Source organism: Blautia sp. DFI.3.45, from assembly GCF_020593505.1.
Classification (GTDB): Bacteria; Bacillota; Clostridia; order Lachnospirales; family Lachnospiraceae; genus Blautia_A; species Blautia_A wexlerae.
This window is the reverse complement of sequence record NZ_JAJDMI010000030.1, coordinates 1-42,598: the sequence shown is the minus strand read 5'-3', so window position 1 is coordinate 42,598 and position 42,598 is coordinate 1. Positions and strand designations below refer to the sequence as shown.

The window sequence follows — 42,598 nt, the reverse complement described above, 5'->3', positions numbered from 1 at the left end:
GAATTTTCGAGAATCGTATGTGTTTCACTGTTTAGTTATCAAGGTTGTCTGTCTTACGACAGCTTTGCTATTTTAACATGTTGTCTTCTGTTTGTCAAGAACTTTTTTAATAAGTTTTTTCAAACTTCTTCAACATTTGTTCTTTTCAACAGCTTTTCGAGTTTATCATAACTCTTTCGCTTTGTCAAGAACTTTTTTGCTTTCTTTTTTCAAGAAAGAACGGAGAAGGAGGGATTTGAACCCTCGCGCCGCTATTAACGACCTACTCCCTTTCCAGGGGAGCCCCTTCGGCCAGCTTGGGTACTTCTCCAAATTGCCCTAGATTCGCCGTTTCACAGAAACGACTTTCTTCACACTCTCGTGTCTTTATTTAGTTCTCTTCGTTTTCACCGAAGAACCTTGTGCATTATATCGCACTTTTCATTTGTTTGTCAAGTACTTTTTTCAAAATTTTTAAGTGACTTGGCAAGCGGAGAGAGTGGGATTCGAACCCACGCGCCCTTGCGGACAAACGGTTTTCAAGACCGCCTCGTTATGACCACTTCGATATCTCTCCATATGTTGTTGACTGCGTTCGTTGTGTTCTCACCGCCGACGCAAGTGATATTCTAGCATCAATACCCGCATCTGTCAACAACTTTTTTACATTTTTTTCAATTTTTATTTTTATCTTCCCAGATTTCCCATAAAGCCCGCTAAAATACGGCATTTTTCAATCACCAAACATTCTTTAATGTTTCAAAAATGCTTCCGCGATATCAAGATCCTCCGGTGTTGTGATCTTAATATTCTGATAAGATCCCTCTGCCAGAGCAACCTTTGCCCCTGTCTCCTGCTCTACTACCATGGCATCATCTGTAATTTTGCTCATATCTTTCTGACGAATGCTGTCATGAGCCTCACGTATCAGTGAATACGAAAAAATCTGCGGGGTCTGAATTGTCCACACACACTTTCTGTTTGGAGTTTCTTTTACATATCCCTCTTCATCAGAAAGTTTGACTGTATCTTTAGAAGGCATACCAATCACACATGCACCTGTTTCCTTCACTTTCTGCAGACCACGTTTAAGAATTTCTTCTGTCACAAAAGGTCTTGCACCGTCATGGATCAATACATATTCACAGTCTCTGCATTCACAAAGGCCTGCATAGACAGAATCATAGCGTTCTTTTCCTCCCGGGATTACTGCCGATACCTTTGTAAATCCATATTTTTGCACGATTTCTTCTTTACAGTAGGAGATAGATTCCTCTCCTGTCACAAGAATAATATCCTGAATCAGCGGACTTTCCTGAAAACAGCGCAGGGAATAATACAGAACCGGGTATCCCTGTATCTCCAGGAACTGCTTCTGTACTTTACTGTGCATTCTTTTTCCCTGCCCTGCTGCCAGAACAATGGCCGTATTTCTTTCTGACATCTCAACGCTCTCCCAGTTTAAGATTCGGCACAGCATTCAGATCCCAGCCATGACGTGTACCTTTAATATATTCATAATAAGCAGCTACTCCGATCATTGCTGCATTGTCTGTACAGAAGATCGGTGACGGCCGATAAAAACTGTAATTATTTTTCTTACATGCTTCTTCCATTGCCGCTCTTAACGTTCCATTCGAAGCCACTCCGCCTGCAATTGCAATCTTAGTCATCCCATAATCTTTGGCTGCAAGCATTGTATGCTCCACCAGCACATCAACTACCGCTTTCTGGAAAGATGCTGCCAAATCTGCTCTGTTTATCTCTTCTCCGGTCATCTGCGCATGATTAATATAATTCAACACTGCTGATTTTACACCACTGAAGCTGAAATCGTACGGACAATCTCCAATTTTAGCTTTTGGAAACTCAATTGCATTGGGGTTTCCCTCTTTAGAGAGCTTGTCTACCTTTGGTCCTCCCGGATATCCCAGTCCGATAGCTCTTGCAACTTTGTCAAAAGCTTCGCCTGCAGCATCATCACGGGTACGTCCCAGGATTTCAAATTCTCCATAATCCTTAACGATCACAAGGTGTGTATGTCCTCCTGACACGATCAGACATAAAAATGGAGGTTCAAGATCCGGATGTTCAATATAATTTGCTGACACATGGCCCTCAATATGGTGGACCCCTACCAGTGGAAGCTTCTTTGCATAAGCAATTGCCTTCGCCTCAGCAACGCCCACAAGAAGTGCACCTACAAGTCCCGGACCATAAGTGACACCAATTGCATCCAGATCATCAAGAGTTACATCTGCATCTGCCAGTGCCTGTTCAATTACCTGGTTAATCTTTTCAATATGTTTACGGGAAGCAATTTCCGGAACTACCCCACCGTATAAAGTATGAAGAGCGATCTGTGAAGAGATCACATTTGACAGAATAGTTCTTCCGTTTTTGACAACAGAAGCTGCAGTCTCATCACAGGAACTCTCAATTGCAAGAATTAATGTATCTTTCATTTTCTGTTCCTCATATATCGGACGGATAAGTCATCCGTTTTACTACTTGTTCATAATCAATTTCAGTGACATATTATTCCTCAAAATTCAATTCCAGACTCTTTCCGTCTTTTCCCGGATATGCATTTGGAAAAATTTCACGAACTTTATCCATAAACTCATCTGGTCTGACCAGAGATGGACTGTAATGTGTCAGCCACATCTCCTTTACCCGGGCATCACGAGCCAAAACCGCCGCCTCGCGGAAAGTCATATGCTTGTATCCGCGTGCTTTGTCTGCTTTGTCATCTTCTCCGTACATTCCTTCACAGATAAACAGATCCGATTCCTTTGCATTTCGCAGGATAGATTCTGTTGGTCTGGTATCTGTTGTATAAGTAAGCCTGATTCCTTTTCTCGCAGGTCCAAGTACCATCTCCGGTGTATAGGTAATACCGTCTGCTTCGATGGTCTGCCCTTTCTGGAGCGGATTCCAGTATTTCAGTGGAATATCCTGCTCTTTCGCTCTCTCAGCCGAGAATTTTCCCTGGCGGAGAATCTCAAGGGTATATCCATAACAGAGTACATTATGGTTCACTTTAAAAGCCGTAATACGATAGCCATTTAATTCAATGACCTGCTCCGGCTGTGTAATCTCAATAAATTTAATTTCAAACGGAAGCTCCGGTGCAATGACGCGAAGTGCATTGACCACTCTCTCCAGACCTTTGGGACCTACCAGAGTCAATGGTTCTGTGCGGTCTGCATTTCCCATAGTAAGAAGAAGTCCCGGAAGCCCGCTGATATGATCTCCATGATAATGAGTAAAACAAATCACATCAATAGGTTTAAAGCTCCATCCCTTCTCCTTAATTGCTACCTGAGTACCTTCACCACAGTCAATGAGCAGACTGCTCCCGTTATATCTTGTCATAAGCGCAGTCAACCATCTGCGTGGCAGAGGCATCATTCCACCGGTTCCAACTAAACATACATCTAACATATATTCCCTCTATTTTCCAGCTTCCGGCAATTCCCTTAAAAGGTGTATGGTCCGGCTGCTGATTTTTTCTGCTTTCATTTCTTTTTCATTCGGGATGTCTGGTCATAAGCAGCGCATCCTCCACAGGATCACTGTAATATGCCTTACGTATTCCATCTCCGGTAAATCCCATACGTTCATAGAGACGGATTGCAGTCTCATTTCCCACACGTACTTCCAGATGGATTGTCGTAACCTCCCTCTCTGCTGCAAGGCGGATCAGGCTCTGCATCAGAAAAGCGCCAATTCCTTCTTTTTGTCTGTCCCTGCGCACAGCCACATTGGTAATATCTCCCTCATCCAGAACCATAAGAAGACCGCAGTAACCCAGAATCTTTTCTTTCTCTTCCACCACCAGAAACATGGCATCATCCCTGGTCAGAAAAGTAAAAAAACCTTCTTTTGTCCATGGCACATGAAAAAGATCCTGCTCAATCTCCATTACCTGATCCAGGTCATCCACAAGCATTTCCCGCAGGATCATATTTTTGTACCTGCCGGTTTCTGCTCTTTTTCTCTCTCTGCACGCTCACGCTCTGCCTGGGAAACGCGGAGATATTCCGGGATATGTTCCATAGCAGTCTCTGTGCGTCCTTCTTTATAATAAATACTGCCAAGAGCTGCCACTGCCGCTGCTCTCTGTTTATTTACATGAGCCGGTGCAAAAGAATACGGAACCTGCAGTTTCTCTGCGATCAGTTCACGAAATACAGGTACACCGTCTCCCAAAAATGTAACCATCTCTCCTCTCTGATTCAGTTCTTCCAGCAGTTCCTCGATCGGTGCTGCCCACTGTTCTTTCAAAGTCATAAGCTGATGCTCTTCAAATCTGTAAATTCCTGTATATACCTGCTTTCTTCTGGCATCCATGATCGGACAGATCAATCCCTGTGCATCATAAAGATTATATGCCAGTGCATCTACTGTCGGTACTGCTACCAATGGTTTCTTCAGGGCAAGTCCCAGGCCTTTGGCTGTTGCCGAGCCGATACGGAGTCCTGTAAAGGATCCCGGTCCCGCTGCCACTGCAATAGCATCTACGGATTCCAGTTCCAGTTCCGTCATCTTCACAATCTCATCTAACATCGGAAGCAAAGTCTGAGAATGTGTTTTCTTATAATTTACAGTATACTCAGCCAGTAATGTATCATCTTCCACAACTGCTACAGATGCAACAATTCCTGAGCTGTCCAAAGCTAAAATTTTCATTTCTACCTCCTAACTGTTCTCCGGACCAATCACTGTAATCCTTCTATAATCAAAGCCTTTCTCCAGATCTTTCTCTATGGTTACTTTGATCAGCTTTTCCGGAAGGATTTCTTCAATCAGATCAGCCCATTCGATCAGACAGATTCCCTGTCCGAAGAAATAATCGTCATATCCGATTTCTTCCATTTCCTCAATGTCACCGATACGGTAAACATCAAAATGATATAAAGGAAGACGTCCGCTTTCGTATTCCTGAATGATCGTGAATGTCGGGCTGCAGATAGGCTCTGTGATTCCAAGCCCTGCCGCAACCCCCTGGGTAAATACGGTTTTTCCAACTCCAAGATCACCTGTCAGAGTATAAATCTGACCCGGTTTCGCATTCTCTCCGATCTTCTTTCCCACCTCAAATGTTTCCTGTGGTGTTTTTGTCTCTATAATCATCTTTTCCACCTTTTTCTTGCAGAATTGTTCTTTGCATATTATAATAGAGCGAACAGCGAAATACAATACTTTTTGAAAAGGAGACTTGAAACTATGGCAAATCCGATAGTTACAATTACCATGGATAATGGCGATGTGATGAAAGCAGAATTATATCCTGAGATTGCACCGAATACAGTTAATAACTTTATCAGTCTTGTAAAAAAAGGCTTCTATGACGGACTTATTTTCCATCGTGTGATCAACGGTTTCATGATCCAGGGAGGATGCCCGGACGGAACAGGTATGGGCGGTCCGGGATACAGCATTAAGGGTGAATTCACTCAGAACAGATTTAAAAATGATCTGAAACATACTGCAGGTGTTCTTTCCATGGCACGCGCCATGCATCCAAACTCAGCAGGAAGCCAGTTCTTTATCATGCACAAAGATGCTCCGCATCTTGACGGTGCTTATGCTGCATTCGGCAAGATCACTGAAGGAATGGATGTTGTAAACCGTATTGCAGAAGAAGATACCGATTACAGCGACCGTCCGCTTGACGAGCAGAAAATCAAATCCATGACAGTAGAAACTTTCGGTGTTGATTATCCGGAACCGGAGAAATGCTGATTCGCTGACTGTTTATGCCCCATGCAGTTTTCAGGCTGCATGGGGCATATTTTATCAGTCCGTAAATACTTTCACTTCACCGTCAATCACTGAATAGTAAAGATCTTTCTCTTTCTTCATCTTCGCTCTTCCATTTGTTCCCTCGGTGATTGCTTTTTCTACAAATGCAATCTGATCCGCCGGAACCAGCAAATGCAGAACTACCCTGTCAGTGTATTCAGAATCAAGGATCGGTAATTTCTGTTCTCCGGCAATATACTGAATCTTGCCTATCCCGGTATAATCCGTAACTACTTCCATAGAAATTCCGTAGGTTTTCTCAATCACTGTGCTGGCGGCAAGACCTTCCTGCAGACTCCTGGAATATGCTCTGACAAGACCTCCTGTTCCAAGAAGTATCCCTCCAAAATATCTGGTAACTACTGCTGCCACATTATAAATATCTTCCCCCAGGATTACATCCAGCATTGGTCTTCCCGCAGTGCCTGACGGCTCACCATCGTCACTGCATCTGGTATATTCCCTGTTCTTTCCCACCGAATATACATAGCAGTTATGTCTGGCATCCCAATATTTCTTCTTCATTTCCTCTATAAAGGCCAGTGCCTCCTCTTCGGTCTGTACAGGACGCACTGTAGCAATAAATCTGGATTTCTTTTCCACGATCTCGCCTTCCCCGCCCTCGTAAACTGTCTTATATTTCTCAAGCATGTCTCATACTCCTCTTTCCGTTCTCTTATTGACTCAGTGTACCATGAATTACAAAAATGTGCCAGCACAGTGTATACTAATCCTGCAAAAAAACACAATAACCATTAAAAAGATCCAAAAGCAATTGTGAATTTTTATTTTTCTGCTTTATTTACTTATTCTTATTTGATATAATAGAACGGATTATAAAGGAGGTTTAACATGAACTACGGTAAAAAGTCGACTGCAAAGAAACGGACGGCACTGATTTCCCGTTCTTCCATGATGGGAAAGCGCGCCAGAGTTTCTTTCATCAGAGTCCTGTTCGTATCACTGATAGCACTCTGCATCGCAGTAACCTGTCTGGGTGTGGGGTCATTCAGGGGTGTAATTGATACTGCTCCTGATGTTGATGATATTGATATTATGCCACTGGGCTATGCAACCTTTCTCTACGATGATGCAGGGAATCAGATCCGTAAACTGGCTGCTCCGGATTCCAACCGACTGCCTGTCACTCTCGATCAGATACCTGTTGATCTGCAGCATGCAGTTGTCGCAATTGAGGATGAACGTTTCTATGAACATAACGGTATTGACGTAAAAGGTATTCTTCGTGCCGGAATGAAAGCTCTCACTACCGGAGATTTCTCAGAAGGTGCCAGTACGATCACACAGCAGCTTCTTAAGAATAACGTATTTACCAACTGGACCAGTGAATCTACTCAGCTGGAAAGATTTACGCGAAAAATCCAGGAACAGTACCTTGCTGTCCAGGTTGAGAAAAAAACTGATAAAGACACCATTCTTGAGAATTACCTGAACACAATTAACCTGGGTGCCGGTTCCTACGGTGTACAGGCTGCCGCACGACAGTATTTTGACAAGGATATATGGGATCTGAATCTTTCTGAATGTGCAACTCTGGCAGGTATCACACAGAACCCGACGAAATTTAACCCGATCATCAATCCTGACAGCAACAGGAAGAGACGCAAGGAAGTTCTCCAGCATATGCTGGATCAGAACTATATTACTCAGGATCAGTATGATGAAGCTCTTGCAGATGATGTTTATTCCCGTATCCAGGCCGCTCAGGAAAAGAACTCCAGCACTGAGAATACTGTTTACACATATTTTGAAGATGAACTGACAGATCAGATCATCAACGACCTGATGAATATCAAAGGTTACACCAAAAAACAGGCAACCAATCTTCTCTACAGCGGCGGACTTAAAGTATATACAACACAGGATTCCAAGATCCAGAATATCCTGGATGAGGAATATGCAGATCCTTCCAATTATCCGGACACTGTCCAGTATGAACTTGACTATGCCCTGACGGTTACCGATCCTAATGGAAATCAGGTAAACTACAGTAAGGAAATGTTGCAGCTTTATTTTCAGAATGAGGATCCCGATTTCGATCTTCTGTTCGATTCCCCGGAAGATGGACAGACTTATGTAGACAAATATAAGGCAAGCATACTCGCCAACGGAAGTAAAGTTCTTGCAGAGCGTGTCAATTTCGCACCTCAGCCACAGTCTTCCATGAGTGTGATCGACCAGCATACCGGCTATGTAAAAGCTCTGATCGGTGGTCGTGGAGAGAAAACGGCAAGTCTTACACTGAACCGGGCAACGGACACTACCAGACAGCCTGGTTCTACCTTTAAGATCGTGTCCACTTATGCACCTGCTTTAAATGAAAAAGGCATGACTCTTGCAACAACATTTGAAGACGAACCTTATGAATATCCGGATGGTTCCCCTGTAAACAACGCAACCCGTTCTTACAACGGAACAACCACGATCCGTACTGCGATCCAGAATTCCATTAACGTTGTAGCCGTCAAGTGTCTGGAAAAAGTAACTCCTGAGCTTGGATTGAAATATCTGGACAACTTTGGTTTTACAACCCTTGCTCATGGAACAGAGGCTGACAAAGATGCCAATGGTAATGTATGGAGCGATGCAAACCTTGCCACTGCGCTTGGCGGCATCACCCGCGGTGTCACAAATGTTGAACTGTGTGCATCCTATGCAGCCATCGCAAATAACGGAAATTATATCAAGCCAATTTATTACACAAAAATTCTGGATCACAACGGAAACGTCCTGATCGAGAATACTGCTGCCGAACGTTCCGTAATCAAAGAAAGTACTGCTTTTCTTCTCACCAGTGCAATGGAGGATGTTGTAAAACAGGGTACAGGTACAGCCTGCCAGCTTGACAATATGCCTGTTGCCGGAAAAACAGGTACAACCGAAGCCTATAACGACTTGTGGTTTGTGGGTTATACACCATATTATACATGCGCAGTATGGTCCGGTTATGACAACAATGAGAAATTACCTGATTATGCGCGTAACTTCCACAAAGCTTTATGGAAAAAGGTTATGACTCGTATCCATGAGGGACTTCCTTCCAAAGAATTCGAGAAGCCTGCAAGTGTAGAAAAGTTAAGTGTCTGCGAGGAAACCGGACTTCTTCCAAGAGCCGGCTGTCCGGTGATCACTGAATACTTTGACGTAGGTACCATGCCTACTGAATACTGTGACCAGCATTTCTATGACAGTGATGATTATGACTATAATTATGATACAGATTCCTCTGATCAGACTGATAACACCACTGACACTGATAACAGCGAAAACTCTGATAATGGAGATACCGACAACAGTGGTGACAGTAACAATACTGATGACAACGGTAACAGCGGTGACGATGGTACTGATAATACCGGCGGAAGCGATGACAACGGTGACGGTAACGAGGATGATTCCTCTTATCAGGTCGACTATTATTAATGCAAAAATACCGGTACAGGAGCACCTCCGAATGATATTCCTGTACTGCAAAAAATCCACAGTCCTGTCAACTCAGGACTGTGGATTTTTTATATATTTTCAAAATTGATTCTCAGATATTATACTTCTTTAATAACCATACGCGCAGATCCGTAAATACCTGCATCATTTCCGAGAGTTGCAAGAATGATCGGTGTTTTCTTGCATGCTGTAAAAGCATATTTCTCATAGTATTTCTGAATACAGTCGATCAATGGCTGTCCGGCTTTGGAAACACCACCGCCGATAACGATGGCTTCCGGATCTGTCACACATGCAAACATGGCAAGTGTTCCGCCAAGCATTTCTCCTACCTGTGCCATAACATCGCAGGCTACTTTGTCGCCCTCTTTAAAAGCATCCAGAACATTCTTTGCTGAAAGTTTTGTAAATTTGCGAAGAACAGTCTGCTCATCTGTAGCAGCCAGAGTTCTCTGTGCCACGCGAACGATACCTGTTGCAGACGCATACTGCTCCAGACATCCACAGTTACCACAGTTGCAGGCTTCCTTTTCTTCATGGTCAACTGCTGCATGACCGATTTCTCCACCTGCACCATGAGCACCGCCAACAATCTTTCCATCAACGATGATTCCACCGCCGACACCTGTTCCAAGAGTTACAAGAATAACGTTCTTAGCTCCTGCTGCTGCGCCTTTCCATGCTTCGCCAAGTGCTGCTACATTGGCATCGTTTCCTGCTTTGGACGGAAGTCCTGTCAGTTCTGTCAGTTCCTTAGTAACTTCTTTAAAGCCCCAGAAAAGGTTTACCGCACATGGCACTTCCCCTCTCTCGTTAACAGGTCCCGGTACCCCGATTCCCACACCGTCGATTTCTTCTTTATCCAGCTTACGCTCTGCGATCTTGTCAAGGATTGTCTTTGCAATATCTGGCAGGATTGCTTCTCCACTGTTCTCCTTACGTGTAGGAATTTCCCATTTCTCAACTAAGACTCCGTCTGTCTGAAAGAGTCCACATTTTACAGATGTACCACCAACGTCAATTCCAAAACAATACTTTCCCATAATATCTGATATCCTCCAAATTACTTTAAATTATTTTTCTTCACGTTTCTTTGCAAGGTTTGCCTGAACACGTTTGTACAGTTCTTCCGCTGCATTATATCCCATCTTCTTCTGTCTGTGGTTAACTGCCGCAGATTCAACGATAATAGCCAGATTACGTCCCGGACGGATAGGCAGAGAATGGCATACAATCTTATTTCCAAGATACTCTGTATATTCCTCATGCAGGCCGAGACGGTCATATTCTTTGTCTCTGTCCCACTCTTCCAGTTTGATAACCAGATCCACAGACTGTGTATCCTTAACGCTCTCAACACCAAACAGAGTTTTGACATCGATAATACCAATACCACGAAGTTCAATGAAATGTCTTGTGATATCCGGTGCCGAGCCCACCAGCGTCACATCACTGACTTTACGAAGTTCTACAACATCATCACTGACAAGACGATGTCCTCGTTTGATCAGTTCCAGCGCAGCCTCACTCTTGCCAATTCCGCTCTCACCTGTGATCAGGACACCTTCACCATATACATCCACAAGCACACCATGGATGGAAATACATGGTGCCAGCTGTACACCCAGCCAGCGGATAATCTCAGCCATAAAACTGGAAGTTGTACGCTCTGTCACGAAAGTCGGAACATTATATTTAACTGCCAGATCGATCATATCCTGTGATGGTCTTGTCATTGTACTGAAAATTACACAGGGAATCTTGCTGGAAATAAATCTTTCATATTTAAATTTCCGTTCCTCATCACTGAGCTGCATCAGATAAGTATACTCTACATATCCGATGATCTGTACCCGTTCATTTGCAAAATGCTCCAGATATCCTGTCAGCTGCAATGCCGGTCTGTTGATCTCCGCTGTCTTGATCACAATCTCAGACAGATCAATTTCAGGAGTCAGGTTGTGAAGTCCCAGTTCCTGAACTAATTTTGTCAACTGTACACCCTTCATTTATTTCTCCTTTTCAGTTCAAAATCTGAAAGCCCGGTCTGTCCGCTATCTCAAAACCTGCTCATACAGACATAACTCATTTATAGCTGTCGTCCGAAACTTTCATAGTAAATTTCACGTCTTTTTTATTATATCACATCACTATATACAACTTCAATTACAAAAAGCGAGAGTCTTTGGGTAATATGTAGAAGAACCCAGGAATATTTTTACATATTTTATATTTTTTTCTCACCAGTGTGCCGACAAGTTGATTCTTGAAACAATCAACTTGTCGGTACACTAGCTCCATGAAAAAATTCATAGACTTTCTGTGCACTTCCTGCATTCATGCTTTCTGTCTCCGCAATTTCTTCCAATGATGCATCTCTGATATTCTCAATGGATTTAAATTTCCGCATCAATGCTTTCCGCCTGGTTTCACCGATACCAGGGATATCATCCAACAGGGAATGCACCTGTTCTTTACTTCTCAGAGATCGGTGAAATTCAATGGCAAAACGGTGCGCCTCATCCTGGATTCTGGTGATCAGGCGGAAGCCTTCACTGTCTGTATCAATGGGAATTTCAAGATTATTGTAATACAGTCCTCTGGTTCTGTGATGGTCATCCTTGACCATACCACAGACCGGAATCTCTATTCCCAGATTATCCAGAACTTTTAGCGCAATATTCACTTGTCCTCTTCCTCCATCCATCAGGATCAGATCCGGCATAATGGAAAAGCTGTCAAACTCATCTTTTCCCTCATGAGTAAATCGTCTGGTAAGTACTTCTTCCATACTTGCATAGTCGTTCGGTCCCTGCACCCACTTTATCTTAAATTTGCGGTAATCACTGCGCTTTGGCTTTCCTTTCTCATAGACAACCATGGAACCTACAGATTCAAAACCACTGATATTGGAAATATCATAAGCCTCCATACGCCTGATTCCCGACAGTCCAAGCCACTCTTCCACTTCATGAACCGCTCCGATGGTTCTTCCTTCTTCACGTTTGATACGCTCTCTGTCTTTATCCAGAACCATCTTTGCATTCTCTTCTGCCAGCTCTACCAGCTTCTCTTTCGTACCTTTCTTCGGTACCCTGATATAGACTCGCTGCTTTCTTCGATCTGTAAGCCATTCCTCTATGATCTTGGCATCTTCGATTTCTTTTTGCAGCATGATCTCACGTGGGATAAACGGAGTTCCGGCATAAAATTGCTTCATAAAGCTGGATAATACCTGAGCCTTTGTATCGCCACGCGCCACACGCAGATAGAAATGCTCCCGCCCGATCAGTTTGCCTCCCCGGACAAAGAATACCTGTACAACAGCATCCTGCTCCCGCAGATCAAGGCTTTCATCCATGGCAACAGCGATGATATCCTTATCTTCCTCTCCGTAACCTGTAATTTTCTGACGTTCTCCGATCTTCTGGATACTGCGGATCAGATCCCGGTATTCCATGGCATCCTCAAAACGCATTTCTTCGGAAGCTGCCATCATTTTGTCGGTAAGCATATCAATCGTATCCTTAAAGTCTCCATTGAGAAATTTCAGCAGTTCTGCGATATTTTTCTTATATTCTTCTGAACTCACATAGCCTTGGCATGGCGCGCTGCACTGTTTCATGTGATAGTACAGACATGGACGGTCCTTCCCACAATCTCTTGGCAGTACACGATTACAGGAGCGCACCTTATAAAGTTTTCGCACAAGCTCGATCACATCTTTTACAGCCCCGGCACTTGTATATGGTCCGAAATATTTTGCCTTGTCTTTCTTCATTCTTCTGGCAAAAAGAACTCTGGGATATTCCTCATTTACTGTGACTTTGATAAACGGATAACTTTTATCATCTTTGAGCATGGTATTATATTTCGGTCTGTGCTCCTTGATCAGATTACACTCCAGCACAAGGGCTTCCAGTTCCGAATCTGTGATAATATACTCAAATCTGGTGATATGGGTAACCATCTGTTCAATCTTTGCGCCCTTATTTCTGCTGCTCTGGAAATATTGACGCACCCTGTTTTTCAGACTGACGGCTTTTCCAACATAGATGATCTCGTCCTTCTCCCCATGCATAATATAAACCCCCGGCTTACCCGGAAGTTTTTTCAGTTCTTCTTCTATCTGAAACATAAACTCTCCTCTATACAAAAAATCCTGCCCTGAATGCTTTTCGTATCCATGAGATATTACAGCGTAATTTCCCGTGGTATGAAAACAGAGCCGGAAATTATTTCATTTCCGACTCTGTTATTGTATCACTGAATCTCTGGCTTATCCAGCGTTACTGTATTCTGTTTTTCCTCCGGAATTACCAGATCATCCAGATTTTCCGGAATCTCGATTCCACGCTCTACCGCATGGAAAATCTTCATAAATTCCTTACCTGTAATGGTTTCCCTGCGGATCAGATAAGTAGCAATCTTATCAAGTGCTTCTCTGTGACTGCCGATCAGTCTCTTTGCTTCTTCATAGGAATTATGCAGAAGTATCATCACCTCATGGTCAACCTCTGTGGCAGTGTCATCGCCGCAGTTTAACACTGCTCTTCCGCTGAGATACTGACTCTCCTGTGTAGCCAGACCCATAAGTCCGAATTTATCAGACATACCGTATTGTGTGATCATGGCTCTTGCCACTTTGGTAGCCTGCTCAATATCATTGGCCGCCCCGGTTGTGACAGTGTCAAATACCAGTTCCTCTGCTGCGCGTCCGCCAAGATATCCCACAAGCATTGCTTCCAGTTCCTTCTTTGTATTGAGATATTTCTCCTCCTCGGGTACCTGCATTACATAACCAAGTGCCCCCATTGTTCTCGGCACAATAGTAATCTTCTGTACAGGCTCTGCATCTTTCTGCAGGGCGCTTACCAGTGCATGTCCTACCTCATGATAGGATACGATCCTGCGCTCCTGTGCACTGAGGATCCTGTCCTTCTTCTCTTTACCTACCAGAACTACTTCAACAGCTTCGAGAAGATCTTTCTGGGATACTGCGCTGCGTCCACTCTTAACAGCAAGGATAGCAGCCTCGTTGATCATATTAGCCAGATCCGAACCCACTGCCCCGGAAGTTGCAAGTGCAATGTTCTCAAAATCAACAGTCTCATCCAGATGTACATTTCTTGCATGAACCTTCAGGATCTCGATTCTTCCCTTCAGATCCGGTCTGTCCACAATGACACGTCTGTCAAAACGTCCCGGACGAAGAAGTGCCGGATCAAGAACCTCCGGACGGTTGGTAGCAGCCAGGATCAGAAGTCCCTTTGAAGTGTCAAATCCGTCCATTTCCGCAAGAAGCTGGTTCAGGGTCTGCTCACGCTCATCATTGCCGCCGCCATAATGAGAATCTCGGCTCTTTCCGATTGCATCAATCTCATCAATAAAAATGATACATGGTGCATTCTTCTTTGCTTCCTCAAAGAGATCGCGGACACGTGATGCCCCCACACCTACAAACATCTCCACAAACTCAGAACCTGACAGGGAGAAAAACGGCACATGTGCCTCTCCTGCTACTGCCTTTGCCAGAAGTGTTTTACCGGTTCCCGGAGGTCCTACAAGCAAAGCTCCTTTCGGCAGCTTCGCTCCGATGGTGGTATATTTGCCGGGATTATGCAGGAAATCCACCACCTCCTGCAGTGATTCCTTGGCCTCATCCTGCCCTGCCACATCCCTGAAAGTAATTCCTGTATCTTTCTGAATGTAGGCTTTGGCGCGGCTCTTTCCAACGCCCATCATTCCGCCGCCCTTATTCATGCGGCGCATAAATACCGTCAGAAGTACAAAGAGCAGAATCGTTGGCAGAAGCACACTGACCAGCATAGAAATAATTTCCCCTGCTGCATCCGGCTTCTTATACTCAAACTTGATTCCTGTTCCCTCAAGTCTCTCCGTCAGCTTATCTACTGACTCCATCTGATTGGCATAATAAACTTCTTCTGAAAATCCTGATGACTGATGTTTCGGCGTGATCGTCAGTGTATTTGACTGAAGCGTAACCTCTTTCACATCTCCATCATCTACCATCTCAATAAATTTATCATAAGTGATCTCACTCGAATTATCCTTGAGCATATTGGTAAACATGGCGAAACATACCAGAGTTACCAGGAGGCATACCAGAAAGGCCAGTATCGACTGATGATTCTTGTTCGGGTCCTGTCTGCCCGGACCTTTATTATTATCAGGACGATTGCCATTCGGATTGTTATCCATATGATTATCCATTTCATTCCTCCTAAACGTTATCGTTCTTATTATAAAGAGAATTCGGGTATAAATCAACTGCGAGATTGTGAAAATTGTGTCCGGTTGTGCATATCTTTCTATAAACCCTATAAAATTTATATGAAGTTTTACAAATTCACCTGTTACAAATGGCTTTATTTGTAGTATACTATTGACAAACTGATTACTGCTCACTTCGTTCCCGGTAATGCACTCCGCAATACACAGAATTTATGCTGACCGCATAAATTTGCGCTGTATGTCCCGGGATATTCTAAATGAGCAGTACTAAAAATGTGATGAGGAAAGGAAATGAACAAATGAAGATAGGATTTGACAACGACAAGTATCTGAAAATGCAGTCCGAACATATTCGGGAACGTATTAACCAGTTTGGAAACAAACTTTATCTGGAATTTGGCGGCAAGCTTTTTGATGACTACCATGCTTCCAGAGTTCTTCCGGGATTTGAGCCGGACAGCAAACTGCGTATGCTGATGCAGCTTTCTGATCAGGCAGAGATCGTTATTGTAATCAGCGCTGCTGATATTGATAAAAATAAAGTCAGAGGTGACCTGGGTATCACTTATGATGAAGATGTACTCCGCCTTATGGAAGTATTTACCGAGCGCGGACTCTATGTCGGAAGTGTCTGCATCACCCAGTATTCCGGACAGGAAAGCGCAGATGCGTTTAAGAAACGTCTGGAGAAGCTTGGAATCAAAGTATACGTGCTTTATCTGATCCCGGGTTATCCGAATAATACTTCCTTTATTGTAAGTGATGAGGGATATGGCAAGAACGATTATATCGAAACAACAAGACCACTGGTTGTCATCACTGCTCCAGGACCCGGAAGCGGAAAAATGGCCACCTGCCTTTCTCAGCTTTACCATGAATACAAGCGCGGTGTCAAGGCAGGATATGCCAAATTTGAAACTTTCCCAATCTGGAATATCCCGCTGAAGCATCCGGTAAATCTGGCATATGAAGCAGCTACTGCTGACTTAAATGATGTGAACATGATCGACCCGTTCCATCTGGAAGCATATGGTGAGACTACTATTAACTACAACCGTGACGTTGAAGTTTTCCCTGTTCTTCAGGCTATGTTTGAAAAGATCATGGGCGAGTGCCCTTACAAATCTCCCACAGATATGGGCGTTAATATGGCCGGTAACTGCATCGTTGATGATGAAGTCTGCAAGGAAGCTGCACGTCAGGAGATCATCCGCAGATATTATAAGAGCATGGAAGCTCTGGTTCGCGGAACAGGCCGCGAAGAAGAAGTTTATAAGATTGAGCTTCTGCTGAAACAGGCTCATGTGACCATCGAAGAACGCAAGGTGGTTCCTGCTGCGTTGAAACGCGAAGAAGAAACAGGTGCACCTGCTGCTGCCCTGGAACTTCCTGACGGACGTATTGTTACAGGTAAGACTTCTGAACTTCTCGGGGCATCTTCAGCACTGCTTCTGAATGCACTGAAAGAACTGGCAGGAATCGATCATGACAAACATGTTATCTCTCCGGAAGCATTAAAACCAATTCAGGCGCTCAAGACAGAATACCTTGGAAGCAAAAATCCAAGACTTCACTCTGATGAAACTCTGATCGCGCTTTCCATCAGTGCCGCAGATAATGAAGATGCGAAGCTAGCCCTGCAGCAGATTCCGAAATTAAAAGGCTGCCAGGTTCATACTTCCGTACTTCTGTCTCAGGTGGATATCCTGGAGTTCCGTAAGCTGGGTGTTGAACTTACCTGTGAGCCGAAATCTGAGCATGCTAAGAAACTGCAGAAATAATTTCTGAAATGGTTTTCAAATAGCAGCAGAAAACTCTGAAAATCCACAATATCTATATAATGATACAAGAAAGAATCCTGCCTGAACATATGACAGTTTCATATGAACAGGCAGGAATTTTTTATTTCTCTATAATCTCAATCGCTCTGTCCGGATAATTGGTAATGACTGCTTCTGCACCTGCGTCTTTTACCAGCTGGATGTGTTCTGGTTTGTTGGCAGTCCATACGTGCATTTTCAGTCCGGCACGTTTGACTTCTTCTATGAACTGTGGGTATTTCAGGTGATAAACTGCAGGGTGTACGGCGTTGATTCCGAGATTTTTGGCGTACATGGCTGGATTTACCCATCCGTCACTGAAAAGGATTCCGGTCTGTACATGGTCATTCAGCTGTTTTAACTGTAACAGGCTGTAATGGTTAAAGGAGGAATAGATCAGCTGGTCTTCCATGTTCATTTCTTTTACCAGTTTCAGGATTTTCCCTTCCATTCCCGGATAGAAGCAGATGCTGTTCTTTAGTTCGATGTTTACCATCATATCTGTGGTGCGCATGAGCTCCAGTACTTCTGCCAGAGTTGGAATGTGATAAATTCCCGATGGTTCTGCGGGTGTACTGACTTTTAATTCTTTCAATTGAGCCAGTGTCATATCTTTGATCAGTCCGGTTCCGTCTGTGACGCGGTCTACGTTTTCGTCGTGCATAACGATGAGTTCGCCGTCTACGGAAGTATGTACATCCAGTTCGATTCCGTCTGCGCCCTGTCTGATGGCAAGTTCAAATGCTTCCAGAGTGTTCTCCGGTCTGTATCCGCTGGCACCCCTGTGTGCCCATACTTTTGTTGTTCTCTTTGTTGTTTCTGTCATTTCCATATGCCTCTCTGTTCTTTCTATTTTGAATTTTCTCTGTTTCTTTTGTTTTTGTTAATGGTATTACTATATCTAATAAATATGTTTGATCTATGGTCAGTCTGCGAAAAAAATGTGTTCTCCTATAAATGGTACATTTCAGATTTGCGGTGTTTTAATAATGGAAGCTGCTCTCTGATCTGGTCTTCCCGGTCCAAATCTATTTCTTCTATTAAAATGCCCTCTTTCTCATCCAACTGTTTCATAACCTTTCCCCATGGATCTGTTACAATAGAATGTCCCCAGGAAATATATCCTGCCTGTGTATCTCTGGCAGGAGCACATCCAAGCATATATATCTGATTGTCAAGGGCTCTTGCACGAAAAGTCAGTTCCCAGTGTGCCGGACCTGTGGTCATATTAAATGCTGCAGGGACGAAAATCATCCTTGCACCGTCCAGTACCATTGTGCGGGCAAACTCCGGGAAGCGGATGTCGTAGCAGATCATGACACCCATTTTCCCAAATTCAGTATCAAACACGGTAGCATGATCTCCCGAAGTCAGAGTATCAGATTCCTTGAAATGCTGGCCATTTTTTACATTGATATCAAAGAGATGAGCTTTTCTGTGCTTACCAATCTGTTTTCCATCTCTGTCAAAAATATAAGAAGTGTTGTAAACCTTTCCCACATCATCTGCTTCCGGCATGGAACCTGCGATCAGATAAATATGATACTTTCTGGCATAATCAGACATTGCCTGCCAGGATGGACCACCTTCTTTTTCTGCATAAACTGGAAAATTTTCGGTCTGATACGGACAGCAGAACATCTCCGGAAGAATTACAAAGTCCGGATTTTCCGCCTTTATTTTTTCTATATAAGTGCCGGCAGTACGGATATTTTGTATTTTATCTTTTACTGTGGGCATCTGAATTGCTGCTACTTTCATATGCGTCCTCTCCTTTCTTTTATCTATTATAGCCGAAAAAAACCACATCGCCAATCCTACATTAAAACATCCCCCACGCATGAACATTCCTTCCATGTGTGGGGGATATTGATTTTCCGCAGGTAAGTTGCTAAATGCACCTGCATTCAGTTGATTTAATTAATTATTCTTCATAACCATTCGGGTTATTGGACTGCCATCTCCAGGAGTCTGCACACATTTCTTTAATACCGTTTTCGGCTTTCCATCCCAGTTCTCTCTCTGCTTTGGAAGCATCGGAATAGCAGGTTGCGATATCGCCTGGACGACGTGGCTTGATCACATATGGAATTTTAACACCTGTAGCAGCTTCAAAATTCTTCACAATATCAAGAACACTGTAGCCTTTTCCTGTACCAAGGTTGTAGATACTTAATCCGGAATTATCTTCGATTTTCTTAAGAGCTTTTACATGTCCTTTTGCAAGGTCAACTACGTGAATGTAATCTCTCACACCAGTTCCGTCCGGAGTATCATAATCATTTCCGAATACCCCAAGTTCTTTCAGTTTACCTACTGCAACCTGTGTGATATATGGCATCAGGTTGTTCGGGATTCCGTTTGGATTCTCTCCGATGGTTCCGCTCTTGTGAGCACCGATCGGATTAAAGTAACGGAGAAGAACTACGTTCCATTCCGGATCTGCTTTCTGAATGTCTGTCAGGATCTGCTCAAGCATGGATTTTGTCCATCCGTATGGGTTTGTGCACTGTCCTTTCGGGCACTCTTCTGTGATCGGGATGATTGCCGGATCTCCGTATACAGTTGCAGATGAAGAGAAGATAATGTTCTTTACATTATGTTTTCTCATAACATCTACCAGTGTTAAGGTTCCTGCAATGTTATTTTCGTAATATTCCCAAGGTTTGGCAACAGATTCCCCTACTGCTTTCAGACCTGCGAAATGAATACAGGAATCAATATCTTCTTTATCAAAAATTTCATTTAAAGCATCGCGGTCCAGGATGTCTGCTTTGTAGAATTTCACTGGTTTGCCTGTGATCTTGGAAACTCTTTCCAGAGATTTCTCACTTGCATTGCTTAAGTTATCCAGAACTACAACATCATATCCTGCGTTCTGCAATTCTACAACTGTATGGCTTCCAATATAGCCTGCTCCACCTGTAACTAAAATTGCCATAATAATTCCTCCTAACCTGTCTTCCTGCTACAATACCTGTTTTTTGCAATTTCTGTTTTTTTTCTCTTTCAACAATACCTATATTAGTTCACAGCATCAGAAATATCCTTGATAATTCTGAGTGTAATCTATAAAATTCTGCGGATATCCTGTTTCACATCTGCAAAATTTACCTCTGTATTTTACAGCACCCTATATTCAGAACTGTAAAATACTGTTGCCTGGCACATCATGTATTGTAGAAAATCCTGCGAAAATATGATTTCTCTCATATCCCCGCAGGATAATTCTATCCGAATCAGTTCATAAACACAAGTCTTTATGGACATGTACGTTTTTTTATACCTGTTTATACTTATTTACAATCTCTTTCATCCGGGAAAGTTTTTCTTCCATGTCTTTCACCAGTTTAAACTGTGTTCTGCAGCGATCCAGATTATGTCCCTCTCTGTGAATCTTGAAATAATGATCTCCCTCCAGATAGTCTGTGAGGAAACGCATTCCACATTCAAAGGTCATAAGGATTGCTCCCATAGGAAGCATATCCAATTCTGTCTCAGTCAACGCACCGCCACAGCCTTCAATGAAGCCTTTAACATAAACTTCATACAAGTGAAGATTACAGGACACCTTCGTCAGGTCTTTCTCATCCTCTGCTCCGGTACTTGCGCCAAAGCGGATAGAATCACCGAAATCATTTACGGAAAGTCCCGGCATTACAGTATCAAGATCAATCACACAGATGGCTTTTCCCGTTGCATTATCAATCATAATGTTATTCAGCTTGGTATCATTATGTGTAACACGCAACGGCAGCTTTCCCTGATCCTGCATATCGCACAGAACATGTGCCAGTTCTGTGCGGTCCAGAACAAACTGAATCTCTTTTTCCACATCTGCTGCTCTGTGACATATATCTTTTTCCACAGCAGTTTTAAACTTATCCAGCCTGTCCACCGTATTATGAAAATTTACGATGGTCTCATGAAGCGTTTCTGCCGGATAGTCTGCAAGCAGCCTCTGGAAATGCCCGAAAGCAACTGCACTCTGGTAAAAATCTTCCTCATCTTTTACCATATCATAGCATGTTGCATTTTCAATGAATAAATATACTCTCCAGTATTCTCCGTCCTCATCTACATAATAAGGAAGTCCATCCTTTGTCATCACAAGATTCAGAGTCTCTCTCTCCACATCTCCACCGTTTTCCTGGATCTTTTTCTTCAGCCAGGCAGTAACACCGCTGACATTCTCCATCAGTTCCACAGGTTTGGTAAAAATACTCCTGTTCATTTTCTGAAGAATATAATGTTTGCCTGTACCGTAAGTCAGTCGGTAAGTATCATTGATATGTCCGCTTCCATAAGGAACACATTCTGTCAGATTATCTTCCAGAACAAATGCACTGGTGATATTCTTTATCTCCCGGTTAATTTCCACTCAATTATTCCTCCCATAATCTCTGTGGATACAGCCCTCCATCTTTTAAATTCTGAATGGCAGCTACTACCACAGGTTTATCTTCTTTGTAGGTTACACCATACCATTTATCCATAGATTTCAGAACTTTTACAGTTGCTCTCTTCTCACCGAGAAGTTCATCTACTACAAATGGCAGGAAATATTCGCATTTCAGCGGGTTTACTTTCAGATTCTCATCCAGGAATTTAGGGAATCTGTCTTTCAGCTCTTTCAGAATGCTTGCTGAAAATCCCCACATATTCATGGATACTGTACTGCCTTCCGGAAGCATGGTCCATGTTTTTCCATCGTCTTCTGTATAAGCTGTGCCGCCGTCATGCTTTTCGATATGGGTACGCTCGTTGATCTTAAGAAGATGTCCTTCTTCATCTGTAACGCACACACCTCTTGCCACATGGCCATTCTCTGTCAAAGTATTTTCCAGTTTATAGCCGACCATCATATATCTGTAAGTATCTGCGGTATCTTCGTTCTCTGTCAGGAAATCATATGCCATCTTAAATGCATGGCTTCCATAATAGTCATCTGCATTGATTACAACGAATGGTCCGTCGATTTCATTGATGCAGCTTAATACGGCATGTCCGGTTCCCCATGGTTTCACACGTCCTTCCGGTACTTCATAGCCTTCCGGAATATTGTGAAGATCCTGGAAAACATATGATACTTCCAGCTGATTGCTGAGGCGGTCACCGATGGCGCTTCTGAAGTCTGCTTCATTTTCTTTTTTGATAATAAATACTACTTTTTGGAATCCGGCCTGTACTGCATCATAAATGGAGAAATCCATGATGATGTGTCCCTCTTTATCCACCGGATCGATCTGTTTCAGACCGCCGTAACGGCTTCCCATACCTGCTGCCATAACTACTAATACTGGTTTCTTCATAATTTTTTTCCTCTTTTCTTTAAATGTTTTTCGTTACTCTCAGATTACCTGGTAACTTTTTACATTCATCTTATCATACTATGATTTCGAGGTCAAAACGTGTTACATAATACCTTTCACAATCGCAAACGTTACTGTTCACTCCGTTCACAGTAACGTAGCCAAAATTCATTCCAGATTGCCTGCGGCAATGGAATTTTGGCTTGTATGTCTCGGGATTTTGGCATATTCATGCCAAAACACCTCGCGGGATAGTGGTGTGTGAACAGTAACATCGCAAACAATTGTTATTGTCCTGCTGTCCTCTAATATTATCCCTTAATGCCACCGGTAACACCACCAATTATCTTCTCAGACAGGAAAATATACAGAATAAATGTCGGCAGGAATACAATGATCACTGCTGCAAACATTCCGGCCCAGTCACCTGTATATTTCATGGAGTTGATCATTCCATAAAGTCCGGGTGCAACAGGTTTCAGCTTATCCGAGCTTGCGAAGATCAAGGACAGGAAATACTCGTTCCAAATATTAATAAAGTTAAAGATTGTTACTGTTACGATTCCTGACTGTGCCATGGGAAACATGATTTTCCAGAAAGTACGCATGGGAGGGCATCCGTCGATTGCTGCCGCTTCCTCATAGGTCCTGGAAATATTGCTGAAGAATGTAAGCAGGAAAATGGTCGTATAAGGTACATTAATTCCTACATACAATATGATCAGTACAGTTCTTCCTGCAGCCACATTATTCAGGATTCCCATACCGGAAATAATGCTGAAAAGGGGAAGAACAACCATGATTGCCGGAACACCCATGGCAGATACGAAGCTGGTCTGGATAAATTTGTTTGCAATAAAATCAAATCTGGACAATACATAAGCTGCAGGTGCACACACCAGAATCAGTATTGTGCAGGAAATTACTGAATAAATCAGAGAGTTTCCGAAGAAGCCTGCAACTCCGGCCCCGTTCCATGCTTTTGCATAATTTTCAAAATGTAATCCGGACTCAAACTTCAGGGCTTTTCCCTGGAAGATTTCTGCTGTTGTTGAAAAACTTGCCCCGAATACCCATCCCAGAAGCGCAATGGTAAAGATTACCCAGAGCAGCAGGATGATGTATCCCGGCAGGAGTTTGACTTCTCTTTTCAGATTAAAGGGTCTGCGTGCCTCTTTTTCTTTTGCCATTTCTCATCCCTCCTTAGAATTCCAGATCATCATCTTTAATCACTCTGTTACAGATTGTAAATACAATGACTACGCAGACACTGAGCAGTACACCGATGGCAGCTCCCAGACCTGCATTTCGTTCTGTAACTGTATTACCGCCGCCAAAAATCTGCATATACATATAAACATAAGGGGTAATTGTCTGTGTGTCTGCAGTTACTGTGGAGAAAAGCTGTGACCATACAAAAAAGCCTACACTGCTTACAGACCACATGGTGATGTTTGTCTTAAATACTCCCTTTAACAATGGAAGTGTCATGTAACGGAACTGTGCCGGTTTGGTCGCTCCGTCAATGGTTGCCGCCTCATAATATTCAGGGCTGATACGCTCAATACCACTGAGCCAGATCAGCATATGGTATCCAACCATTCCAAAACAATATGCAAACAACAGTGCCCAGAATTTGTGGTCATTATCCAGGAACTGGATCTTTGCCAGATTGTCCAGATGCAGTGCTGTAAAAAGATCTTTCAACAAGCCATATCTTGGACTGTATACATACTGCAGCCACATAGTAGCAAGTGCTACTGCACTGACAATATTTGGCATATAAATGATTGCGCGGAAAAATTTCTTTCCTCTGATTCCACTGGTAAGAATAACTGCAAATAAAAGAGACAGGCTCATTACCACCAGACCGCCGATCAGCCAGATACGAAACAGGTTAAAAAATGAAGTCTTAAATAAGCTGGTACTCATCAGCTTTGTATAGTTGCCAAATCCTACAAATTTCCATAAATCCATGGAATCTGTAACTCCGTCGATCTTGAAAAAGCTCATGATCACTGTTCTGATGATCGGATACAGAAAGATTCCCAGAAACAGCAGAACTGCCGGAGTCAGAAATACAACGATCATCGTTTTATTCTTCTTCAAATAAATACCTCCTCTGTAAGTAATACCACATCTACGGATTGCTACGCTTCGCTCCCGCAAACCTCCAGCCATTCGGAATCCGCTGATTTACTTCGTAAATCGCTACTTCCTCATGTCTGGCGGTTTCCAAGTCTAAAAGTCTTATCGTGCAAGCACGAACGACTTTTTGCCTTTGAAACCTGGATATTCAAAAAGACAGATGGTGGCAGCGTAGATACGATGCCACCATCTCTATAAATTCTTTATTTATTTCGCTGCGTCCTGCATAGTGGAAACAAATTCATCTGCTGTAATGGAACCTGCCATTAATTTGATGAAGTTTTCTTTGATAACCGGAGTCATATCTACGTTAGATTCTACACCGCATGCCCATGTGAAACGGTTTGTGCTCTGCTCAATAACAGGTTTTGCACACTCAACCATTGCCGGCCATTCTGTGTTTGTTGTATCAGCCGGGATACCTACAGTTTCATCTGCAAGTTTCTGGTCGTATTCACCTTTTGTAAGGAATGTGATCAGATCAAATGCTTCTTTTGCAAGTTTTGTATCTTTGTTAATACCAAATACCTGTGCACCAAAGTTGTTTGTTTCGATTCCGTTTGCTCCGTCTGTAAGTGCCGGATATGCGAAGCATCCCCAGTGGAAATCAGGGCCTGCCATCTCTTTTACTTCGTTTGGTAACCAGGAGCCATTCAGATACATTGCAGCTGTTCCAAGTGCAAGCTCTGTGTTCTGACCTGCAGGCCATACGTTAGAACCAACCATCTCTGAATAATATCCGTTAGATGCAAGTTCTTCAATATCCTGTGCCATCTGAAGAACTGCAGGATCATCCCATTCACCTTCAGTTACGATCTCTTTTACTTTATCTTCGCCAACCAGTCTTGCAAGATGATATCCGATCACACATGTTGCATAGGCATCATCCATAGTCATTGGTGTGATTCCTGCATCTTTTAATTTCTGGCATACATCTTTGAATTCATCCCATGTCTTCGGTTCTTCTGTGATTCCTGCCTGCTCAAACAGATCTTTGTTATAGAAGAAAGCAAATACGTTTGGCTGATATGGAATTGTTTTTAATGTACCGCCGCCGGCATCACGGCATGCTGCCATCAGACCTGCATTTGCAGTTGCTTCATAGTCATTCTCTTTCGCAAGGTCTTCCAGATCCAGAAGATATTTACCGTACATTCCGTTTACACGGTCGATATCTTCGTCAAAAATATCAATCTGTGTGCCGCCGTCCAGTGCAGGCTGAAGTGCTTCACGGTTTCCGGTACGTCCCTTAAACTGAAGGTCTACCTTAACTCCTGTCTGTTCTGTATAAGCGTCAACTGCTTCCTGAATCACCTGTCCCTGTGGCTCTGTAGCTTCCCACATTGACCAGTAAACTAATGTATCATCTGCTGCCTGAACAGTGAGAGCCGGTGCTGCAAGTGAACCAACCATAACCGCACATAATGTTGCACTAAGCATCTTTTTCTTCATACCCATAACCTTTTTTCCTCCTTGGTCAGTTTTGACATTTTGTCTTCTTTTTTCTCTCTTTTCGCTCTTTTGTTGAATTTCAACAATTATTTCTTTTGGTAGTTCTTATTTTATCATTTTTGCACAAATAGTATTTGCACAAACGTCCATTTCTTTTGTACAAAAATTCATTTTTAACTGGTTTTTCATCTGTTTTTGTTGTATACTTGTACACAACAACCATATTGCAGTTTTCGGACAGGCTGAGGGAGGTGGCAGTAATGGCTTTTGAGAGTATGTATCTGGAAGAAGATATTCATATTGACCGGATTTATACAATCCACTATTTTGAATACAAAAGCGATTTTCACTTTGCAGGAGAACGCCATAATTTCTGGGAATTTCAATGTGTAGATAAGGGAAAGGCAGAAATAGAGACAGATAACGGTATCTACCATCTGACAAGCGGACAGCTCATCTTTCACAGACCAAATGAATTTCATAACCTTATTGCCATAGGAAATACCGCACCTAATATTGTGGTAGTTTCTTTTGAATGCGATTCTCCATGTATGAAATTCTTTGAGAAAAAATTGCTGAAACTTTCTGATTCTGAGAGAAATCTCATGGGAATGCTGATTGCCGAGGCACGCCGCTGTATCAAAACCCCTCTGGATGATCCTTATACAGAAAAGATGGAAAAGAAAGAAGATTTTTTGTTTGGTTCTCAGCAGCTTATCCGTATTTACCTTGAGCAGATGCTGATCTACATGATCCGGAGAAATTCTTCTCCTCCCATGACTGTACCAGTCAGCCAATTTGTAAATCTGAAAAATAATTCCGCTGTCTATAAACGTGTCATTGCTTATATGGAGGACCATATCCGGGAAAATATTACACTCTGCGATCTGTGTCATGACAATATGATCGGACGCTCCCAGCTTCAGAAAATATTTCAGGAACAGCATCAGTGCGGCGCTATGGATTTCTTTTCCCGGTTAAAGATCGCCTATGCCAGACAGCTGATCCGCGAGAACCAGATGAACTTCACACAGATTTCGGAATTTCTGGGATACTCTTCCATCCATTACTTTTCCAGACAGTTTAAAAAAATTTCCGGAATGACACCCACAGAATATATCACATCAATAAAGGCGCTCTCAGAACGAGAGCGCCAGTAATACCAGACCAATATTTTCATAATGTTGAACAGCCTTTTTCTTATTTCATATTGCTGAGATTCTCTATAAATTCATCCGATGTTTCTTCTAATCTTGTAAGCTTCAGAAGTTCGCTTTGTATCTGTTCTTTATAATCCGGATCTGCCTCCAGACCTGCAGCCCACATGTACGGCTTTGACATCTCTTTCATATACGGTACTGCATCTGCCAGCACTTCCGGCCATTGTGTATTGTCCGTATCTGCCGGGATGGAATTAACCGCATCTGTCATTTTCATATCTGTTTCCCCGGTACAGATGGAATATGCAAAGTCAAAAGCTTCCTGCTTCATCTGTGAATCCTTTGTGACTCCAAATCCCTGTGCTCCCACCATAACACCTTCTGTGCCGTCTGTTCCGGCCTTTACTGCAGGCCATGGAAAAAATCCCCAGGAATCATCAGATTCTGTAGCTTCTGTCACTTCATTCGGAACCCAGGAGCCTTGCAGCACCATGACTGCCTCGCCATCTCCCACTTCATCCTGACCTTCCGGATGCTGTGCCGGTGCACTCTGACTCATATATCCCGCAAAAAACAAAATTCTGATATCATCTGCCGCCTCTTTTGCCTGTGGAATCTGTGACCAGGTACAGTTACGGATCAGCTGCTGCACTTTCTCCTGTCCAAGATATCTGGCAAGCTGATATCCATACAGAAGATTCACATACTCTTCATCGCAGGTCATGGCACTAAGGCCACTGTCACTGTTTTTAATCTTACGGCATACTCTGATCAGTTTCTCCCAGGTATCCGGGATATCCTGTTCTGTAAGTCCAGCCTCTTCCCATAAATCCTTATTATACCAGACGCCTGTGATATAAGGCTGATACGGCATTGCAAGCAGTTCTCCATTTCCCCAGTTCTTCACCTGTTCCAACAGTACCGGCATAATATGCTTCTCATAATCCACAGTATCTGCCATTCCTTTTAATTCTGCCAGATAATCCCTGTGTTCCTGAGCCATCCTCTGATAATCATCATCAAAAAGGTCAATCTGTTCTCCGGCATCCAGGGCAGGTTCTATCAGAGACCGGATTCCTCTGCCCTTCCACTGAATCTCTACAGAAATACCTGTTGCTTCTTCATAAGCTTCTGCTGCTTCTCTGATCACATCTGCCTGTGGTTCATCTTCTTCCCACATGGACCAGTATACAATACTCTGTTCCGGAATTTCTGTGATTTCATCTGATGCTGATACAGTAACCGCTCCTGTTGCGAACAGCATTGACAAACAGCTCATACCCGCTGCAATGCTTCTCCATTTTTCCATACTGAAAATACCCTCCATTGTCTCTCAGACTTGTCCACATGAATTTATTTTTGTACCTGCTTCTATAGAGGAACTGTCTGACTTTATTTTCTCTAATAATCACTTGTCTGTCAATCCCCAAAATTCACCTGAAAGCAATGGAAACAAGAGTTTTACTTATAGCAATTCCATAAATTACTGCAAACAATCCAGTCCATCATAGCGTGAAGTCCTGCGTCAGATATCTTTGCTGTGCGTCAGCACGCCTGCAGATATCTTCCTTGTCCTTCGCATTCTGCTGAACTGTCTTGATTGCATTATTTTATGGAATTGCTATAGTCTGATCAAACAGGATTTCCATCTTCGTTCCCTTACCCGGCTCACTGTCCAGAAGAATCTTCGCATGATGCAAAACTGCGCCATGTTTTACAATAGAAAGCCCCAGGCCTGTACCTCCGGTTTCACGTGAATGGCTCTTGTCCACTCTGTAAAAACGCTCGAAGATTCTCTGCTGTTCGCTCTCCGGAATTCCTATTCCGTTATCTTCCACACGAAAATACGGTTTCCCATTGAGTTTTCCCACAAAAACCTTTACATCTCCACCATCCGGGGTATAGCGGATAGCATTATCTGTAATATTGTAGAACATTTCATATAATACATGGCGTACTCCCTGCATCTGTGCAGGTCCGCCTGTATATTCCAGATTAATCTTTTTCTTTGCTGCCCTGTTCTGCAGATTGTTGATCACATCTTCCCCAAGCTCTCCGATGTCAACCTGTTCAAACATAGTTTCTCCGTTCTTCTCATCCAGTCTGGAAAGCTGAATGATATCTGCAACCAGATTTGATAAACGCTCGGACTCATGAAAAATCCTGCCGGAAAAATCCTGCATCTTGTCCGGCGGTACCATTCCATTCATCATAAGCTCCGCATATCCGGAAATGGACATTAACGGCGTTTTTAATTCATGAGAAACATTTGCCGTAAACTCTTTTCTTGCGCTCTCTGCATTCTTAAGATCTTCCAGCTGTTTCTGAATCTGTCTGTTCTGCTGATCCAGCCGAAAAAGCAATGGCCTTAATTCTTCGTAGCATACATGCTCCAGAGGATGTTCCAGATTAATCCGGTTGATAGGCTCTATCAGCTTTCTGGTCTGTTTCTGCACAAGAAAAAGTTCAATTACAAGGATCACGCATACCAGTCCGCCAAGCAGAAGAAAGCTGGTTAACATTGTTACCAGAAGACTGTCTGTAGTCCTGGCTACTCGCAGAACCTGATCATCCTTTAATTTTACAGCATAGTAAAACGTCTGTTTTGATAAGGTGTCTGAATAGCGTACCATCTCACCGGATCCCTGCTTCTCAGCTTCAATAAATTCCGGTCTGTTACTGTGATTTTCCATTTCTTCCGGATTCTCAATACTGTCAAACAACACCTGACCATCTTTTCCCAAAAGAGTGATCCTGCTGCTGGTGGCGTCTCCGACCCTGTCTGAGAGAAAAACGTCTCCGTCTTCTTCCAGACCTGTTTTAATATATGCGGCTTCATCTCTGACACCCTGTTTCATATAAATATCATATCTGTTATACATGACAGTTCCTGCTGCCAGGAATGTAAGTATTACGGATAAAATAATAAGTAAACTGGTGTGACTGAATATTTTATGCTTCATTTTTCCACTCCTGTTTTCGTCGGTTTTATCTGTTATGCGCCGATCCTGTATCCTACACCCCGGACCGTTTCGATCAGATCTCCTGCCTCTCCAAGTTTCTGACGCAGGGTTCTCACATGGACATCCACAGTTCTGGTTTCACCGTCAAAGTCATATCCCCATACATGGCAGAGGATCTGATTTCTTGTCATAACAAGTCCTTTATTCTCCAGCAGATACTGAAGAAGTTCAAATTCTTTTCGGGTAAGATCGACCTTTTCTTCCCGGTAATGCACCTCATGACGTCCTACATTCAGATAAAGCTCGTCGTAATGCAGTTCCTTGTCTTCATTCTGACGGGCACTTCGTCTGAGAACTGCTTTTACTCTGGCAACAAATTCCATCATACCGAAAGGCTTGGTAATGTAATCATCCGCTCCGCCTTCCAGACCTTTTACTTTGTCAAATTCCGCTTCTTTTGCAGTAACCATAATTACCGGCACATCCTTTACAGATGGCATACTTTTCAGCTGTTCCAGAATGGTATAGCCATCATCTCCCGGAAGCATGATATCCAGCAGGATCAGCTCCGGTATCTCTTCTTTCAGCGCTTTCATCAGTTCATTGCCATTGCCAAACCCCCTGGCTTTAAATCCTGTTGTTTCCAGTGTATAAATAAGAAGCTCCCTGATATTCCGCTCATCTTCTACACAATAGATCATTCTGCTTTGCCTCCCCTTTATTTATCACCTGCTTTGTCGTCACAAGTGTATTTCTTTTTTCAGTATACTTATTTTTTTATCCCTGTACAAGTAAATATCCGGCATCTGCTTCATTTCTTTAAAACAAAAATCCGGCCATTTTCTCTGAAATATCTCTCTCAGATACTTCAGAGTGCCCGGATTTCCTGATCATGCAAATAACATCATCCGTTACTGTTCACTTCGTTCTCAGTAACGTTGCCAAAATTCATGCCAAAACACCTCGCGGGATAATGGCATGTGTACAGTAACCATCATCTACCTGTTTATTTTTATGAAAGCTGATATTTGATTCGTGCGTCTTCCAGTTCATGATAAAATGTTTCGTCCGGATGGCTCTTGACGATATTCAGATGACTGTGAGTATCATACAGATCTTCATTCACCTGCGTCACACAGACTCCAATATTGGAACAATGGTCTGCCACACGTTCCAGACAGGTTGTAATGTCCGAAAGGATAAATCCCATCTCTATTGTACATTCACCGTTTCTCAGTCTCTGTACATGACGACGTTTTACTTCTTTGGAAAGTTCATCAATCACTTCTTCCAGTGGTTCAATTTTCTCCGCAAGCTTCATATCCTGTTTGTCAAAAACTTCATATGCCGTATTTACGATATCTTCTACTGCCTGTCCCAGCACTTCCAGATCTTTCTTTGCATTTTCGGAAAATTTCAGTCCTTTTTCATAAAGCTCCTGTGCTGATTCCATAATATTTACAGCATGGTCGGAAATACGTTCAAAATCCCCGATACAGTGAAGCATAATGGAAAGGCTGTGACTGTCTGCTTCTGAGATATCTTTGTGGCTCAGCTTCACCAGATAAGTTCCCAGTTCATCTTCATAGCGGTCAACCTTGGATTCCATGTTTTCCACACGTTCTACGCCTTCTTCACTGTATTTATCCACCAGACTCAGTGCTGTAAACAGTGCATTGTGGGATTCTTCTGCCATTTTTCTTGCTGCATTGCGGCTCTGCTCTACTGCAAATGCCGGTTTCTCCAGGAAACGCGGTTCCAGGATCATAAACTCTCTGTCCTCTGCTGAAACAACAACATCCTCTTTTTTATCCCGGATTGTAAGACAGGCAAGTTTCTCCAGTCCCTTTGCAAAAGGAAGGAGAATGATCGTTGCAGTAACATTAAATACACTGTGGATAACAGCAATTCCTGCCGGTGTTGCTGCCTGATGGAAGAAAGAAAATCCAACAACTGCATTTATAAGATAGAATACAGTCATAAAGATAACCGTACCGATCAGGTTGAAATACAGATGTACTGCTGCTGCACGTTTTGCATTCTTCTTGGCTCCGATTGCAGAAAGGATTGCAGTAATACAGGTTCCGATGTTCTGTCCCATAATGATCGGGATTGCTGCACTGAACGGTACTGCACCTGTAAGACACAGGGCCTGCAGAATACCTACAGATGCAGAAGATGACTGGATCACTGCTGTAAGAAGGGCACCTGCTATAACACCTAACAACGGATTTGAGAATTTAAGTAACAGGTTTGTAAATTCCGGCACTTCTGCAAGAGGTTTTACAGCAGAACTCATCATATCCATACCGTACATCAGGATTGCAAAACCTATAAAAATTGTTCCGATATCTTTTTTCTTTGAATCATTGATAAACAGAATGAAGATCACACCAATGATCGCAAGCACAGGGGAAAATGATGTTGGTTTAAACATCTGAATAATAAAATTATCACTCTGTATTCCTGTCAGGCTTAAGATCCAGGAGGTGATCGTAGTACCGATATTGGCACCCATGATCACTCCTACTGCCTGTGATAATTTCATGATCCCTGAATTTACAAAACCTACTACCATAACAGTCGTAGCTGAAGATGACTGGATCACTGCTGTTACTCCTGCTCCCAAAAGCACTGCTCTTATCGGATTTGAAGTAAGATTTTCAAGAATCTTCTCCAGCTTTCCGCCGGAAACCTTCGCAAGGCCATCTCCCATTGCATTCATACCATACAAAAATAATGCAAGGCCTCCGATCAATGTTAATATACTGAATAAATCCATGATTATTCTCCTTTTCCCTTTTCATAAGTATATGGTTATTTAACTTGTTTCCCATCATAACCATGCTTTGTAAAATCATCCCCATGAGAATGTTAAATCCATGTAAAATTTCCAGTCATCATATTCATTCTGTGTAAGGTTCCCATAAATCCATCCGTATTTTTGATATAAAAATAAAAAGAACCATTGCAGGAGATATGACACTAACCGGTGTTCATCTCTTACAATAGTTCTTTTATCAATCCGGAGCCTGTATTTCGACAGTATTATTATCAGAATCCGCGGATTTCTTCATCCTCGGAACCAGTCTTATCAATAGAACGGATTTCCAGGAAATAACTGTAGTTATCATTTACCTTTACTTCCACTCTGTCTCCAACCTTGTGACCTTTCAGAGCCATACCAATGGGAGATTCAATGCTGATGCGGTTTTCCATGGAGTTTCCTCTTATGGAAGTAACCAGTTTGTATTTCTCAATCTCATCGTCTTCCTCGAAATATACCTCTACAATATCATCCATTCCAACTTCATCGTCTTTGGAATCATCAGAAACAATGGTTGCTGTTTTCAGCATATTCTCAAGATAGCGGATGCGGCTTTCATTCTGGTTTTTGTGCTTCTTTGCCGCATAATACTCAAAGTTCTCACTCAGATCCCCCTGGGCTCTTGCTTCTTTTACAGCTTCGATTGCCTCTTTTCGTACAACCAGCTTGCGGTGGTCAATCTCCTGCTGGATTTTCTCAACATCCTTCTGTGTAAGCTTTTCTTTCATGGCTGCATCTCCCTTTTATTACTTCTGCTTTCTATTCCTGCTTTATATTGGCTTAACCATAGCAGAAGGGCATCATTTTGTCAAATCATTACTGTTCACTCCGTGCCCGATAACCCACTTCACGATGCACAGGATTTATGCATTTGGTATCTGCCGCAGGAAGTCATGTGTCGTATTCTCGATCATTCTGTTAGTCAGTTCTGCAATATGTTTGGTTGATTCCCGGTGTTCCGAAGAAAGCCATGCTTTGATCATTCCCACACATCCATTAAGGCAAAATGCATAAACATATTCCACGTCATGGTTACCTGCTGCAAATTTTCCGGACAACTGCCGGAGAACCGTATCTGCAACCATCTTCTCCATCCTGCTCACAAACCCCATATCTCCATTGCTTCCCAACAGAGCAATACAAATATCCTTATTATTATCAAGAATTGTAAAAATATGCTCAATCATCGGATAAGAACTTCCATTTTGTACCAGATCCAGAGGATGCTCCTCAATTACCTGGGCAATCTCATCCATCAGCTCATTCTCAATACTCTCCAACATTTGATAAATATCACTGTAATGAAGATAAAACGTAGACCTGTTAATATCTACCTCATCCACCAGTTCCTTAACTGTAATTTCCTTGATGCTCTTCTTCTGCATCAGTCGTGCAAGACCTGCCCGAAGCTGTGCTTTGGTTTTTCGTACTCTTCTGTCTACTTTTTCTGCCATTAACATTTCCCCCTGTTCTTTATTTCACATTCTATAGCAATTCCATAAAACGCCCAGACACGCTCTAGGTAAATGCTTATTGCTTTTCACAACCTTCTCAATTAGCTTAATTGTAAATATCACCAATTTTATTCTCATGTTTTTGTATATTTTATCCTAAATGTAGATTCCGTGTAAAAATAGTCATTTTAAACAAATATGTCTATTAATATACGTCAAATAGCAAATTTAATGGTTGTATCTTATTTTTAGTTTTAGTATAATACCATCCATAGAAAAAATCAACACTTTGTCGATTAATAGTTTCGGCAGCTATTAATCAATTATGTTTTGATTATTCAATCTGCTGTTTATCAGCACCTTACTGTTCCACTCCAGCACATTAGTTTGCCGACAAGTTGATTCTTGAAACAATCTTGTAAGCTCACTAGCTGTAGACCGAACAGTTTTCACTACAACTAATTATAGAAAGAAAGGGATAAGGTATGATCAAAAACGAATGGAAAAATCTACTGCATAATAAGATCATGTTCGTTGTGGTAATTTCAATTATCGCAATCCCGATCATTTACGCAGGACTGTTTCTGAAATCCATGTGGGATCCATACGGAAGTGTTGACCATCTTCCTGTAGCAGTTGTCAATGAAGACAAACCTGTAGACTACGATGGCACCACGCTAAGTGTAGGAAAGGACATGGTAGAAGAATTACGTGAGAATGATTCTATGGCATTTAATTTCGTAGACAGCCGTACAGCCGAAGATGGCCTGGAAAACGGTACTTACTATATGGTAATTACCATTCCGGAAGACTTTTCCGCAAATGCTGCCACACTTATGGACGATGAACCTAAGAAAATGGAGCTGAAATACGAAACCAACCCCGGAACCAACTACATTGCTTCCAAATTAAGTGAAACCGCACTGCTGAAGATCAAGGATGCAGTTGCCACCAAAGTAACAGAAACCTATACACAGACAGTTTTTGACCAGATAGCCAAAGTCGGAGACGGTATGCAGGATGCAGCCGATGGTTCCGGTGAACTTAAAGACGGTATCGAATCTGCTGCCAAAGGAAACCAGACCATCACCCAGAATCTGAAAAAACTCTCTTCCAGCACACTGACCTTCGCAGATGGCGCCGAAACCCTTACAAAAGGTATTCAGGAATACACAGATGGTGTCTCTCAGGTAAATGAGGGTGCCAGACAACTTGATGACGGCGTCAGCACACTGACATCAAAAGTACCAGAACTTACCTCCGGAATCGATACTCTCAACAGCGGTGTTAAAAGTTACACAGACGGTGTTGCAAAGCTCAATGAAAACTCTGAGAAATTAAAAGAGGGTGCAAGTGCCCTGGAATCAGGAATTAATTCCCTTAGCGCAGGTGTGACAACCCTGGCAGATGGAGCTACTCAGTATATTGACGGTGCAAATTCTCTCGCAGACGGAACTACCGCTTATGTAAAAGGTGCCGGGCAGTTAGCAGCCGGTGCTTCTCAGTTAAGCGGACTGGAAAATCTCGGTCAGGTATCCAGCGGTATTTCCCAGTTAAATGCAGCAGTTTCCAAAGGAAGTAATTCCTCCGCTGCATTAAAAGACGGAACCCAACAGCTTGAGGATGGTCTTGGACAGCTCTACACACAGTTGTCAGCTTTACAGAACAGTGCATCCGCTGCTTCCGTTAACAAACTTACCACCGGACTGAGCCAGGCAAAAACAGGAATGGAAAATGCCAGTGAAGGGATGACCTCCGCAGCAACCGGAATCTCCAATGCCTCCGATGCGATCAGCCAGGTAAGCAGCCAGATCTCCGATACTCTTGTACCGGGACTTCAGGATGCAGCTTCTCAGGCATCTTCCGCAGCAGAAAGTATTGGTTCTGCACTTGGTGAGTATACTCAGGCTACTTCTTCCGCACTCGAAACAGCCAACAGCGAGATTGCTTCTGCTCAGACCGCCATGCAGGCAATGCAGAATGTCGCAGCAGCTCTGGATAATGCCGCAGCTTCTGCAGATGAAAATGGTATGATCTCCGCTGATTCTATTGCCGGACTTTCTGATGCACTTTACTCTTCTGTTACAGATCTGGAAGGTGTGGATGGTTCTTTCGCAGCACAGTATTCCAGTGAGATCAGCAACGCCGTAAGCAGTATGTCCTCTGAACTTTCTTCCAGGGTTTCTGAACTGAATTCCGCAGCTGAACAGATGAATGCAGTTGCAGGTCAGCTTTCTGACGGTGCTTCCACTTTAAGTAACGGCGCACAGAATATGTCTGCAGGTGCAGATCAGATGAATGCAGGTGCAGGTCAGATCCCAGATGTTTCCGGTAATGCATTCAGCTCTGTGACTGCTGCCGTAAAACAGCTCTATGCAGGTGCTCAGGCAGTAAATGCAGGAACTCAGTCTGTTTCTTCTGCACTGACTACACTGGAAAACAGCACAGCATCTTTCCCACAGGCAGCCGCAGGTGTGAAAGCATTAAATGACGGATTCAAAACTCTGACTTCCAATGACACAACACTTACAGACGGTGCTGCAAGCCTGAAATCAGCAGGTAAGAAACTTACTGCTGCTGTACCTCAGATTTCCTCAGGTGCTTCTCAGTTATCAGAAGGAGCCTCTACACTTAATGATGGAATCAAAGAGTACACGGATGGTGTGTCCACTCTCGCTTCTAACAATGAAGCACTGACAAGTGGAACCGGACAGCTTGCCGATGGTGCCAAAACCCTGGCAAGTGGCGCTGATACCCTCAGTAATGGCACAAAAACTCTGGCAAGTGGAACAGCGAAGCTGGTTGCCAATAATGATTCACTGACCAGCGGTGCCCGGAAACTTGCAGACGGTGCTTCCCAGATTCAGAATGGTTCCTCTCAGCTCTATGATGGTTCCAAAGAACTTGGAGATGGCATGACAAAATTAAAGGATGGATCCTCTACACTGTCATCCAGCCTCAGTGAAGGTGCAGATCAGGTAAAGAACACGAAATCCAGTGATACAACTGTCAGCATGTTCGCAACACCGATCGAAGATGAGGAAACCCAGATCACAACCGTAGAAAACAACGGTCATGCAATGGCACCATACATGATGTCTGTCGGTCTCTGGGTCGGTGCACTGGCCTTCTGCCTGATGTATCCTCTGACTACATACAAAGGCAAACTGAAATCAGGATTTGCATGGTGGGCAAGCAAAGCTTCCATTCTTTATCCGGTAGCAATCCTCCAGGGACTTCTCCTGATCATTCTGCTTCATGTATTCAATGGATTTACACCTATAGAGATGACAAAGACAGTATTATTTGCCTGCCTGACAGCAATGGCATTTACATCTATCATGTATTTCTTTAATATTACCTTTGGTAAGGTTGGAAGTTTCCTTATGCTGGTATTCATGGTAATCCAGCTTGCAGGCTCCGCTGGTACTTATCCGGTAGAAATTTCTCCGGAATTTGTATCCAAAATCCACTCTTATGTACCATTTACCTATACAGTAAATGCATTCAGAAGTACAATTGCAGGCGGCACAAGTATCCGTCAGTCAGTTTATGTACTGATCGGATTGATCGTAGTATTTACTCTGCTTACAATCCTGCAGTTTAATCATATGGCACATCAGCGTAAAGCGAACAAGGAAACACTTTATGACTGGTTAGAAGAAAAGGGACTGGCTTAAAAGCCAGTCCTTCTTATTTTTCCAGTCTTTTCTCTTGCATATATTGTGCCATTTCATCAGAAATATTGTCGATCAGATAATTCTTGCTGCTCTGACGTTTCTCATGCCATTGCTGGCGAATCTGGTTTTCTATAGCTTTTATTTCATCCCGAAGACCTCTGGCAGACATACGGTGAGCACCCTGTCCCATAATAATGATCTGTTCCAGTCCATCGGATGTTGCTACCGTTACCTGGTTTTCCCTGCCGATCTTATGAACCGTTTTCTCAATGTACTGATCCGCTGTCTCAGCTTCTTTGGTGTAGACTACATGAATGTTATGATAGGTGATCACTTCCTCTGCATGGCCCTCTATCTTGTAAGCGTCAAATACAAGAATTAACGTACATTTCTTAAAGCCCTGATAGTTGCTCAGAATATCCATCAGTTTTGTCTGTGCTGCATGGAGATTTGCATCTGCCAGCTCTTTTAAATCTTCCCAGGCATAGATGATGTTATAGCCATCTACAAGGAGATATTCTTTTTCTTTCTTCTTGGCAGAGGAACTGTTGCGGTAATAGCTGCCGTTGTCAGATTTTGAAGAAAATGTTCTCTTAAACTGTGGTTCTTTGTAACGCTTGACCGGCCCGAATGTGCGCTCGAAAATAGCTTTCAGCTCTTCTTCATCCTCATAGCTTCCTATGCCGGCATTCCTGGGTGGACGATAACCCGAATCTGTCTGATTGTTACTGTTCCTGTTTTTTCCCTGTCCTGCACTCTCTGAAACATAAGAAAATCCACTATCAGCTCCTGTTTCTCCATTTCCTGATCCGTATTTTTCTCCATCGGATATACGGCTGCTCAGTTCAGAGTCGCCCACTCCCTCCAGGTGCATATAATCCTCTACTTCATACCATGGCACCACAAATCCGGCTCCATGAGCACAGAATACAGAACCTGTGGGATTGTCCAGATCACGTTCGGAATCATATCCAAACTCCTCTACAATCTCATCCTGATTCTGACATGGGGCATATCCTTTCAGCGAACAGAATAATCTGCCACGTCCCTTTGTATAGGAAGTTACCTGTGTCTGATAATCTCGCATCATTGATACAGGTGCACTCCCCTTCAACACCATCATGTCATCCTCATCTGCTTCCGGCTGCTGGAAGGTTCCATTCATTTTCTGAATGTCAGTCATGGCACGCCCGATCATATCTCCCGGAATCTCAAGTCTGAACTCATAATATGGCTCAAGCAGAACGCTTTTTGCTTTCTTTAATCCCTGACGCACAGCCCGGTACGTTGCCTGCCGGAAATCGCCGCCCTCTGTGTGTTTCAGATGGGCTCGCCCTGTGATCAGCGTAATCTGCATATCCGTAATCGGAGAACCGGTCAGTACTCCCGGGTGTTCTCGTTCTTCCAGATGAGTCAGGATCAGTCGCTGCCAGTTACGGTCCAGCACATCCTCACTGCATGCAGTAAAAAACTGCAGTCCGCTTCCCGGCTCTCCGGGTTCCAGAAGCAAGTGTACTTCTGCATAATGACGCAGCGGCTCAAAATGACCTACACCTTCTACCGGCTCTGCGATTGTTTCTTTATATACGATATTTCCTGTGCCAAACTCTACTGCCACATGAAAACGCTCCCAGATCAGATGCTTTAATATCTCAATCTGAACCTCACCCATCAGCATGGCATGGATTTCTCCAAGCTGCTCGTTCCATACAATGTGAAGCTCCGGTTCCTCCTCTTCCAGCTCTTTGAGTTTCTTCAGCATCTGGTGAACATCACAGTCCTCGGGAAGCAGAATCCTGTAATTTAATACAGGTTCCAGAACCGGCATTTCGGATTCCCGTTCAATCCCAAAGCCCTGTCCCGGATGTGTCTGGGAAAGACCGGTTACTGCACAGATGGTTCCTGCAGGAGCCTCCTTTGCAAGCTCAAATTTCGCACCGGAATAGATACGGATCTGATCTGCCTTCTCTGTATCTGTGAGAAGTTCCTTCACCTTCAATGTTCCACCTGTGATTTTCATATAGCTTAAACGATTGCCCTGATCGTCTCTGGCAATCTTGAATACTTTTGCGCCAAACTCGGATGGATATTCTGGTGTCTCACAGTATTTTTCCAAACCATGGAGGAATTCTTCTACACCTGTCATTTTCAGCGCAGAGCCAAAGAAACATGGGAAAAGTTTTCGCTCTTTGATTACTTTTCGGATATCTGATGTTGATATTTCCTCTGTTTCCAGGTATTTTTCAAGCAGTTCCTCATCGCAGACAGAAACATCTTCCAGAAACTGAGACTGCAGATCTGATTTTTCCCAGGTGAAATCAACGCAATTATCACTTAATCGCTTCTTTAATTCTGCCAAAAGTTTCTCTTTATCAGTTCCGTCCTGATCCATTTTATTGATAAACAGGAACGTCGGGATCTGGTATCTTGCCAGAAGTCTCCATAAGGTCATGGTATGTCCCTGCACACCATCCGCTCCATTGATTACAAGGATGGCATAATCCAGAACCTGCAGTGTTCTCTCCATCTCCGCCGAGAAATCCACATGCCCCGGCGTATCCAGAAGAGTTATCCCCCTGTTTCCCAGTTCAAACTCCGCCTGCTTGGAAAAAATCGTAATTCCTCGTTCCCGTTCCAGGTTATAGGTGTCCAGATAAGCATCCTTATGATCCACCCGCCCCAGCTTACGAATCTTTCCAGTCAAATACAAAATCCCTTCCGACAACGTAGTCTTACCGGCATCTACGTGCGCAAGGATACCTACAACAAGTTTCTCCATAGTATATTTAAAAGCTCCTTTTTCTTTATGAATTGATATATAAGTATTGGCTTAAATAAAATTAATCGTTTGTATCAATTAAAGAACTATTTTAACATAAGAATCTATATAATTCCAATATGGTTCTACTTTAATAAGTGATCCGGCATTGAACGCATTGAGCGCAGTATTCTTTACATTCCAATATGGTTCTACTTTAATCGATAACACCATAGCTTTCTTTATATGTCTTACTCCACCTTTATATCCATTTTTTCATTTACCCATCCTCTGATAGTTTCTTCACTTTCGCAAAGAATCCTGGCTACCTTTTCAATTGAATCTCCCTCTTTAAAAAGGGAATTTGCAATTTTACGTTTTTCCTCTTCTCGTCCAATCTTTATCCCATCATTTTTTCCAGCTTCGTACTCAGCTTTCCTGAGTTTCCTTTTTTCCTCTTCCTCATTGTATTCAAATATACTCATAGCAACTACCTCCGCTCGATTCTTTTGCAGAAATTCTTTGAGAATTCCCTCCTGAATGCTTTCGCTCACTGCACGTTCTACTGCCGTATTCAGTTCCATTTCATTAGAATATCTGCGTACTTTATCAACATACTGAGCATATTCTCTTAGCGTCCGGCATTCTTCCATTAGTTTTTTATTATGCCCTACATTGATATTTAATGTGATGACCTTTAGTTCAAGATTTGGTTCTCCTGACATATTTTCATACGATTCTGACAGATAATCTACCCACCTATCTTTTTTTTCTCTGTTCCATTATAAAATACGATAAAATTCGGTGTGGGTATTCTCAGTCTTGTTGAGGTATACAAGGACTTCCAATCTACCATTTTCTGATATTCGCTGGAAATGTAGAATAAGTCTCTCAAAGGCATGTTCGGGTTATACGTAGACTGATGTTCATACAGAAACAGATTCGTATTTATAATAAACGCCAGATCATTCTTCATTCCCATATAGATTGCGTTCTCAAGTGTCACAATCTCTAATTGAGCAGCATCTGTATAAGAAGTTTCATTGATTGCATTATACAGCGACAACAGATTCTTTCTGTCTGAAAACAGCATACGGAAGACTGTATCTTTGTACTTACGGTTTGCAATTGCTGTGTTGCCTTTCAATCGGTTTCTTTTCACAATAATTTTTTTGTTCTTTCTTTTTGCCATTGGCAATACCTCCTGTTTTCCGCAGGAGTCAAAGAACATTTTGTGCTATTCTTATCACTTCTCAGCTCCTGCTTTTCATAATTAACTGGAATTAAAAGCATGGATTTCTGAATTGAGATTAGAATAATCAGACGGCAAAAATGCCTTGAAATATAAGAGAAATATGCTTTATACTTATGTTAGCATTACTTACTCTTATTTTCAAGGCATTTTATATTCTTTTTATTTTATAAATTATATGGGAGTTACTGTTCACACACCACTATTCTGCGAGGTGTTTTGGCATGAATATGCCAAAATCCCGAGACATACAAGCCAAAAT

Annotated in this window: 31 protein-coding genes, 2 tRNA genes and 1 pseudogene; 5 read left to right on the top strand and 29 right to left on the bottom strand. The window is 42.8% G+C overall.

What is annotated here, in order from left to right:
- Positions 1–220: 220 nt before the first annotated feature.
- The 8 genes from LJE09_RS11430 to tsaE all read right to left on the bottom strand — a co-directional run bounded on the left by LJE09_RS11430 (position 221) and on the right by tsaE (position 5,118).
- Positions 221–310: transfer RNA gene (locus LJE09_RS11430), tRNA-Ser, on the bottom strand.
- Between the two features lie 160 nt (positions 311–470).
- A tRNA-Ser gene (locus LJE09_RS11425) sits at positions 471–556 on the bottom strand.
- 174 nt (positions 557–730) lie between these two features.
- A complete protein-coding gene (gene ispD, locus LJE09_RS11420) occupies positions 731–1,423 on the bottom strand; it encodes a 2-C-methyl-D-erythritol 4-phosphate cytidylyltransferase (RefSeq protein ID WP_008705875.1) in 693 nt (230 codons plus the stop codon).
- Between the two features lies 1 nt (position 1,424).
- Positions 1,425–2,444: a tRNA (adenosine(37)-N6)-threonylcarbamoyltransferase complex transferase subunit TsaD gene (tsaD, locus tag LJE09_RS11415; RefSeq protein WP_008705876.1), complete on the bottom strand. Its 1,020-nt coding sequence runs from the start codon at positions 2,442–2,444 to the stop codon at positions 1,425–1,427.
- A gap of 73 nt (positions 2,445–2,517) precedes the next feature.
- The gene (locus LJE09_RS11410) at positions 2,518–3,426 is read right to left on the bottom strand and encodes a ribonuclease Z (protein WP_008705877.1); all 909 of its coding nucleotides are present in this window, start codon (positions 3,424–3,426) and stop codon (positions 2,518–2,520) included.
- Between the two features lie 85 nt (positions 3,427–3,511).
- Positions 3,512–3,949 carry a ribosomal protein S18-alanine N-acetyltransferase gene (gene rimI / locus LJE09_RS11405; protein ID WP_008705878.1) on the bottom strand — a complete coding sequence of 146 codons (438 nt, stop codon included), beginning with the start codon at positions 3,947–3,949 and terminating at the stop codon, positions 3,512–3,514.
- Entirely contained in the window at positions 3,946–4,674 is a 729-nt protein-coding gene (gene tsaB / locus LJE09_RS11400) for a tRNA (adenosine(37)-N6)-threonylcarbamoyltransferase complex dimerization subunit type 1 TsaB (RefSeq protein WP_008705879.1), read from the bottom strand. Before tsaB ends, rimI begins: the two co-directional genes overlap by 4 nt.
- A 9-nt stretch (positions 4,675–4,683) precedes the next feature.
- Entirely contained in the window at positions 4,684–5,118 is a 435-nt protein-coding gene (tsaE, locus tag LJE09_RS11395) for a tRNA (adenosine(37)-N6)-threonylcarbamoyltransferase complex ATPase subunit type 1 TsaE (RefSeq protein WP_008705880.1), read from the bottom strand.
- A gap of 93 nt (positions 5,119–5,211) precedes the next feature.
- Here tsaE and LJE09_RS11390 point away from each other — a divergent pair, with 93 nt between their 5' ends.
- Entirely contained in the window at positions 5,212–5,730 is a 519-nt protein-coding gene (locus tag LJE09_RS11390; RefSeq protein ID WP_020993454.1) for a peptidylprolyl isomerase, read from the top strand.
- A 54-nt stretch (positions 5,731–5,784) separates the two neighbouring features.
- Here the strand turns inward: LJE09_RS11390 and LJE09_RS11385 are convergent, their stop codons facing one another.
- Positions 5,785–6,441 (bottom strand): YigZ family protein, encoded by a 657-nt coding sequence (locus tag LJE09_RS11385; RefSeq protein WP_008705884.1) that lies wholly within the window; start codon positions 6,439–6,441, stop codon positions 5,785–5,787.
- Positions 6,442–6,642: 201 nt separating this feature from the next.
- On the opposite strand from LJE09_RS11385, the gene LJE09_RS11380 reads away from it, so the two are divergent.
- Positions 6,643–9,234, top strand: a complete 2,592-nt coding sequence (locus LJE09_RS11380) for a transglycosylase domain-containing protein (protein WP_022379921.1) — start codon at positions 6,643–6,645, stop codon at positions 9,232–9,234.
- Between the two features lie 119 nt (positions 9,235–9,353).
- Here the strand turns inward: LJE09_RS11380 and LJE09_RS11375 are convergent, their stop codons facing one another.
- From LJE09_RS11375 to ftsH, 4 genes are all read right to left on the bottom strand, one after another.
- Positions 9,354–10,298 (bottom strand): ROK family glucokinase, encoded by a 945-nt coding sequence (locus LJE09_RS11375; RefSeq protein WP_022379920.1) that lies wholly within the window; start codon positions 10,296–10,298, stop codon positions 9,354–9,356.
- 30 nt (positions 10,299–10,328) lie between these two features.
- On the bottom strand, positions 10,329–11,264 hold the full coding sequence (gene hprK / locus LJE09_RS11370) for an HPr(Ser) kinase/phosphatase (RefSeq protein ID WP_008705888.1): 936 nt from the start codon (positions 11,262–11,264) through the stop codon (positions 10,329–10,331).
- 266 nt (positions 11,265–11,530) lie between these two features.
- Entirely contained in the window at positions 11,531–13,393 is a 1,863-nt protein-coding gene (gene uvrC / locus LJE09_RS11365) for an excinuclease ABC subunit UvrC (protein WP_118521765.1), read from the bottom strand.
- Between the two features lie 125 nt (positions 13,394–13,518).
- A complete protein-coding gene (gene ftsH / locus LJE09_RS11360) occupies positions 13,519–15,489 on the bottom strand; it encodes an ATP-dependent zinc metalloprotease FtsH (protein ID WP_118633729.1) in 1,971 nt (656 codons plus the stop codon).
- A gap of 320 nt (positions 15,490–15,809) precedes the next feature.
- Between ftsH and LJE09_RS11355 the strand changes: the two genes are divergently transcribed.
- Positions 15,810–17,291: a DUF1846 domain-containing protein gene (locus LJE09_RS11355; protein ID WP_118614817.1), complete on the top strand. Its 1,482-nt coding sequence runs from the start codon at positions 15,810–15,812 to the stop codon at positions 17,289–17,291.
- 121 nt (positions 17,292–17,412) lie between these two features.
- On the opposite strand, the gene LJE09_RS11350 is transcribed toward LJE09_RS11355, so the two are convergent.
- The 8 genes from LJE09_RS11350 to LJE09_RS11315 all read right to left on the bottom strand — a co-directional run bounded on the left by LJE09_RS11350 (position 17,413) and on the right by LJE09_RS11315 (position 26,248).
- Positions 17,413–18,162, bottom strand: a complete 750-nt coding sequence (locus LJE09_RS11350) for a glycerophosphodiester phosphodiesterase (protein WP_118614815.1) — start codon at positions 18,160–18,162, stop codon at positions 17,413–17,415.
- A gap of 119 nt (positions 18,163–18,281) precedes the next feature.
- Positions 18,282–19,091 (bottom strand): carbon-nitrogen hydrolase family protein, encoded by an 810-nt coding sequence (locus tag LJE09_RS11345; protein ID WP_008705896.1) that lies wholly within the window; start codon positions 19,089–19,091, stop codon positions 18,282–18,284.
- A 163-nt stretch (positions 19,092–19,254) separates the two neighbouring features.
- Positions 19,255–20,271, bottom strand: coding sequence for a UDP-glucose 4-epimerase GalE (gene galE / locus LJE09_RS11340; protein WP_022380560.1), 1,017 nt, complete (start codon positions 20,269–20,271; stop codon positions 19,255–19,257).
- Between the two features lie 339 nt (positions 20,272–20,610).
- A complete protein-coding gene (locus LJE09_RS11335; protein ID WP_173698325.1) occupies positions 20,611–21,711 on the bottom strand; it encodes a phosphotransferase enzyme family protein in 1,101 nt (366 codons plus the stop codon).
- Between the two features lie 4 nt (positions 21,712–21,715).
- Positions 21,716–22,642, bottom strand: coding sequence for a sugar phosphate nucleotidyltransferase (locus LJE09_RS11330; protein WP_026649265.1), 927 nt, complete (start codon positions 22,640–22,642; stop codon positions 21,716–21,718).
- A gap of 311 nt (positions 22,643–22,953) precedes the next feature.
- Positions 22,954–23,832, bottom strand: a complete 879-nt coding sequence (locus LJE09_RS11325) for a carbohydrate ABC transporter permease (protein ID WP_025580675.1) — start codon at positions 23,830–23,832, stop codon at positions 22,954–22,956.
- Between the two features lie 13 nt (positions 23,833–23,845).
- Positions 23,846–24,751: a carbohydrate ABC transporter permease gene (locus tag LJE09_RS11320; protein ID WP_025580677.1), complete on the bottom strand. Its 906-nt coding sequence runs from the start codon at positions 24,749–24,751 to the stop codon at positions 23,846–23,848.
- Between the two features lie 246 nt (positions 24,752–24,997).
- The gene (locus LJE09_RS11315; RefSeq protein WP_331466577.1) at positions 24,998–26,248 is read right to left on the bottom strand and encodes an ABC transporter substrate-binding protein; all 1,251 of its coding nucleotides are present in this window, start codon (positions 26,246–26,248) and stop codon (positions 24,998–25,000) included.
- A gap of 254 nt (positions 26,249–26,502) precedes the next feature.
- Between LJE09_RS11315 and LJE09_RS11310 the strand changes: the two genes are divergently transcribed.
- Positions 26,503–27,402 carry a helix-turn-helix domain-containing protein gene (locus LJE09_RS11310; protein WP_020993456.1) on the top strand — a complete coding sequence of 300 codons (900 nt, stop codon included), beginning with the start codon at positions 26,503–26,505 and terminating at the stop codon, positions 27,400–27,402.
- Between the two features lie 40 nt (positions 27,403–27,442).
- On the opposite strand, the gene LJE09_RS11305 is transcribed toward LJE09_RS11310, so the two are convergent.
- The 6 genes from LJE09_RS11305 to LJE09_RS11280 all read right to left on the bottom strand — a co-directional run bounded on the left by LJE09_RS11305 (position 27,443) and on the right by LJE09_RS11280 (position 34,646).
- Positions 27,443–28,711: an ABC transporter substrate-binding protein gene (locus LJE09_RS11305; protein WP_062807319.1), complete on the bottom strand. Its 1,269-nt coding sequence runs from the start codon at positions 28,709–28,711 to the stop codon at positions 27,443–27,445.
- 301 nt (positions 28,712–29,012) lie between these two features.
- On the bottom strand, positions 29,013–30,365 hold the full coding sequence (locus LJE09_RS11300) for a sensor histidine kinase (RefSeq protein ID WP_227311346.1): 1,353 nt from the start codon (positions 30,363–30,365) through the stop codon (positions 29,013–29,015).
- Positions 30,366–30,397: 32 nt separating this feature from the next.
- Positions 30,398–31,066 (bottom strand): winged helix-turn-helix domain-containing protein, encoded by a 669-nt coding sequence (locus LJE09_RS11295; protein ID WP_227311345.1) that lies wholly within the window; start codon positions 31,064–31,066, stop codon positions 30,398–30,400.
- Between the two features lie 311 nt (positions 31,067–31,377).
- On the bottom strand, positions 31,378–33,147 hold the full coding sequence (locus LJE09_RS11290) for a Na/Pi cotransporter family protein (protein ID WP_227311344.1): 1,770 nt from the start codon (positions 33,145–33,147) through the stop codon (positions 31,378–31,380).
- 272 nt (positions 33,148–33,419) lie between these two features.
- Positions 33,420–33,920, bottom strand: a complete 501-nt coding sequence (greA, locus tag LJE09_RS11285; protein WP_008705914.1) for a transcription elongation factor GreA — start codon at positions 33,918–33,920, stop codon at positions 33,420–33,422.
- Between the two features lie 135 nt (positions 33,921–34,055).
- Complete coding sequence (locus LJE09_RS11280) at positions 34,056–34,646, bottom strand: TetR/AcrR family transcriptional regulator (RefSeq protein ID WP_227311343.1); 591 nt, start codon at positions 34,644–34,646, stop codon at positions 34,056–34,058.
- A gap of 485 nt (positions 34,647–35,131) precedes the next feature.
- Between LJE09_RS11280 and LJE09_RS11275 the strand changes: the two genes are divergently transcribed.
- On the top strand, positions 35,132–38,326 hold the full coding sequence (locus tag LJE09_RS11275) for a YhgE/Pip domain-containing protein (RefSeq protein ID WP_227311341.1): 3,195 nt from the start codon (positions 35,132–35,134) through the stop codon (positions 38,324–38,326).
- 13 nt (positions 38,327–38,339) lie between these two features.
- Here LJE09_RS11275 and LJE09_RS11270 read toward each other — a convergent pair whose 3' ends face one another.
- A complete protein-coding gene (locus LJE09_RS11270; protein WP_227311339.1) occupies positions 38,340–41,105 on the bottom strand; it encodes a translation factor GTPase family protein in 2,766 nt (921 codons plus the stop codon).
- Between the two features lie 230 nt (positions 41,106–41,335).
- Positions 41,336–42,276: pseudogene (locus LJE09_RS18835) on the bottom strand (hypothetical protein).
- Positions 42,277–42,598: the final 322 nt, after the last annotated feature.

Bases quoted from the DNA above. Each gene is read 5' to 3' on its own strand.
- ispD (WP_008705875.1), bottom strand. From the start codon at position 1,423: ATGTCAGAAAGAAATACGGCCATTGTTCTGGCAGCAGGGCAGGGAAAA.
- tsaD (WP_008705876.1), bottom strand. From the start codon at position 2,444: ATGAAAGATACATTAATTCTTGCAATTGAGAGTTCCTGTGATGAGACT.
- LJE09_RS11410 (WP_008705877.1), bottom strand. From the start codon at position 3,426: ATGTTAGATGTATGTTTAGTTGGAACCGGTGGAATGATGCCTCTGCCA.
- rimI (WP_008705878.1), bottom strand. From the start codon at position 3,949: ATGATCCTGCGGGAAATGCTTGTGGATGACCTGGATCAGGTAATGGAG.
- tsaB (WP_008705879.1), bottom strand. From the start codon at position 4,674: ATGAAAATTTTAGCTTTGGACAGCTCAGGAATTGTTGCATCTGTAGCA.
- tsaE (WP_008705880.1), bottom strand. From the start codon at position 5,118: ATGATTATAGAGACAAAAACACCACAGGAAACATTTGAGGTGGGAAAG.
- LJE09_RS11390 (WP_020993454.1), top strand. From the start codon at position 5,212: ATGGCAAATCCGATAGTTACAATTACCATGGATAATGGCGATGTGATG.
- LJE09_RS11385 (WP_008705884.1), bottom strand. From the start codon at position 6,441: ATGCTTGAGAAATATAAGACAGTTTACGAGGGCGGGGAAGGCGAGATC.
- LJE09_RS11380 (WP_022379921.1), top strand. From the start codon at position 6,643: ATGAACTACGGTAAAAAGTCGACTGCAAAGAAACGGACGGCACTGATT.
- LJE09_RS11375 (WP_022379920.1), bottom strand. From the start codon at position 10,298: ATGGGAAAGTATTGTTTTGGAATTGACGTTGGTGGTACATCTGTAAAA.
- hprK (WP_008705888.1), bottom strand. From the start codon at position 11,264: ATGAAGGGTGTACAGTTGACAAAATTAGTTCAGGAACTGGGACTTCAC.
- uvrC (WP_118521765.1), bottom strand. From the start codon at position 13,393: ATGTTTCAGATAGAAGAAGAACTGAAAAAACTTCCGGGTAAGCCGGGG.
- ftsH (WP_118633729.1), bottom strand. From the start codon at position 15,489: ATGGATAATCATATGGATAACAATCCGAATGGCAATCGTCCTGATAAT.
- LJE09_RS11355 (WP_118614817.1), top strand. From the start codon at position 15,810: ATGAAGATAGGATTTGACAACGACAAGTATCTGAAAATGCAGTCCGAA.
- LJE09_RS11350 (WP_118614815.1), bottom strand. From the start codon at position 18,162: ATGGAAATGACAGAAACAACAAAGAGAACAACAAAAGTATGGGCACAC.
- LJE09_RS11345 (WP_008705896.1), bottom strand. From the start codon at position 19,091: ATGAAAGTAGCAGCAATTCAGATGCCCACAGTAAAAGATAAAATACAA.
- galE (WP_022380560.1), bottom strand. From the start codon at position 20,271: ATGGCAATTTTAGTTACAGGTGGAGCAGGCTATATTGGAAGCCATACA.
- LJE09_RS11330 (WP_026649265.1), bottom strand. From the start codon at position 22,642: ATGAAGAAACCAGTATTAGTAGTTATGGCAGCAGGTATGGGAAGCCGT.
- LJE09_RS11325 (WP_025580675.1), bottom strand. From the start codon at position 23,832: ATGGCAAAAGAAAAAGAGGCACGCAGACCCTTTAATCTGAAAAGAGAA.
- LJE09_RS11315 (WP_331466577.1), bottom strand. From the start codon at position 26,248: ATGGGTATGAAGAAAAAGATGCTTAGTGCAACATTATGTGCGGTTATG.
- LJE09_RS11310 (WP_020993456.1), top strand. From the start codon at position 26,503: ATGGCTTTTGAGAGTATGTATCTGGAAGAAGATATTCATATTGACCGG.
- LJE09_RS11305 (WP_062807319.1), bottom strand. From the start codon at position 28,711: ATGGAAAAATGGAGAAGCATTGCAGCGGGTATGAGCTGTTTGTCAATG.
- LJE09_RS11300 (WP_227311346.1), bottom strand. From the start codon at position 30,365: ATGAAGCATAAAATATTCAGTCACACCAGTTTACTTATTATTTTATCC.
- LJE09_RS11295 (WP_227311345.1), bottom strand. From the start codon at position 31,066: ATGATCTATTGTGTAGAAGATGAGCGGAATATCAGGGAGCTTCTTATT.
- LJE09_RS11290 (WP_227311344.1), bottom strand. From the start codon at position 33,147: ATGGATTTATTCAGTATATTAACATTGATCGGAGGCCTTGCATTATTT.
- greA (WP_008705914.1), bottom strand. From the start codon at position 33,920: ATGAAAGAAAAGCTTACACAGAAGGATGTTGAGAAAATCCAGCAGGAG.
- LJE09_RS11280 (WP_227311343.1), bottom strand. From the start codon at position 34,646: ATGGCAGAAAAAGTAGACAGAAGAGTACGAAAAACCAAAGCACAGCTT.
- LJE09_RS11275 (WP_227311341.1), top strand. From the start codon at position 35,132: ATGATCAAAAACGAATGGAAAAATCTACTGCATAATAAGATCATGTTC.
- LJE09_RS11270 (WP_227311339.1), bottom strand. From the start codon at position 41,105: ATGGAGAAACTTGTTGTAGGTATCCTTGCGCACGTAGATGCCGGTAAG.